Raw genomic sequence first — 57,671 nt, forward strand, 5'->3', positions numbered from 1 at the left:
AGACGGTTCCTGAAACGTCCGGCGAGCAGGCCATTATGGCGCAGCGCATTGTGGAAAGGCTCTGGCGCGATGCCATGAGCGAATAACTCGCTGTAACATCTGCGGATAGTAATTCGTTGAAATCCGGTTAGACTAAGCGCCGCTTGTTGGCTTTGCCGGGTGGCGCTTACGCTAACCCGCTCTACAAATCCGTATGGTTCTGGAAATTCACGTTAATGAACTTATTAAAATCGCTGGCGGCCGTCAGCTCGATGACCATGTTTTCCCGCGTGCTGGGTTTTGCGCGCGACGCCATTGTGGCAAGGGTATTTGGTGCAGGGATGGCCACGGACGCCTTTTTCGTCGCGTTTAAATTGCCGAACCTGCTGCGTCGTATTTTTGCTGAAGGGGCGTTTTCCCAGGCATTCGTGCCCATTCTGGCGGAATATAAAAGCAAGCAGGGTGAAGACGCGACGCGCGTCTTTGTTTCTTATGTCTCCGGCCTGCTGACGCTGGCTTTGGCGGTGGTGACCGTACTCGGGATGCTGGCCGCGCCCTGGGTGATTATGGTGACCGCGCCCGGTTTTGCCGATACGGCTGACAAATTTGCGCTGACCTCGCAGCTGCTGCGCATTACTTTCCCCTATATTCTGCTCATCTCGCTGGCCTCGCTGGTGGGGGCGATCCTGAACACCTGGAACCGCTTCTCTGTTCCGGCGTTTGCGCCAACGTTTCTCAACGTCAGCATGATCGGTTTTGCCCTGTTCGCCGCGCCGCACTTCAACCCGCCGGTGCTGGCGCTGGCCTGGGCGGTCACCGTCGGCGGCGTGCTGCAGCTGGCGTACCAGCTGCCGCATCTGAAAAAAATCGGCATGCTGGTGCTGCCGCGCATCAATCTCAAAGATGCCGGGGCGATGCGCGTGATCAAGCAGATGGGGCCCGCTATTCTCGGCGTCTCCGTCAGCCAGATCTCGCTTATCATCAACACCATCTTTGCCTCTTTCCTCGTGTCCGGCTCGGTTTCCTGGATGTACTACGCCGACCGTCTGATGGAGTTCCCGTCCGGGGTGCTGGGCGTGGCGCTGGGGACCATCCTGCTGCCGTCGCTGTCGAAAAGCTTTGCCAGCGGCAATCATGATGAATATTGCCGCCTGATGGACTGGGGTTTACGTCTCTGCTTCCTGCTGGCCCTGCCAAGCGCGGTGGCGCTGGGTATTCTGGCCAAACCGCTGACGGTGTCGCTCTTCCAGTACGGGAAATTCACCGCCTTTGATGCCGCTATGACCCAGCGCGCGCTGATTGCCTACTCGGTCGGCTTGATGGGGCTGATCGTCGTCAAGGTGCTGGCGCCCGGGTTCTACTCGCGTCAGAACATCAAAACGCCTGTGAAAATTGCCATCGTGACGCTGATTATGACCCAGCTGATGAACCTGGCGTTTATTGGTCCGCTGAAGCATGCCGGCCTGTCGCTGTCTATTGGTCTGGCGGCCTGTCTGAATGCCGGGCTGTTGTACTGGCAGCTGCGCAAGCAGGATATTTTCACGCCGCAGCCGGGGTGGGGAAGTTTCCTGGTACGTCTGATCGTTGCGGTACTGGTGATGTCAGCCGCGCTGCTCGGCATGATGTACGTGATGCCGGAGTGGTCCCTGGGCACCATGCCTTATCGTCTGATGCGGCTGATGGCCGTGGTAGGCGTCGGGGTGGTGGCTTACTTTGCCACGCTCGCGGTGCTGGGGTTCAAAGTGAAAGAGTTTGCCCGCCGTACGGCATAAACGCCAAAAGGGGAGTTCACCTTATGGTGCTCCCCGCTGCATGATTTGTCGCACAGGCGTCAAATCGAAATCTTTTTAACTCCCGCAATACGTGCAGTCGCTGTTTGACCATCCGCACCGTACAGTCCGGTTTCTTTATGCGGTTTCAATACCTCAAGCGCCTGCTGATTACGCTCAATCTGACCTTCCAGTAGCCAGCCGTTGTGCTGGTTAAGGTCGCGCAGGTGCTGGGTTTTTTCGGTAATGGTTTGCCAGCGCTCAATAATATCGTCATTGGCGCTACGCTTAGGATCCTGCTCAGCGCGGCGCTGCTGCTCCAGATAATCCAGCGTCGCCAGTAGCGAACTCTTATCTTCAGTAATACGCTGCAGCGCGCTGCCGTTGATGTGACCGGAAGAGAGATGCTGCTGTTCAGCGTCCATTACCGTTTTCAGGTCGTTAAGAACAACCGTCATTTGATCCAGTATTTCTGACAGTCGACTCATACGGTTAGTTACTCTGTAAGAAACTCTGTGCTTCCTGAATCAGGGCGTCAGCGATTTTGCTGGTGTCCATTTTCAGCTCACCGTTACGAATAGCCGTTTTCAGCGCTTCAACACGTTCCATATTGATATCGTTGCTGCCTGGCTGCATCAGTTTTGCCTGCGCGTCGCTCAGGGTCACGCTGGTGCTGTTGGACGTTGACGGTTTTTCCAGACGCGTTTTCTGCGCAGGAGCGTCATTCGTTTCGCGAGGTTGTACAGCGCTTACCGGCTTCAGGGCTGATGTACGATCAATGCTCATAGTGTTGTCCTCATCGAGGGTTCGCGGCGTTTGCGCCTGACATCATCATTAGTGGAATATTTATCGGCACGCGCCGCGAAATCTTTAAAAAGATTATAGGTTAATCAGAATATTCCCATCAGAATCGACGGTTCCGCTCACCACCTGGCCTGAGGACATTCTGACGCGGGCGTTTTGCGCCACCGCGGCATTGTTTAACGCTTTCCCTTCACTGTTGATGCTAAAGCCATCTCCGTTGGCCACCACCATCACCTGTTGACCTGCTTTTACCCGCCATGACTGACGCAGCATTGAGAGCTGTATCGGCTGGCCGGGTGCGACATCGCGCAGGCTGACGGCGTCCTGTGCCTGGTTCATTTCCAGCATGGTGCGTGGAGGCAGCTGATCCAGACGGCCGCGCTTTAACGTCACGCTGTTCGTCTGCAGCACGCTGCCGCGCGCAATGGGCACGGCGGCGACAACATAATTGCCCGTCGCCTGAACTGCAACCTGTAAATAGCGTTTTTCGTTCGCGCAGCGTGCCAGCACGTTCACATTTCCCCACAGCCGGGTGGTTCCCGTCACGCTGAATGACGGTTGGTCACAGGTCGGGTACAGATTCGGTGGGGTGCGCACGGTAACGTTAACCTCATCGCTAAAGCCCGCCAGCTTTTCAGCAAAAAAAGCCGTCAGCCGATCCTGTAAGCCTTCAGCCTGCACCAGAGGGCTAAAGAGCAAGAAAGTTGCCACCAGGCCACGTTTTAACGTTTGCATCGCAAGTTCCACCGTTTCCAGAGTTGAATGAATTCTACCTGCAGTGGTTTTGCATCAACGCAATAAATAGCGACGCATTTTGCGCTTATTCCGTCGATAGGGGAGACCGGGTGAGATTTAAGCTGTGAACTGAAATTTTGCCATCAGCGGAGGAGACATGCTCGATAAACTCGACGCCGCGTTACGTTTTCAGCAGGAAGCGCTCAATTTACGCGCCCAGCGGCAGGAGATTTTAGCCGCCAACATCGCTAACGCCGATACCCCAGGGTTTCAGGCGCGCGATATTGATTTTTCCAGTGAACTCAAAAAGGTGATGGAGCGTGGACGTGCCGAAGGAACGGGTGTTGCACTTGCCATGACATCCTCTCGCCATATTCCTGCTCAGGCGATGACCGCGCCAGCGACCGATTTACTTTACCGCATTCCCGATCAGCCCTCACTCGACGGTAACACCGTGGATATGGACCGGGAGCGTACCCAGTTTGCCGATAACAGTCTGAAATACCAGACGGGCCTGACCGTACTCGGCGGACAAATCAAAGGCATGATGAACGTCCTGCAGGGGGGGAACTGATAGATGGCCTTGTTGAATATTTTTGATATTGCCGGTTCGGCGTTAACCGCGCAGTCCAAACGCCTGAACGTGGCTGCCAGCAACCTGGCGAACGCCGACAGCGTAACCGGACCAGACGGCCAGCCTTATCGCGCCAAACAGGTTGTCTTTCAGGTCGATGCTGCGCCGGGCGCGGCGACGGGCGGCGTGAAGGTGTCTGATGTGGTAGAGAGCCAGGCGCCGGACAGACTGGTGTATGAGCCGGGTAACCCGCTCGCGGATGCCAGCGGATACGTGAAAATGCCAAACGTGGATGTGGTGGGTGAGATGGTGAACTCCATGTCGGCTTCCCGCAGCTACCAGGCCAACGTTGAAGTGCTGAATACCGTGAAGAGCATGATGCTCAAAACGCTCACTCTCGGCCAGTAAAGGAGACATGCATGTCCATCGCCGTAAATGTGAATGATCCTACGAACTCGGGTGTTAATAACACGAAGAGTACGACGGGTTCTAACTCCCTCACCGGGAGCAATGCCTCCGATCTTCAGGGCAGCTTTCTGACGCTGCTGGTGGCGCAGCTTAAGAACCAGGATCCCACCAACCCAATGCAGAACAACGAACTGACCACGCAGCTTGCGCAGATCAGCACCGTGAGCGGCATTGAGAAACTCAACACCACCCTCGGCTCCGTCTCCGGGCAGATCAACAGTGCCCAGTCTCTGCAGGCGGCAAGCCTGATTGGCCACGGGGTGATGATCCCGGGAACCACGATTCTGGCGGGCACCAGCACCACTGAAGGCAACAGCACAACGACCACCACGCCGTTTGGCGTTGAGCTCCAGCAGGCGGCTGAGAAGGTCACTGCAACGATCATGGATGCCAATAACGTGGTGGTTCGCACCATTGATATCGGTGAGCTGAAGGCGGGCGTTCACACCTTTACGTGGGATGGCAGCCTGACCGACGGTACTAAAGCACCAAACGGTTCTTACAAAGTAGCGATCAGCGCCAGCAACGGGACGACCCAGCTGGTGGCGCAGCCGCTGCAGTTCGCGCTGGTCCAGGGCGTGATTAAAGGAAGCGACGGCAACAAACTGGATTTGGGAACCTCTGGTTCCACCACACTCGACGAAGTTCGGCAGATTATCTAAGCCTTAACACTTATCAGGAGTAAGTCATGGCCTTTTCTCAAGCGGTCAGCGGCCTGAATGCTGCGGCCACCAACCTGGACGTCATTGGCAACAACATCGCCAACTCCGCGACCTATGGTTTTAAATCCGGTTCTGCTTCATTTGCGGACATGTTCGCCGGTTCCAAAGTCGGCCTGGGCGTGAAAGTTGCGGGCATCACTCAGGACTTTACCGACGGCACCACCACCAACACCGGTCGTGGTCTGGACGTTGCTATCAGCCAGAACGGTTTCTTCCGTATGGTCGATTCCAACGGTTCTGTGTTCTACAGCCGTAACGGCCAGTTCAAGCTGGACGAAAACCGTACGCTGGTTAACATGCAGGGCATGCAGCTGACGGGCTACCCGGTAGCTGGAACGCCTCCAACCGTTCAGACCGGTGCGAACCCTCAGGCGATTACTATCCCGAATACCCTGATGGCGGCGAAATCAACCACCACCGCGACGCAGCAGATCAACCTGAACTCAACCGATCCTGTTCAAACTGCCCCGTTCGATGCGACCAATCCGGATACCTATAACAAAAAAGGGACCGTGACCGTATTCGACAGCCAGGGTAACGCCCACAACATGTACGTCTACTACGTGAAGACGGCCAACAATAAATGGGATCTTTACACTCAGGACGGCAGCGTTGCGGGTTCTACAGCAGCGAAAGCGGCGCAGATGAACTTTGATGCGAACGGTAACCTGGCGGGTGTCTACAACTACGACGCTGCGGGTGTACTGAGCGCAACGCCAAACGCCACGCCGGCCATTAACATCACCACGGGTTCTGTCAGCGGTGCGACGGCGGCGACCTTCTCCCTGAGCTTCCAGAACTCCATGCAGCAGAACACCGGTGCAAACAGCGTTGTGGCAACCAATCAGAACGGCTACAAGCCTGGCGACCTGGTGAGCTACCAGATCAACGACGATGGCACCGTGGTGGGAAGCTACTCTAACGAACAGTCTCAGGTTCTGGGCCAGATCGTGTTGGCAAACTTCGCGAACAACGAAGGCCTGAAATCTGAAGGCGACAACGTCTGGTCTGCCACTCAGTCCTCCGGCGTGGCGCTGCTGGGTACCGCAGGCACCGGTAACTTCGGCAAGCTGACCAACGGCGCGCTGGAAGCTTCCAACGTGGATATGAGTAAAGAACTGGTGAACATGATCGTCGCGCAGCGTAACTATCAGTCGAACGCGCAGACCATCAAAACCCAGGACCAGATCCTCAACACGCTGGTTAACCTGCGTTAAGCGGCTAACAGGAAAGCGCAATGGATCACGCAATATATACCGCGATGGGCGCGGCAAGTCAGACGCTCAATCAGCAGGCCGTTACCGCCAGCAACCTGGCAAACGCCTCTACGCCGGGCTTTCGCGCGCAGCTTAATGCGCTGCGCGCGGTGCCGGTTGAAGGGCTGTCCCTGCCGACCCGTACGCTGGTGACGGCATCAACCCCTGGCGCAGATATGACGCCTGGGCAGATGGACTACACCTCGCGCCCGCTGGACGTTGCCCTGCAGCAGGACGGCTGGCTGGCGGTGCAAACGGCCGACGGCAGCGAAGGCTATACCCGTAACGGCAATATCCAGGTGAGCGCGACGGGCCAGCTGACGATTCAGGGGCATCCGGTGATGGGGGAAGCGGGTCCGCTGACCGTGCCGGAAGGCTCTGAGCTGACTATCGCCGCGGACGGCACCATTTCGGCGCTGAACCCGGGCGATCCGGCCAATACCGTTGCGCCCGTCGGACGTCTGAAGCTGGTGAAAGCGGAAGCCAAAGACGTGCAGCGCGGCGACGACGGCATGTTCCGTCTGACCCAGGCGGCGCAGGCGACGCGTGGTGCTACGTTACAGGCCGATCCGAGCATCCGCGTGATGTCCGGCGTTCTGGAAGGCAGCAACGTCAAGCCGGTCGAAGCCATGACCGACATGATTGCCAGCGCCCGTCGTTTTGAAATGCAGATGAAGATCATCAGCAGCGTGGATGAAAACGCGGGCAAAGCTAACCAACTTCTGGCTATGAGTTAACAGGACTCCTTATGATCAGTTCTTTATGGATCGCGAAAACTGGCCTGGACGCCCAGCAAACCAATATGGACGTGATTGCCAACAACCTGGCAAACGTGAGCACCAATGGTTTCAAGCGTCAGCGTGCCGTTTTCGAAGATTTGCTTTATCAAACCATCCGCCAGCCGGGCGCGCAGTCTTCTGAACAGACGACGCTGCCGTCGGGCCTGCAGATCGGTACCGGCGTTCGTCCGGTGGCCACCGAGCGTCTGCACAGCCAGGGCAACCTGTCTCAGACCAACAACAGTAAAGACGTGGCAATCAAAGGCCAGGGCTTCTTCCAGGTGCAGCTGCCTGACGGGACCTCTGCCTATACCCGCGACGGTTCGTTCCAGGTCGATCAGAACGGCCAGCTGGTGACGGCGGGCGGTTTCCAGGTTCAGCCTGCGATTACCATCCCGGCGAATGCCCTGAGCATCACCATCGGACGCGACGGTGTGGTCAGCGTGACCCAGCAGGGACAGGCCGCGCCGGTTCAGGTCGGGCAGCTCAACCTGACCACCTTCATGAACGATACCGGTCTGGAAAGCATTGGTGAGAACCTCTACACCGAAACGCAATCCTCCGGTACGCCGAATGAGAGCACCCCGGGCCTGAACGGCGCGGGGCTGCTGTACCAGGGGTATGTTGAAACGTCCAACGTGAACGTGGCGGAAGAGCTGGTGAATATGATCCAGGTCCAGCGCGCGTATGAAATTAACAGTAAAGCAGTGTCGACGACCGACCAGATGCTGCAGAAACTGACGCAACTCTAAGGTGTAGCCCGGTGCGGTAAACGCCGCACCGGCTCCCTGTTTTCGAAGATGAAGGCAATGCAAAAAAACGCGGCGTTTCGTTATCCGATACTGACTGTTCTGGCTGTCACCCTCAGCGGGTGTGCTTTGATCCCGTCTAAACCATTGGTCCAGGGTGCGACGACTGCCCAACCCGTTCCTGGCCCCGCGCCAGTGGTAAACGGCTCCATTTTCCAGACCGCGCAGCCGATTAATTACGGCTATCAGCCGCTGTTTGAAGATCGCCGCCCGCGTAACGTCGGCGATACATTGACCATTGTGCTGCAGGAAAACGTCAGCGCGAGCAAGAGCTCGTCGGCGAACGCCAGCCGCGATGGCAAAACCAATTTTGGCTTCGATACCGTGCCACGCTATCTCGAAGGGCTGTTCGGCAACGCGCGTGCTGATGTGAACGCGTCCGGCGGCAATACCTTTAACGGCAAAGGCGGCGCGAACGCCAGCAACACCTTCAGCGGTACGCTGACGGTCACGGTTGACCAGGTACTGGTTAACGGCAACTTACACGTTGTGGGTGAAAAACAGATCGCCATCAACCAGGGCACTGAATTCATTCGCTTCTCGGGCGTGGTTAACCCTCGCACCATCAGCGGCACCAACACCGTTCCGTCCACCCAGGTGGCGGATGCGCGCATTGAGTACGTCGGTAACGGCTATATCAATGAAGCGCAAAATATGGGTTGGCTGCAGCGCTTCTTCCTTAATTTATCGCCGATGTAAGCGAGGTGACCCATGTTTAAATCGATCTTCGCCGTGGCGCTCGCGCTGGTGGCAACGTTTGCCCAGGCTGACCGTATTCGCGACCTCACCAGCGTTCAGGGCGTTCGTGAAAACTCCCTGATTGGCTATGGCCTGGTGGTTGGTCTGGATGGTACCGGTGACCAGACGACCCAGACGCCGTTCACCACCCAAAGCCTGAACAACATGCTTTCCCAGCTCGGCATTACCGTGCCGGCGGGAACCAACATGCAGCTGAAAAACGTGGCCGCGGTAATGGTCACCGCGTCCTACCCGGCGTTTGCGCGTCAGGGACAGACCATTGATGTGGTGGTCTCCTCAATGGGTAACGCCAAAAGCCTGCGCGGCGGTACGCTGCTGATGACCCCGCTGAAAGGCGTTGACAGCCAGGTCTATGCGCTGGCGCAGGGGAACATTCTGGTTGGCGGTGCGGGGGCATCCGCAGGCGGAAGCAGCGTGCAGGTGAACCAGCTGAACGGTGGACGTATCACCAACGGTGCGATCATTGAGCGTGAACTGCCGACCCAGTTTGGCGCGGGCAACACCATCAACCTGCAGCTCAATAATGAAGACTTCACCATGGCGCAGCAAATTGCCGATACCATCAACCGCAGCCGCGGCTACGGTAATGCAACGGCACTCGACGCGCGCACCGTGCAGATCCGCACCTCCACCGGCAGCAGCAACCAGGTGCGCATGCTGGCGGATATCCAGAATATGGAAGTGAACGTTCCGGTTCAGGATGCGAAAGTGATCATCAACTCCCGTACCGGCTCGGTGGTGATGAACCGGGAAGTGTCGTTGGACAGCTGTGCCGTGGCGCAGGGGAACCTCTCCGTGACGGTAAACCGCTCCGCGAACGTGAGCCAGCCGAATACGCCATTTGGTGGCGGTCAGACGGTGGTGACGCCGCAAACGCAGATTGATATGCGTCAGAGCGGCGGGTCGCTGCAGAGCGTTCGCTCCAGCGCCAACCTGAACAGCGTGGTGCGTGCCCTGAACGCCCTGGGCGCAACGCCGATGGATCTGATGTCCATTCTGCAATCCATGCAAAGCGCGGGCTGCCTGCGCGCCAAACTGGAAATCATCTAATGCTGACCGATAGCAAACTGTTGACCAGTGCAGCCTGGGACGCCCAGTCGCTCAACGAACTGAAAACCAAAGCAGGCAAAGACCCGGCGGCGAACATCCGCCCGGTCGCCCGCCAGGTGGAAGGGATGTTTGTACAGATGATGCTGAAAAGCATGCGTGAAACCCTGCCGAAAGACGGGATGTTCAGCAGTGATTCAACGCGTCTCTACACCAGCATGTATGACCAGCAGATTGCGCAGCAGATGACCGCCGGTAAAGGCCTCGGTCTGGCTGACATGATTGTGAAACAGACCGAAGCCGCGCAGGGCATTCAGCCTCAGGATCAGACGCAGCAGGTGCCGATGAAGTTCGACCTGGAAACGGTGACCAGTTATCAGAACCAGGCTCTGACGCAAATGGTGCGTAAAGCGATGCCAAAAGCCACGGGCAGCGGCGATGAGCCGCTCTCCGGTGACAGCAAAGACTTCCTGGCGCAGCTTTCTCTGCCCGCGCGCCTTGCCAGCGAACAGAGCGGCCTGCCGCATCACCTGATTCTGGCACAGGCCGCGCTGGAGTCGGGCTGGGGCCAGCGTCAGATCCGCAAGGAAAACGGCGATCCGAGCTTCAACATCTTCGGCGTGAAGGCCACCTCCAGCTGGAAGGGGCCAACAACGGAGATCACGACCACCGAATACGAGAACGGTGCGGCGGTGAAGGTCAAAGCAAAATTCCGCGTCTACAGCTCCTACCTGGAAGCATTGTCCGACTACGTTGGCCTGCTGAGCCGCAATCCGCGTTATACCGCCGTTACGCAGGCGGCGACGGCGGAGCAGGGCGCTCAGGCCTTACAAAACGCGGGCTACGCGACCGACCCGAACTATGCGCGCAAGCTTACCAGCATGATCCAGCAGCTGAAATCCATGGGCGAGAAGGTCAGCAAAGCCTATAGCACAGATATTGAAAATCTGTTCTGAAAGTTCTCAAGTCCCGGTGGAGGTTGCCGATAACCTTCATCAGGACTCGTGTCTGAACGTATAAAAGGAACCCCCATGTCCAGTTTGATTAACAGCGCCATGAGTGGCCTCAGTGCCGCGCAGTCGGCACTCAATACCGTCAGTAATAATATTTCAAGCTATAACGTGGCAGGTTACACCCGCCAGACCACGGTGCTGGGTGCATCTAACAGCACGCTGACCGGCGGTGGCTGGGTAGGTAATGGGGTTTATGTCTCCGGTGTCCAGCGTGAGTATGACGCCTTCATCACCAACCAGCTGCGCGCCGCGCAGACGCAGAGCAGCGGTCTGACGACGCGCTATCAGCAGATGTCAAAAATTGACGATGTGCTCTCCGATACCACCAACTCGCTCTCCACCACCCTGCAGGACTTCTTCAAAAGCCTGCAAACCCTGGTGAGCAACGCGGAAGACCCGGCAGCACGTCAGACGGTGCTGGGTAAAGCGGGCGGTCTGGTCAATCAGTTCAAAACCAACGATCAGTATCTGCGTGACCAGGATACGCAGGTCAATACCGCGATTGGGACCAGCGTGTCTCAGATCAACAACTATGCCAAACAGATTGCGAACCTGAACGATCAGATCTCCCGTCTGACCGGCGTCGGTGCGGGCGCATCGCCTAACGATCTGCTCGACCAGCGCGATCAGCTCGTCAATGAGCTGAACAAAATCGTGGGCGTGGAAGTCTCCGTGCAGGATAGCGGTACGTTTAACATCTCTCTCGGCAACGGTTACAGCCTGGTGCAGGGCAGTAAAGCCAGCCAGCTGGCGGCCGTGAAGTCCAGCGCCGATCCGGCTCGTACGACTATCGCCTACGTCGATGACGTGGCGGGTAATATTGAGATCCCCGAGAAATTTATCACCACCGGTTCTTTGGGCGGTTTACTGACCTTCCGCACGGAAGATCTGGATAAAGCGCGTAACACCCTGAACCAGATGGCGCTGGCCTTTGCCGATGCGATGAACACGCAGCATGAAGCCGGTTTTGATGCGAACGGTGATGCGGGCGGTAAGCTGTTCAACTTCGGTTCTCCGGCGGTTCTGTCCAACAGCAAGAACGGCGGTTCGGCCGTTGTTACGGCTTCTGTGGCGGACAGCAAACAGGTCCAGGCGACAGACTATAAGCTGCAGTTTAACGGCACTGACTGGACGATCACCCGCACGTCAGACAAAACCAGCTTTACGATGAGCCCGGATGCCAGCGGTAATCTGTCGTTTGATGGCCTTAACGTCAACGTGAGCGGCACGGCAAATACCAAAGACAGCTTTACCGTGAAGCCTGTTTCCAACGTCATCATGAACATGGACCTCGCGATCAGCGACGAGTCCAAACTGGCAATGGCGTCGGTGCAAAACGGCGGCGAAAGTGACAACCGTAACGGCCAGAAACTGCTCGATCTGCAAAACGGCAAAGTGGTGGGTGGAAATAAAACCTTCAACGATGCGTATGCCTCTCTCGTCAGTACCGTCGGTAGCTCAACGGCGTCACTGAAGGTGAGCAGCCAGACGAAAGCCAACGTGGAAACGCAGTTAATCAAGCAGCAGCAGACCATCTCTGGGGTAAACCTCGACGAAGAGTATGGCAATTTGCAGCGTTATCAGCAGTATTACCTGGCCAATGCCCAGGTGCTACAAACTGCCAGTACGCTCTTCGATGCAATTATCAACATTCGTTAAGGTTGAGGTGAACAATGCGTATTAGCACCCAGATGATGTACGAGCAGAACATGCGTGGGATCACCGATTCCCAGAGCAGATGGCTGAGCTACGGTGAGCAGATGTCCACCGGCAAGCGCGTCAATCGTCCTTCGGACGATCCTATCGCCGCGTCGCAGGCCATCGTTCTGTCACAGTCTCAGTCGCAAAACAGCCAGTTTGCGCTCGCGCGTACCTTTGCAACGCAGAAGGTCTCGCTGGAAGATAACGTGTTAACCCAGGTCAACACCGCGATCTCAAGCGTGCGCGAGAAGCTCGTTTATGCGTCAAACGGCACATTAAGCGATGACGACCGTCTTTCTCTGGCAACCGATATTCAGGGGATCCGCGATCAGCTGATGAACCTGGCCAACACGACGGATGGTAATGGTCGCTTTATCTTTGCGGGATACAAAACCGAGAGCGCACCGTTTGATGCCGCGACCGGGGATTACAACGGCGGCGCTGAGGCCATCACGCAGCAGGTTGATACGGCGCGAAATATGACCATTAGCCATACCGGCCAGCAAATTTTCGAAAGCATTACCAGTAATGCGGAACAGCTGCCGGGCGGTGGATATGGCCAGACCAACATGTTCAAAATCCTGGATTCTGCTATTGCCTCGCTGAAGACACCGATTGAGAACGATCCGGCTGCCGCAACGGCGCAAAGCCAGGTGATTGCCAATGCGCAAATCGGCATCAAAAACTCCCAGAACAATGTCCTGACGGTCGTTGCGGATGTGGGAACCAAGATGAACGAGCTGGAAAAACTCGACACGCTGGGTGATGACCGCGCGCTGGGTCAGACCAAGCAGATGAGTGACCTGGTGGATGTTGACTGGAACGAAGCGATTTCCTCTTACACCATGCAGCAGGCGGCCTTGCAGGCGTCTTATAAAGCGTTTAGCGATATGCAGGGCATGTCTCTGTTCCAGCTGAACAAATAACATCTTGACCTCTTGGAACATGTCTTGAAACTGGGCATGTTTTACTGCCCAATCCGTCTGGATTGGGCATTTTTTTTATGCAACTTCTGCTGATGCGGAGGTGACTCGTGCGCTTTCTATCAGACGGATTGCCAGCGCAATGACGCCACAGACCGTCGCCAGCGCGACCACGCCCGTCCAGCCGGCCAGCGAGTAGATATTGCTGCCTAACGCGGAACCCAGCGCCATCCCGATAAAGACCACCGTAAAGAGCAGGGCGTTGAGACGACCGCGCGCCTGCGGTTCAAGACTGTATACCAGGTTCTGGTGAGCGACCAGGCTGGACTGCAGACCCAGGTCGAACCCGACGGCGGAGATGGCGATCAGAATCAGCTGTCCATGAACGCCCAGCGCGGGCATCAGGAACATCAGGGCGAATGAAACGGTCACAAGAGCGGCACCAATCTGCGTGACTTTTCCTGCGCCCAGTTTGTCCGCCAGACTCCCTGCCAGCGGGGCAGCTAACGCACCGGCGGCACCTGCAATACCAAAACCACCCGCTACGGCACTACCCAGGTGATAGCGTTCCAGCAGCATGACCGCAAGCGTAGACCAGAAGGCGCTGAAGGCAATCGACAGGAAGCCCTGAGCCAGCGCCGCACGGCGCAGCGCCGGATAGCGACGCCACAGATGTTCCATTGAGCGCATCAGCGCGGGGTAGCTCAGCGTGGAGTGAATGGCAAAACGCGGAAGCACAAACCACATCATCACCCCGACGAACGCAATGCTCGCCGCCGCCAGCTGGTACATGACGCGCCAGCCAAACGCTTCGCCCACCACGCCGCTCACGGTTCTTGATAATAAGATCCCCATCAGCAGCCCGGTCATTACCGTACCCACGGTTTTCCCCTGTTTACCTTCCGGCGCAAGGATGGCTGCGGCAGGGACGATATCCTGTGCCATGGTGGCGGCCATGCCGATGAGCAGGCTGGCCAGCAGCAGAGAGTGGATCTGCCCGGTCAGGCTGCAGCCGAGAAGAAACAGCGCCAGCGCCGCACTTTTTATCAGGATTAACGTCCTGCGGTCGTGGCGATCGCCGAGCGGGAGCAGGAACAGGATCCCCAGGGCATATCCCGCCTGGGTGAGCGTTGGGACCAACCCCATTCCTTCGATACTCAGGTGAAGGTCTGCGCCCATCAGCGGCAGCAGAGGCTGGGCATAATAGATAGATGCCACGCTGAAACCTGCACCTATCGCCAGCATTAAGATTACCCAGCGGCTCACGGCATGGGCGGCGGTTGTTGTGTTCATAAGATGTTCCTCATTCGTCGTGTGAGGCTATTTTTTATCAGTACGCCTTGCGACGGTAGCGGGCCCGGTGGTAAAACGCTTATACGTTGAACGTATAAGTGAAAATGCGATGAAAAGAGTTGAGCGTATAGACAGGGTGGAGTTAATGCGGACGTTTGTTCGTATTGTGGAGGCGGGCTCCCTCTCAGCGGCGGCACGGCAGCTGGCCACTACCCAGGCCACGGTAAGCAGACGGTTACAGTCGCTTGAAACCATGCTGGGCGTGCGCCTGATGTTGCGCACCACCCACACGACGCGGCTGACGGATGACGGCGAGCGCTGCTATCAGCACGCCCGTCGGGTGATTGACAGCTGGCTGGCGCTGGAAGATGAGGTGGGGCAGACGGAAGATGAGCCGGTAGGCGTGCTGCGGGTACGCGCTCCGCACGCGTTTGGTCAGGACCAGCTTCTGAAACCCGTAACCGAGTTTTTGCAACGCTATCCGCAGCTTTCGATTGAGTGGATGCTCAACGATCGGTCGGCGGACTTCCTCGGCGACAACCTTGACTGTGCGATTCGGGTGGGCGTGGAAGTCGATCCGGCGACCGTGTCCGTGCTGCTGGCCGAAGTGCCGCGCTCGGTGGTGGCTTCACCGGCACTGCTGGCCCGTTTCCCGTCGGTTACCACGCCGGAGGATTTGCAGCAGTTTCCCTGGATAGCGATCAGCTCATTCTACCAGCGCCATGTGGAGCTTTTTCACGATGCATCACCCGCCACCGCGCGGATTGCTATTACGCCACGGCTGAGCACCGACAGCCTGTATGTCGCACGCAACACGGCGCTCACCGGGCTTGGCGTGGCGGTGGTATCCAGCTGGACGGTACAGGATGATATTCGGGAAGGGCGGCTGGTGCATTTGCTGCCAGAGTGGCAGCCAGCGGCGTTACCGGTGCATCTTGTTTACCCCTGGTCCCGTTATTATCCGGCACGCTTGCGGCGTTTTCTGGAGTTGATGCGGCAGGTCATGCCTGAGGTGACCGGAATGAGAAAGCCCGTGCAGCAGCCATAAAAAAAGCCGACCCGAAGGTCGGCTTTTTACTTTCAGCGTCGTTATTCGACAGACTGCGGACGCGTCGCCGGTGCAGTCGCCTGATGCGTTGCACTGTGGCCGCCTGCAGCGCCTTTACCGTCGAAGCTGAAGGCCGGGCGTACCCAGTCACTGTGACGCGGGGCTTCTGGCACGTAATCCGGCGCCGGGGCGCGCGTCATTGGTGCTGTCGCCACGTGGGCTGCGGCTGGCGCAGAAACAACCGGCTCAGGTTTCACCTCTGGCGCTTTCGCTTCTTCGACAACCGGTTCAACCTGAATCTCAACGTCCTGAACGACTTCTTCAGTGGTGGTTTCAACCAGGGTTTCAGCGGTGTCTTCCACTGCGGCTACAGGTTCAGACTCTTCAGCGACTTCCTCAGCCACCACGGTATCTTCTTCGGCGATAAGCTGCGGTGCGGCATCAACCGGCGCGGCAATCACTTCTGGATGGGTGGTTTCAACTTCCACTGCGTGAGGTGCTTCAGCTTCAACAACCTCAGGTTCAACAACCTCAGGTTCAACCACGGTTGCCGCTTCAGTCACGACAGCGTCTACCGCGGCTGCCGGTGCAATCACCTCTTCGGTTACAGGCTGTTCTTCAACAACCTGCTCCGGGCGAGCAACCGGGTAGCGGATCCAGACTTTGCCGGAGGCCATTTCTGGCGAAGCACAGGCAATGGTCAGCGGCATTGGCGACTGAGTCGGGTAACGCTCGTCACGATAGCGACGACGGCGCTGGCCGCTGACGCGCAGATGACGTGGAGAACGACGTGAACGGCGCGGCATACCGGCGTTATCACGGTTTTCGCCGTTATCATCCTGCTCAACGTTGTTTTCAACGACCGCTGGCAGATCAACTTTCGCCAGCTGCGTACCGGTTGCGCTCTCGCTGGTTTCAACCGCGATAGCGCCTGACTCTTCGGTTGCTTCAGAGGCGAAGCGAACTTTCTGAGAAAGCTGGCGCTGCTTACGACGCGGCATTACCTGAGTGCGTTCTTCCTGCTCGCCGTCCTGCTGTTCAACAGGCTCTTCGCGGTTCAGGTTTTTGACTTCCTGCTGTGCCTGACGCTTCTCGTCGTTACGGCGACGGCTGCGTTCACGGCGCGGCTGCTGGTCGTCACGCTGTTTGCTCTTCTCAGACTCATCGCCCGCTTGCTGGCGAATTTCACGGTCTTCAACATTCGGCTGTTGTTTCTCGCGACGGTTGCGACGGTTGTCTTCGCGTTGCTCACGGCCTTCGTTATTCTCAGAGCGGTTGTCACGGTTGTCACGGTTGTCACGACGCTCGCTGCGGTCATTGCGATCGCTGCGGTCGTTACGATCGCGGCGGTTGTTCTGACGCTTACGGCGGTCCTGCTGACGCTCTGGCTTGGCCGCTTTTGGCTCTTCTTTCGGCTGCTCTGGCTGAACGTCTTCTTCAGCAAACATCTTCTTCAGCGCGCCAAAGAAGCGGCTCAGCAGACCCGGCTGTGCCGGCTGGGCTTTTGCTACCGCGGCTTCTGGTTTCTGCGCTGCAGGTTTGGCAGCAGGTTTTTCCAGAGCTGCTTCCGGTGGTGCTTCAGGCATGATGAAGGTCGCTAACGCAGGCTGCTCTGGCAGTTTGCGCTCGGCTGGCTCTTCATCGGAAGGCAGGGACATCTCTTCTTCATGCAGCTTCGGCAGCAGGTAGCTGAGGGTGGTCGTCTCTTCGCCCTTACGCACGCGCAGCACGTGATAGTGTGGGGTCTGCATCTGGTCGTTTGGCACGATGATGCAGCGAACGCCACCCTGACGCGCTTCAATCGCACTTACCGCTGCACGTTTTTCGTTAAGCAGGTAAGAGGCAACGGGCACCGGCACAATGGCGTGAACCTCTTTGGTGTTCTCTTTCAGCGCTTCTTCTTCAATCAGACGCAGAATGGAGAGGGACAGCGATTCGTTATCACGCACGGTACCGGTGCCGGAGCAGCGCGGACAAACGTGATGGCTGGACTCGCCGAGAGACGGGCTCAGACGCTGACGGGACATCTCCAGCAGGCCAAAGCGTGAAATATGGCTAATCTGGATACGCGCCCTGTCCTGACGCACCGCTTCGCGCAGACGGTTTTCAACCGCACGCTGGTGGCGTACCGGGGTCATGTCGATGAAGTCGATAACAATCAGACCACCCAGGTCGCGCAGGCGGAGCTGGCGGGCGATTTCATCAGCGGCTTCGAGGTTAGTGTTGTAGGCGGTCTCTTCGATATCGCCACCGCGTGTAGCACGCGCGGAGTTGATGTCGATAGCGGTCAGCGCTTCAGTGGTATCGATAACGATAGAACCGCCGGATGGCAGACGCACTTCACGCTGGAAGGCGGACTCAATCTGGGATTCGATCTGATAGTGGCTGAACAGCGGGATTTCACCGGTGTACAGTTTAATTTTGCTGGTGAAATCCGGACGACCCAGCGCGGCGATGTGCTGGCGCGCCAGCTCAAGCACTTTCGGGTTATCGATCAGAATCTCACCGATGTCCTGACGCAGGTAATCACGGAAGGCACGCACGATAACGTTGCTTTCCTGGTGGATCAGGAACGGAGCAGGGCGGCTTTCAGCTGCTTTCTGAATGGCTTCCCAGTGCTTCAGACGGAAGCTCAGGTCCCACTGCAGCGCTTCGGCTGATTTGCCTACGCCTGCGGTACGCACGATAAGCCCCATGCCATCAGGCAGTTCAAGGCTTGCCAGCGCTTCTTTCAGCTCGGTACGGTCATCACCTTCGATACGGCGAGAGATGCCACCCGCACGCGGGTTGTTAGGCATCAGAACCAGATAGCTCCCTGCCAGGCTGATAAAGGTGGTCAGTGCGGCACCTTTGTTGCCACGCTCTTCTTTATCAATCTGAACGATAACTTCCTGACCTTCACGCAGAACATCTTTGATGTTTGGGCGGCCATGGGCGTTGTAGTTTGCGGGGAAATATTCGCGGGCGATTTCTTTCAGAGGGAGGAAACCATGACGCTCAGCACCGTAATCGACAAATGCAGCTTCAAGGCTTGGTTCAATGCGGGTGATTTTACCTTTGTAAATGTTCGCTTTTTTCTGTTCGTGTCCAGGACTTTCGATATCCAGATCGTACAGGCGCTGCCCATCCACAAGGGCGACACGCAACTCTTCTTGCTGAGTTGCGTTGATTAACATTCTTTTCATCGTAACTTACTCGTTATTCTTACATTGACGACAAAGCTGCGGGCAAGGTGACGCTTTCCGGGGTATGAACCGATGGCCTCGTGTCTGTTCACGTCGCCAACCTCACGGTTGTCGCTCGCTTAAGAGGCGCAGAGTGTCGGTTGCCTGTATTTCATACGGAAACACAGCGCAATTATCAGGGGAATTGCCTGGGTAGAACTCTCCAGAGAACAATCCTTATACCGGGAAGTACTGCAACCCGCAGCCCGCTAACTGCCTGAAAGATCAATACGTCTTACGCCATTGCTGCGTGGATGATCGGTCAGACAAAATTGGTCATTCCGTCAACATCCTTACTTAACCAGGATTTAACACGGAAAACAGCCTCATTATTCCACTGCTCGCCGGGTTATAGCAAGATGACTTTTACCAATTATCACCCGGTTACTCACAGTTTCTTCACTTCAGAATGGCGATTGGTTTAATAACCACCAAATCGGTTGCGCGAAAAGGGGAGCTGGCCGAATAAAAGTAAATATAAGCATAGAAAAATGAGTGGCGCTAATGGCTGACGATATTTAGAATCGCCAACCATGAAAACAGAGACTCCAGCCGTAAAAATGGTTGCCATCGCCGAAGATGAAGCGGGGCAACGTATCGATAACTTTTTGCGCACCCAGTTGAAAGGTGTACCAAAGAGCATGATTTACCGCATCCTGCGCAAGGGCGAGGTACGGGTGAACAAAAAACGCGTGAAGCCCGAGTACAAACTCGAGGCGGGCGATGAAGTACGTATTCCGCCGGTGCGCGTTGCGGAACGTGAAGAAGAGACCGTTTCACCGAAGCTACAGAAAGTGGCGGCCCTGAGCGATGTGATCCTTTACGAAGATGACCATATTCTGGTGCTCAATAAACCGTCAGGAACGGCTGTCCATGGCGGCAGCGGTCTGAGCTTCGGCGTGATTGAAGGACTGCGTGCCCTGCGCCCAGAAGCGCGTTTCCTTGAGCTGGTGCACCGTCTTGACCGTGACACCTCTGGCGTACTGCTGGTGGCGAAAAAGCGTTCTGCGCTGCGTTCTCTGCATGAACAGCTGCGTGAGAAAGGGATGCAGAAAGACTACCTGGCGCTGGTGCGCGGTCAGTGGCAGTCCCATGTAAAAGTGGTGCAGGCGCCGCTGCTGAAGAACATTCTGCAAAGCGGCGAACGTATTGTCCGCGTAAGCCAGGAAGGGAAACCGTCTGAGACGCGCTTTAAGGTTGAAGAGCGCTATGAGTTTGCCACGCTGGTGCGCTGCAGTCCGGTGACCGGCCGTACTCACCAGATCCGCGTGCATACGCAGTTTGCAGGGCACCCAATTGCCTTTGATGACCGCTATGGCGACCGCGAGTTTGATAAGCAGCTGGCGGGGACGGGGCTGTCGCGTCTGTTCCTGCATGCGGCAGCGCTGAAGTTTACCCATCCTAATACGGGGGAAGTCATCCGTATTGAAGCGCCGCTGGATGAGCAGTTGAAACGCTGTCTTAAGGTTCTGCGCGGCTAAGGTAAACGTAAAACGGCAACGAATGTTGTCGTTTTTAATGTTTGCTCCCTCTCCCTGTGGGAGAGGGCCGGGGTGAGGGCATCAGGCCGCAGTTCAGTAGGCCCATGCAAGCGAAGCGCCGCTGGGCAAAAGTCACATGGTCAGCGGATTACACTCTTCTCGTCTTAACATCTGACACAGGGCAATCAACGGTAACCCCACCAGCGTGTTGGGATCGCGACCGTCCAGCTTGTCGAACAGCGCAATTCCCAATCCTTCACTTTTAAAGCTTCCTGCGCAGTTCAGCGGACGTTCCCGGCGCACATAATCCACGATCTCTTGCTCGCTGAGATGGCGGAAGTGTACGTCGAACGGCTCGCATTCGGTTTGCAGATGACCGGTGGCGGAGTTATAGAGTGCCAGGCCGGTATAAAAGGTCACGATAGTGCCTCGCGCTCGCAGAAGCTGCTGGCAGGCGTTCTCCTCCGTATGGGGCTTGCCGGTGATTTCGCCGTCCAGTACGCAAACCTGGTCGGAGCCTATAATCAAATGTGCGGGATAACGTGCGGCCAGCGACTGCGCTTTCTCCTTAGCAAGACGCATCACCAGATGACGCGGTGATTCGCCCGGCTGTGGCGTCTCATCAACCTCTGGCGCGGCGCATTCAAACGGGATCCCGAGCTTTTCCAGCAGCGTTCGGCGGTAGGGAGAAGTGGAAGCAAGGACGAGATTTGGCATATTTTTATCACCAGATATAGCGTATCGATGCCAGCCATTTTAAACTACAGGCCGCAATGTGTGCGAATAATTGGCAAAAGGCAGCTCTGGTTGCCTTTTTCTTTGACTCTATGACGTTACAAAGTTAATATGCGCGCCCTATGCAAAAGGTAAAATTACCCCTGACTCTTGATCCGGTTCGTACGGCTCAAAAACGCCTCGATTACGAAGGTATCTATACTTCCGATCAGGCTGAGCGTATTGCCGAATCCGTAGTCAGTGTGGACAGTGATGTAGAATGCTCCATGTCGTTCGCTATCGACAACCAGCGTCTCGCCGTTTTAACCGGTGATGCAAAGGTGACGGTAACGCTCGAGTGTCAGCGTTGCGGGAAACCGTTTGTACAGCATGTTCACACAACGTATTGTTTCAGTCCCGTTCGTTCTGACGAACAGGCTGAAGCACTCCCGGAAGCGTATGAGCCGATTGAGGTTAACGAATTCGGTGAAATCGATCTTCTGGCTCTGGTTGAAGATGAAATCATCCTCACCTTGCCAGTGGTTCCGGTGCATGATTCTGAACACTGTGAAGTGTCCGAGGCGGACATGGTCTTTGGGGAACTGCCTGATGAAGCGCAAAAACCAAACCCATTTGCCGTATTAGCCAGCTTAAAGCGTAAGTAATTGAGGAGTAAGGTCCATGGCCGTACAACAGAATAAACCAACCCGTTCCAAACGTGGCATGCGTCGTTCCCATGACGCGCTGACTGCAGTTACCAGCCTGTCTGTAGACAAGACTTCTGGTGAGAAACACCTGCGTCACCACATCACCGCTGACGGTTTCTACCGCGGCCGCAAGGTTATCACTAAGTAATCACGCGCAAGCGTGATTAGGCTTAGTGAGGATTTCCCCGTGCAAACGGGGAATTTACCGAACCAGGCTGCGACGATACCTTGACACGTCTAACCCTGGCGTTAGATGTCATGGGGGGAGATTTTGGCCCTTCCGTGACAGTGCCTGCAGCATTGCAGGCACTGAATTCTAATTCGCAACTCACACTTCTTTTAGTCGGCAATCCCGACGCAATCACGCCATTACTCGCAAAAGCTGACTTTGAACAACGTTCGCGTCTGCAGATTATTCCTGCGCAGTCAGTTATTGCCAGTGATGCCCGACCCTCGCAGGCGATTCGCAATAGTCGTGGCAGCTCTATGCGGATAGCGCTGGAGCTGGTGAAAGAAGGGCGAGCTCAGGCTTGCGTCAGCGCGGGAAATACCGGCGCGCTGATGGGGCTGTCGAAATTGCTGCTCAAACCTATTGAAGGTATTGAGCGCCCGGCGCTGGTAACGGTGTTACCGCATCAGCAAAAGGGCAAGACGGTGGTGCTCGATTTGGGCGCTAACGTCGACTGTGATAGTACTATGCTGGCTCAGTTTGCCGTGATGGGATCGGTGCTGGCAGAAGAAGTTGTCGGGATCAACACTCCCCGTGTTGCGTTACTGAACATTGGTGAAGAAGAGACCAAAGGCCTGGACAGCATTCGCGAAGCGGCTGAATTGCTCAAACAGGTTCCCTCCATCAACTATATTGGTTATCTCGAAGCCAATGAGTTGTTGACGGGTAAAACGGATGTTCTGGTGTGCGATGGCTTCACCGGAAACGTCACGTTGAAGACCATGGAAGGGGTCGTACGCATGTTTCTTTCTCTGCTGAAATCTCAGGGAGAAGGCAAAAAAAGCGCCTGGTGGCTGATTTTATTGAAGCGTTGGTTACAAAAGAGCCTGACGCGGCGATTCAGTCACCTCAACCCCGACCAGTATAATGGCGCCTGTCTGTTAGGATTGCGCGGCATCGTGATTAAGAGTCATGGCGCCGCCAATCAGCGAGCATTTGCTGTCGCGATTGAACAGGCAGTGCAGGCGGTGCAGCGACAAGTCCCTCAGCGGATTGCCGCTCGCCTGGAATCTGTATTAGCTAAAAGTGACTGAGCGTACATGTATACGAAGATTTTAGGTACCGGCAGCTACCTGCCAAAACAAGTGCGTACCAACGCCGATCTGGAAAAAATGGTAGATACGTCTGACGAGTGGATTGTCACGCGCACAGGTATCCGTGAACGTCGTATTGCCGCGCCAGACGAAACCGTGTCGACCATGGGTTACGAAGCCGCACAGCGTGCTATCGAAATGGCGGGCATTGATAAAGAACAGATTGGTTTGATCGTGGTCGCCACGACGTCTGCCACGCATGCTTTCCCAAGCGCAGCGTGCCAGGTGCAAAACATGCTCGGCATTAAAGGCTGTCCGGCGTTTGACGTCGCTGCCGCGTGCGCAGGCTTCACCTATGCGCTGAGCGTCGCCGATCAGTACGTGAAATCCGGTGCCGTTAAATATGCGCTGGTGATCGGTGCTGACGTGCTGGCGCGTACCTGCGATCCAACCGATCGTGGAACGATCATTATTTTTGGTGATGGTGCGGGTGCAGTGCTGCTGGGGCAGTCCGAAGAGCCAGGTATCATCTCTACGCATCTGCATGCTGATGGCAGCTATGGCGAACTGTTGACCCTGCCTAACGCCGATCGCGTTAATCCGGACAACTCGATTTACCTGACTATGGCAGGGAACGAGGTGTTCAAGGTGGCGGTAACCGAGCTTGCACACATCGTTGATGAAACGCTGGAAGCGAATAACCTTGAGCGTACCGCACTCGACTGGCTGGTGCCGCATCAGGCGAACCTGCGTATCATCAGCGCGACCGCGAAAAAGCTGGGCATGTCGATGGATAACGTTGTGGTGACGCTGGATCGTCACGGCAACACCTCTGCGGCGTCGGTACCGTGCGCATTTGATGAAGCGGTACGCGATGGACGAATCAAACGGGGCCAGCTGGTCTTGCTTGAAGCCTTCGGTGGCGGGTTCACCTGGGGTTCCGCGCTGGTTCGTTTCTAGTATAAGGAATAAAAAATGACGCAATTTGCTTTTGTGTTCCCGGGCCAGGGCTCTCAAACCGTTGGGATGTTGTCTGAAATGGCAGCACGCTATCCGGTAATTGAAGAGACTTTCCGTGAAGCTTCTGATGCACTGGGTTATGATTTATGGGCGCTGACCCAGCAGGGGCCGGCCGAAGAACTGAACAAAACCTGGCAGACCCAGCCAGCGCTGCTGACCGCGTCCGTTGCGCTGTGGCGTGTCTGGCAGCAGCAGGGCGGTAAAGCGCCAGCGCTGCTCGCGGGTCACAGCCTGGGTGAATACTCTGCGCTGGTGTGTGCCGGCGTGATCGCGTTTGCTGACGCGGTACGTCTGGTTGAACTGCGCGGTAAATTCATGCAGGAAGCGGTGCCGGAAGGTACGGGCGGCATGTCTGCCATCATCGGTCTGGATGATGCTGCAATTGCAAAAGCGTGTGAAGAATCTGCTGAAGGCCAGGTTGTCTCTCCGGTAAACTTCAACTCGCCGGGCCAGGTGGTTATTGCCGGTCATAAAGAAGCGGTTGAACGTGCGGGTGCGGCCTGTAAAGCAGCGGGTGCTAAGCGTGCGCTGCCGCTGCCGGTCAGCGTGCCGTCTCACTGTGCGTTGATGAAGCCTGCTGCCGAGAAACTGGCGGTTGAGCTGGAAAAAATTACGTTTAACGCGCCGACGATTTCCGTTGTGAACAACGTCGATGTGAAATGCGAAACCACGCCGGAAGCGATCCGTGACGCGCTGGTTCGCCAGCTCTACAGCCCGGTACAGTGGACTAAAACCGTTGAGTTTATGGCCGCTCAGGGCGTTGAGCACCTGTATGAAGTCGGCCCAGGTAAAGTCCTCACCGGTCTGACAAAACGTATTGTTGACACCCTGACAGCCTCGGCAATTAACGAGCCGGAAGCGATGTCAGCGGCACTCTCGCAATAAAAGAGGAATACCATGAGTTTTGAAGGAAAAATCGCCCTGGTCACTGGCGCGAGCCGCGGTATCGGGCGTGCAATTGCTGAAACACTGGTTGCGCGCGGCGCGAAGGTGATTGGTACAGCAACCAGCGAGAATGGCGCTCAGGCCATCAGCGAGTATCTGGGTGCAAATGGTAAAGGTCTGGTACTGAATGTGACCGAACCTGCATCTATCGAATCTGTTCTGGAAAATATTCGCGCAGAGTTTGGTGAAGTGGATATTCTGGTAAACAATGCCGGGATCACTCGCGATAACCTGTTAATGCGAATGAAAGACGACGAGTGGAACGATATCATCGAAACCAACCTGTCATCTGTATTCCGTCTGTCAAAAGCGGTAATGCGCGCTATGATGAAAAAGCGTCATGGACGTATTATCACTGTCGGTTCTGTGGTTGGTACCATGGGAAATGCTGGTCAGGCTAACTACGCTGCGGCGAAAGCAGGTCTGATTGGTTTCAGTAAGTCGCTGGCGCGTGAAGTCGCGTCCCGCGGTATTACGGTAAACGTTGTTGCTCCGGGCTTTATTGAAACGGACATGACGCGTGCGCTGACTGATGAGCAGCGTGCGGGTACGCTGGCGGCAGTTCCGGCGGGTCGTCTTGGCGACCCTAAAGAAATCGCCAGTGCGGTTGCATTTTTAGCCTCTGACGAAGCGGGTTACATCACTGGTGAGACCCTCCACGTCAACGGCGGGATGTATATGGTTTAACCACGAGATACACTAAATCATTCTGGTTGGATCAAGGCGGCAAGACCGAGAAGCCTGGGAGCATAGATTACTATGTGACCGGGATTAGAGGGCGCAGCCAACGCAGAGACAGCCTGGATGATGACGTGTAGAAAAATATTTGCGTTATTAGGGCAAATGGCCTCAAAATAACGTAAAATCGTGGTACGAACTGCCGGGATTTAGTTGCAAATTTTTCAACATTTTATACACTACGAAAACCATCGCGAAAGCGAGTTTTGATAGGAAATTTAAGAGTATGAGCACTATCGAAGAACGCGTTAAGAAAATTATCGGCGAACAGCTGGGCGTTAAGCAGGAAGAAGTTGTGAACTCCGCTTCCTTCGTTGAAGACCTGGGCGCAGATTCTCTTGACACCGTTGAGCTGGTAATGGCTCTGGAAGAAGAGTTTGATACTGAGATTCCGGACGAAGAAGCTGAGAAGATCACCACCGTTCAGGCTGCCATTGATTACATCAACGGTCACCAGGCGTAAGTGAACATCTCCAGGCGGTCATTCGACCGCCTGAGTTTTATCTTTTTTAGTCCCACGAATCTCTTTTTTTATCCCTCCCTGGAGGACAAACGTGTCTAAGCGTCGTGTAGTTGTGACCGGACTTGGCATGTTGTCTCCTGTCGGCAATACCGTAGAGTCCACCTGGAAAGCTCTCCTTGCCGGTCAGAGCGGCATCAGCCTAATCGACCATTTCGATACTAGCGCCTATGCAACGAAATTTGCTGGCTTAGTAAAGGATTTTAACTGTGAAGAGATCATCTCGCGCAAAGAACAGCGCAAGATGGATGCCTTCATTCAATATGGAATTGTCGCTGGCGTTCAGGCCATGCAGGATTCTGGCCTTGTGATTACGGAAGAGAACGCAACCCGTATTGGCGCCGCTATCGGCTCCGGGATTGGCGGTCTTGGCCTGATCGAGGAAAACCATACATCTCTGATGAGTGGCGGCCCGCGTAAGATCAGCCCGTTCTTCGTTCCGTCCACGATTGTTAACATGGTGGCGGGTCACCTGACCATCATGTTCGGCCTGCGTGGGCCAAGCATTTCTATCGCGACTGCCTGTACGTCTGGCGTACATAACATCGGCCAGGCCGCGCGCATTATTGCGTACGGCGATGCAGATGCTATGGTTGCGGGCGGTGCTGAAAAAGCCAGTACCCCACTGGGTGTCGGCGGTTTTGGTGCGGCGCGTGCGCTGTCTACCCGCAATGATAACCCGCAGGCGGCGAGCCGTCCGTGGGATAAAGACCGTGACGGCTTCGTGCTGGGCGACGGGGCGGGCATGATCGTACTGGAAGAGTACGAACACGCGAAAAAACGCGGCGCGAAAATTTATGCTGAAATCGTTGGTTTCGGCATGAGCAGCGATGCTTACCACATGACGTCTCCTCCTGAGAACGGCGCGGGTGCTGCGCTGGCGATGGAAAACGCGATTCGTGATGCGGGTATTACCCCAGCACAAATTGGCTACGTGAACGCGCACGGTACTTCTACACCTGCAGGCGATAAAGCTGAAGCTCAGGCGGTTAAGTCTATCTTCGGCGAATCTGCCAGCCGCGTAATGGTGAGCTCCACCAAGTCCATGACCGGTCACCTGTTGGGTGCGGCGGGTGCAGTAGAGTCAATCTACTCCATCCTTGCGCTGCGCGATCAGGCTGTTCCGCCAACCATCAACCTGGATAACCCGGATGAAGGTTGCGATCTGGACTTCGTTCCTCACGAAGCGCGTCAGGTTAGCGGTATGGAGTACACCCTGTGTAACTCCTTCGGCTTCGGCGGCACCAACGGTTCCCTGATCTTCAAAAAGATCTGATCCTGACGTCCCGATAGCATTTAAAAAGGTCCGCTTGCCGGGCCTTTTTTATTAAGCCTAATCTTCTTGTCGGCTGCATGACATCCTGCCAGACTAAATGCCCACGCATAAGGAGCCACCATGTTTTTAATCAATGGCCTTGAGCAGGACACGCTGCCTGCCAGCGACAGGGCGATACAGTTCGGTGATGGTTGCTTTACGACGGCGCGCATTCTGGACGGCGATGTCTGTCTGCTGGAGGCGCACATTCGACGCCTGCAGCATGGCTGTGAAAAGCTCATGATCCCCTTTACGCACTGGGACACGTTGCGACAGGAAATGTGCCAGTTGGCAAGCGGGAAGGACAGCGGCGTACTCAAAGTCATCATCAGCCGCGGCAGTGGAGGCCGGGGTTACAGCGCCGCATCGTGTATCAACCCTACGCGTATTCTCTCCGTTTCTGCTTATCCCGCGCATTACACTCGCTGGCGAGAAGACGGCATCACGCTGACGCTGAGCCCAGTACGACTGGGACGAAACCCGATGCTGGCCGGGCTTAAGCATCTCAATCGCCTCGAGCAGGTGCTCATTCGTACTCATCTTGAACAGACGGACGCCGATGAGGCGCTGGTTCTTGACAGCGAAGGGTTCATTACGGAATGCTGTGCGGCTAATTTACTCTGGCGGCAGGGGGAAGAGGTGTTCACTCCGTCGCTGGAACACGCTGGCGTAAATGGGTTAATGCGTCAGTTTTGTCTGCAACAGCTGGCACGCTCTGGCTTTCGCGTTGTCGAAGTTAGCGCAGGGGAAGCAGCGCTACAGAACGCCGATGAAGTCATCATCTGCAATGCGCTTATGCCTGTTGTACCCGTCCGTGCGTATGGCCAACAACGCTGGTCTTCACGCGAGCTGTTTCAGTTTTTAGCCCCGATATGTGAGCAAACCAGATAGTCATGAAAAAAATGTTGCGCGTTGTCCTTATCCTCATCGTTGCGCTGGGCGTCGCCGGCGGAGCAGGCGTATGGAAAGTTCGCCAGCTGGCTAACAGCAAGATCCTGGTTAAAGAGGAAACGATCTTTACCCTGAAATCGGGAACCGGCCGTCAGGCGCTTGGGGAACAGCTCTATGGCGACAAGATTATTAATCGTCCACGCGTATTCCAGTGGCTATTGCGCGTGGAACCTGAGCTGTCACATTTCAAAGCCGGTACCTATCGCTTTACGCCGGGAATGACCGTCAGAGAGATGCTGCAGCTGCTGGAAAGCGGTAAAGAAGCCCAGTTCCCCCTGCGGTTTGTGGAAGGGATGCGCCTGAGTGATTACCTCAAACAGCTGCGTGACGCGCCGTATATCAAACATACGTTAAAAGACGATAGCTATCAGACGGTGGCAGAAGCGCTGAAGTTTGAACATCCGGAATGGGTGGAAGGCTGGTTCTGGCCAGACACCTGGATGTACACGGCAGGCACGACCGATGTGGCTATCCTGAAGCGGGCGCACAAAAAAATGGTTGCCGCCGTAGATGCCGCCTGGGAAGGGCGGATGGAAGGATTGCCTTACAGCGATCCGAACCAGTTCGTCACCATGGCCTCGATCATCGAGAAAGAGACGGCCGTCGCTGCTGAGCGCGATCGGGTAGCGTCAGTATTTATCAACCGTCTGCGCATCGGCATGCGTCTGCAAACCGACCCTACCGTAATCTACGGCATGGGCGAGAGCTACACGGGCAAGATCTCAAGAAAAGATCTGGAGACGCCAACGGCGTATAATACCTACGTGATTAGCGGTTTACCGCCGGGCCCGATTGCCACGCCGAGCGAGGCGTCGCTTAAAGCCGCCGCGCATCCGGCTAAAACACCGTATCTCTATTTTGTGGCAGATGGAAAAGGGGGACATACCTTTAACACCAACCTTGCCAGCCATAATCGCTCTGTTCAGGACTATCTGAAGGCACTTAAGGAAAAAAATGCGCAGTAAATACATTGTCATTGAGGGACTCGAAGGGGCGGGTAAAACCACTGCCCGCAACGTGGTAGTGGATACGCTCAAAGCGCTTGGCGTGGCGGACATGGTATTTACCCGCGAGCCGGGCGGCACGCAGCTGGCTGAAAAGCTGCGCAGCCTGGTACTGGATATCAAATCCGTCGGCGACGAAGTTATCACTGACAAAGCCGAAGTGCTGATGTTCTACGCGGCGCGCGTTCAGCTGGTTGAGACGGTGATCAAACCCGCGCTGGCCGAGGGCAAGTGGGTGATCGGCGACCGTCACGATCTGTCGACTCAGGCGTATCAGGGCGGAGGACGCGGCATCGACCAGACAATGCTTGCCACGCTGCGTAATGCCGTACTGGGTGATTTTCGCCCCGACCTGACGCTCTATCTGGATGTGACCCCGGAAGTGGGTCTCAAACGTGCCCGCGCGCGCGGCGAGCTGGACCGCATTGAACAAGAGTCGTTTGATTTCTTTAACCGCACCCGTGCGCGCTATCTTGAACTGGCCGCACAGGACAGCTCAATTTGTACCATCGATGCGACGCAGTCTCTGGACGACGTTACGCGCGACATTCAGCACACCATTACGCAGTGGGTGCAGGAGCAGCAGGCATGAAATGGTATCCATGGTTGCGCCCACACTTTGAACAGCTGATCGGCAGCTATCAGGCGGGTCGGGGGCATCATGCGTTACTGATTCAGGCGTTGCCAGGAATGGGTGATGATGCGTTGATTTATGCCATCACCCGTTTTCTGATGTGTCAGCAGCCGGAAGGGCACAAGAGCTGTGGTAAATGCCGTGGCTGTCAGCTGATGCAGGCGGGCACGCATCCTGACTACTACACCCTTGAGCCTGAGAAGGGTAAAAGCGCGCTCGGTATCGATGCCGTGCGTGAAGTCAGTGAAAAATTGTATGAACACGCGCGACTGGGCGGCGCTAAAGTGGTCTGGCTTAAAGACGCCACGCTGCTTACCGAGGCGGCGGCTAACGCCCTGCTTAAAACCCTGGAAGAGCCGCCGGTTAAAACGTGGTTTTTCCTCTCATGCCGTGACCCGGGACGATTACTGGCAACGTTGCGCAGCCGTTGTCGTCTTCATCACCTTGCAGTACCTCAGGAATCGTGGGCGCTGAGCTGGCTTGAACGAGAGGTGACAACGTCACCTGAAAGCGCGCTGTCCGCCTTACGCCTGAGCAGCGGCGCGCCCGCGGCGGCGCTGGCACTACTGCAGCCTGACGTATGGTCAGAGCGAGAAACGCTCTGCCGGGCCGTAGATGCGTCGCTGAACAGTCACGACTGGCTAAGTTTACTGCCTGCGCTTAACAGCGATCGGGCCGTTGATCGTCTGCACTGGCTGGCCTCCCTACTGCTGGATGCGCTCAAAATCCAGCAAGGTGCAACGCTTCTGACTAACCCGGACGCGTTGCCGCTGGTGAATACGCTGGCGAACCGCCTCTCAGGGACGGTTCTTCACGCGATGCTCCATGACATCTGCCAGAGCCGTGAACAGCTTTTAACCGTAACGGGTCTTAATCGCGAGCTTTTACTGACCGACCAGTTACTGCGTATCGAGCATTACCTGCAACCCGGCGTCACACCGCCTGTTTTCCATCTCTGAGAGAGACATTATGTTTTTAGTCGACTCACACTGCCATCTTGATGGCCTGGATTATCAATCCCTGCATAAAAACGTGGATGACGTGCTGGCAAAAGCCGCTGCCCGCGATGTGAAATTCTTTCTTGCGGTGGCGACGACGCTGCCGGGCTACCGCTCCATGCGTGAGCTGGTGGGCGTTCGCGATAACGTGGTGTTCTCCTGCGGCGTGCACCCGCTGAATCAGGACGAGGCCTACGATGTTGAGGATCTGCGCCGACTGGCAGCAGAAGAGGGCGTGGTAGCGATGGGCGAGACCGGGCTGGACTATTTTTACACGCCGGAAACCAAACCGCGCCAGCAGGAGTCCTTCCGCAACCATATTCGCATTGGTCGGGAACTGAATAAGCCGGTTATCGTCCACACCCGCGATGCGCGTGCGGATACTCTGGCTATCCTCCGGGAAGAAAACGTGACGGATTGCGGTGGCGTACTACACTGTTTCACAGAAGACAGAGAAACGGCGGGGAAGCTGCTTGATTTGGGGTTTTATATCTCGTTTTCGGGGATCGTGACGTTCCGTAACGCTGAGCAGCTGCGTGATGCTGCACGTTATGTTCCGCTCGATCGCATTCTGGTGGAGACGGATTCTCCGTACCTGGCACCGGTACCGCATCGCGGTAAAGAGAACCAGCCCGCTATGACGAGAGATGTGGCTGAGTACATGGCCGTACTGAAGGGCGTCAGCATCGATGAGCTGGCCCGCGTGACGACGGAAAACTTCTCCACGCTGTTCCATATCGACCCCGCCCGCCTGCAATCTGTCTGATACACCTGTTTTTTTTAGGCTCGTAATTAATAAGTAAAGCGAGTAAAGTTCACCGCCTCATTTGGGGCGGTGAGTGTGTATTTAGACACATCCGGACATGCTTTTTGTAAATAACTGAAAGTTTTTCGACCGCCTTAAGCTGAAACGTGATAGCCGTCAAACAAACTCAGAGGGAATTATTTTACTCTGTGTAATAAATAAAGGGCGCTTAGATGTCCTGTCCACGGCACGGTACTCCCCCCGGGCCAATGCGTGAAAGCGTAAAAAAAGCACAAATACTCAGGAGCACTCTCAATTATGTTTAAGAATGCATTTGCTAACCTGCAAAAGGTCGGTAAATCGCTGATGCTGCCAGTATCCGTACTGCCTATCGCAGGTATCCTGCTGGGTGTCGGTTCTGCTAACTTCAGCTGGCTGCCAGCCGTAGTGTCCCACGTGATGGCCGAAGCAGGCGGTTCTGTCTTTGCTAACATGCCACTGATCTTTGCGATCGGTGTGGCTCTGGGCTTCACCAATAACGACGGCGTTTCTGCGCTGGCTGCAGTGGTTGCCTACGGCATTATGGTGAAAACCATGGCTGTGGTTGCGCCGCTGGTTCTGCATTTACCGGCAGAAGAGATCGCCGCGAAACACCTGGCGGACACCGGTGTTCTGGGCGGTATCATCTCCGGTGCGATTGCAGCGTATATGTTTAACCGCTTCTATCGCATCAAGCTGCCTGAGTATCTGGGCTTCTTCGCGGGCAAGCGTTTCGTTCCGATCATCTCTGGTCTGGCAGCGATTTTCACTGGCGTGATCCTGTCCTTCATCTGGCCACCAATCGGCTCTGCTATCCAGACCTTCTCTCAGTGGGCTGCTTACCAGAACCCGGTTGTGGCGTTTGGTATCTACGGCTTCATCGAGCGTTGCCTGGTACCATTCGGTCTGCACCACATCTGGAACGTTCCATTCCAGATGCAGATTGGTGAATTCACCAACGCAGCAGGTCAGGTATTCCACGGCGATATCCCACGTTACATGGCGGGCGACCCAACTGCAGGTAAACTGTCTGGTGGCTTCCTGTTCAAAATGTACGGTCTGCCAGCAGCTGCGATTGCTATCTGGCACTCTGCTAAGCCAGAGAACCGTGCAAAAGTGGGCGGTATCATGATCTCCGCAGCGCTGACCTCGTTCCTGACCGGTATCACCGAGCCGATCGAGTTCTCCTTCATGTTCGTTGCGCCGATCCTGTACGTTATCCACGCGATTCTGGCGGGCCTGGCGTTCCCAATCTGTATCCTGCTGGGTATGCGTGACGGTACGTCCTTCTCTCACGGTCTGATCGACTTCATCGTTCTGTCCGGTAACAGCAGCAAACTGTGGCTGTTCCCAATCGTGGGTGCGTGCTATGCCGTTGTTTACTACACCATCTTCCGCGTGCTGATTAAAGCACTGGACCTGAAAACTCCGGGTCGTGAAGATGCGACAGAAGACAGCAAAGCTGGCGCTACCAGCGAAATGGCTCCGGCACTGGTCGCAGCGTTCGGCGGTAAAGAGAACATCACTAACCTGGACGCGTGCATCACTCGTCTGCGTGTGAGCGTTGCCGACGTAGCGAAAGTAGACCAGCCGGGTCTGAAAAAACTGGGCGCGGCGGGCGTAGTTGTTGCAGGTTCTGGTGTACAGGCAATCTTCGGTACCAAATCCGATAACCTGAAAACCGAAATGGATGAGTACATCCGCAGCAACTAAGTTGTGACCTGGGGAGACTAAGGCAGCCGAATGGCTGCCTTTTTTATTTGTGTCTTAAAAAACGCCACTGAGACGCGAGAGCGGTCACTCTTCAGTCAGCTGGTGAACATTCAGGAAAGAAATCGAGGGAGGAGGTTGAAAGGACAGGAGAAACTCGCTCATACTCTTGGATTGTGTCACACACCGATCCCGGGAGTGTGTTTACAGCGGACGCATTGCGCCAGATTAAACAAAAAAGGAAAAGGTCATGGCTGAAGAAACGATTTTCAGTAAAATTATCCGCCGCGAAATTCCGTCAGATATCGTCTATCAGGATGAACTGGTGACGGCTTTCCGGGACATTTCCCCTCAGGCTCCGACGCACATCCTTATCATTCCCAATATTCTGATTCCGACTGTAAACGACGTAAAAACCGAGCATGAAGTGGCGTTAGGTCGTATGCTGACGGTGGCTGCCAAAATCGCTGAACAGGAAGGGATTGCAGAAGACGGTTACCGTCTGATCATGAACTGCAACCGCCATGGTGGCCAGGAAGTTTATCATATTCACATGCATCTGCTGGGTGGACGTCCTCTGGGGCCGATGCTGGCACATAAAGGTCTTTGACATGCTGAAAGGGCGTATTGCAGCGCTGGTAATGGCGATGATGATTGTGGGGTGCAGCTCGCGTCCGGCGATCCCCGTGAATGATGAACAGACGCTGGTCATGGAATCCTCCGTGCTTGCCGCGGGCATCACGGCGCAACAGCCTGCGTTGACCATCAGTGAAATCAACTCATCAGCCTCCTCTACGCTCTTTAATGAAAGACATGAACCGGTGACGGTCCACTACCGTTTTTTCTGGTATGACGTAAGAGGTCTTGAAATGCATCCGCTGGAGGCGCCGCGCAGCGTCACCATTCCGGCCAGGTCGTCGGTAACGCTCTATGGCAGCGCCAACTATCTGGGTGCGCATAAGGTGAGACTTTATCTTTATCTCTGAGGGGTGAACCTTGATTAAAAATTTGAGCCGCTATGCGCTCGTGACAGCTTTCGCTCTGTTTCTTGCAGGGTGTGTGACCCGAACTGAACAGCCTGCGCCTGTGGAAGAGGCTAAACCGGGTACTGAACAGCCGACACCGCCAACGCAGCAGCAGCCAACCGTGCCGTCTGTACCGTCTATTCCGGCGCAGCCAGGTCCGATTGAACATCCGGACCAGACGTCACAGCCCACGCCGCGCGTGCGCCATTACGACTGGAACGGGGCGATGCAGCCGATGGTAGGCAAAATGCTGCAGGCGCAGGGCGTGACGGCGGGCAGCGTATTGCTGGTCGACAGCGTGAACAACCGTACCAACGGTTCGCTGAACGCGGGTGAAGCCACGGAAACCCTGCGTAATGCTCTGGCTAACAACGGCAAGTTTACGCTGGTCTCGGCTCAGCAGCTCGCCGTCGCCAAACAGCAGCTGGGCCTGTCGCCGCAGGATAGCCTCGGTACCCGCAGCAAGGCGATCGGCATTGCCCGTAACGTTGGCGCACAGTATGTGCTGTACTCTAACGCCACCGGTAACGTGAATACCCCAGCCCTGCAGATGCAGCTGATGCTGGTTCAGACAGGCGAAATTATCTGGTCAGGTAAAGGTGCGGTTACGCAACAATGACGGCACGCGTGAAGAGATTCTGACGCGCTATTTTCCTCAGTACCGCCTTATCGCGCCGCAGGCCCATTCCGGGCTTGGCGGCGCGAGTTGCATTATAGAACAGGGCGAACGACGTCTGGTCTTGCGGCAAAATCACGACCCCGACGCGCCTGCCTCCCATTTCCGTCGTCAGTTTCGTGCCCTGAGACGTCTTCCGGCGGATCTCGTACCTGCCCCTCGTTTTTTCAGACAGGGCTGGATGGCCGTCGACTATCTGGAAGGTGAAGTTAAAAGCGCGCTGCCGGACACGCCGGAGCTTGCGGCGGTGCTGTATCATCTGCACCGGCAGCCACGTCTGGGATGGCGAATTACGTTATTCCCACTGCTGGAACATTACTGGCAGCAAGCCCTGCCTGACAGGCGTACTCCAGTGTGGCTGGCACTTCTCAGGCGGTTGCGTAAAACGGGCGAGCCGCAGCCGATTCGGCTCACGCCGCTGCATATGGATGTTCATGCCGGGAATATTGTTCATACGCCAGCGGGGATCAGGCTTATCGACTGGGAGTATGCCGGAGATGGCGATGTGGCGCTGGAGCTGGCGGCCGTCTGGACGGAGAGTGAAGCCGCGCGGCAGATGCTCATCAGGGAATACGCCCGGGTAGCGCATATTGACCCCGACGCGCTGAGGCGTCAGGTCAGGCGCTGGCGACCCTGGGTCATCATGTTAATGGCTGGCTGGTTTGAAATGCGCTATCGGCAGTCCAGAGACAAACAATTTATTGCGCTGGCGGACGATGCCTGGCGTCAGTTACAAACGAAAGGATAAGAGAGGTGGATGTGGGTCCAGTCATGTTGGATGTAGAAGGGTTTGAGCTGGATGCGGAGGAGCGTGAAATTCTGGCGCATCCGCTGGTGGGTGGCCTGATCCTGTTTACCCGCAACTATCACGATCCGGCGCAGCTGCGTGAGCTGGTGCGTCAGATCCGCGCCGCGTCGCGCAATCATCTGGTGGTGGCCGTCGATCAGGAAGGCGGGCGCGTGCAGCGTTTCCGCGACGGTTTTACCCGCCTGCCCGCAGCCCAGTCTTTTGCCGCGCTGCTCGGCACGGAAGAGGGTGGAAAACTGGCGCAGGAGGCCGGCTGGCTGATGGCCAGCGAAATGATTGCCATGGATATCGACATCAGCTTTGCCCCGGTGCTGGATGTAGGGCATATCAGCGCTGCCATTGGCGAGCGCTCATACCATGAAGACCCGCGTATTGCGCTGGCAATGGCGACCCGGTTCATCGACGGCATGCACGACGCAGGCATGAAAACCACCGGGAAACACTTCCCGGGTCATGGGGCGGTGACGGCGGATTCTCACAAAGAGACCCCGCGCGATCCGCGCCCGGAAGCGGAAATTCGCGCCAAAGATATGTCAGTTTTCCAGTCGCTTATCACCGATAACAAGCTGGATGCCATTATGCCCGCGCATGTGATTTATAGCGACGTCGACCCGCGTCCTGCCAGCGGCTCTCCGCACTGGCTGAAAACCGTTCTGCGCCAGGAGCTGGGCTTCAACGGCGTGATTTTCTCTGACGATTTGTCGATGGAAGGGGCCGCGATCATGGGCAGCTACGCTGAACGCGGTCAGGCATCGCTGGATGCGGGTTGCGATATGATCCTGGTCTGCAATAATCGTAAAGGTGCCGTTAGCGTGCTGGATAACCTGTCGCCGATCAATGCAGAGCGTGTTACACAATTGTATCATAAAGGTTCATTTAGCCGTCAGGAGCTGATGGATTCGGCGCGCTGGAAGACGGTCAACGCCCGGCTTGAAGACCTGAATGAGCGCTGGCAGGCACATAAAGCCAGCCTGTAAACCCTCCCGGAAGGCGTAGCGTGGTGAGAAGACGATGATCATCTATTTACACGGTTTTGACTCAAACAGTCCTGGTAATCATGAGAAGGTGCTGCAGCTGCAGTTTATCGATCCGGATGTACGGTTGATCAGCTACAGCACGCGCCATCCGAAGCATGATATGCAGCATCTGCTCAAAGAGGTGGACAAGATGTTGCAGCTCAACGTCGACGACCGCCCGTTGATTTGCGGCGTAGGGCTGGGCGGCTACTGGGCGGAGCGGATTGGCTTCCTGTGCGACATTCGCCAGGTGGTGTTCAATCCTAACCTGTTCCCGAACGAGAACATGGAAGGCAAAATTGACCGTCCGGAAGAGTATGTCGATATTGCGACCAAGTGCGTGAGCAACTTCCGTGAGAAAAACCGCGACCGCTGCCTGGTGATCCTTTCCCGTAATGATGAAGCGCTCAACAGCCATCGGGCAGCAGAGCTCCTGCATCATTACTATGAGATCGTCTGGGACGAAGAACAGACCCACAAGTTCAAAAACATCTCCCCGCATCTGCAGCGTATCAAAGCGTTTAAAACGCTGGGTTAATCAATTTCCCGCATGCATCAAAGCCCGGCCGCGAAAGCGTGCCGGGCTTTCTTTTTGACCAGAATTGTCTACTTTTAAGCCATCAAAACTTGATGCATATCAATTTTGGTATGACCAATGCGCCTGACGTGGTATTCTCAATGCACCTGAATGGTTTCAGTGCTGTAACCTGTTGTTAATTAAGGGTTATTTTTATAACTTTTAATTAACAATTGGTTAATAATTTGAGGGGGTCACGTTGACTACGCCATTGAAAAAGATAGTGATTGTAGGCGGTGGTGCTGGCGGGCTGGAGCTGGCTACACAGCTGGGCAAGAAGCTGGGTCGCGGTAAAAAAGCCAAAATTACGCTGGTGGATCGTAACCACAGCCACCTGTGGAAACCGCTGCTGCACGAAGTGGCGACCGGTTCTCTGGATGAGGGCGTGGACGCGCTCAGCTATCTGGCGCACGCGCGCAACCATCATTTCCAGTTCCAGCTGGGCTCGGTGGTGGACATCAACCGTGAAAGCAAAACCATCACCCTGGCAGAGCTGCGCGATGAAAAAGGGGAGCTGCTGGTTCCCGAGCGTAAACTGCCGTACGACACGCTGGTCATGGCGCTGGGCAGTACCTCCAACGACTTCAACACGCCGGGCGTGAAAGAGCACTGTATCTTCCTCGATAACCCGCACCAGGCGCGTCGTTTCCATCAGGAAATGCTGAACCTGTTCCTGAAGTACACCAGCAATATGGGTGCGAACGGTAAGGTGAATATCGCTATTGTCGGCGGCGGCGCGACGGGCGTTGAGCTGTCAGCGGAGCTGCACAATGCGGTGAAACAGCTGCACAGCTACGGTTACAAAGGGTTAACTAACGAAGCGCTGAACGTGACGCTGGTTGAAGCCGGTGAACGTATCCTGCCTGCGCTGCCTCCGCGAATTTCCGGTGCGGCGCACAATGAGCTCACCAAGCTGGGCGTGCGGGTGCTGACGCAAACCATGGTGACCAGCGCCGACGAAGGCGGCCTGCACACCAAAGACGGCGAGTATATCAAAGCGGATCTGATGGTCTGGGCGGCTGGTATCAAAGCGCCTGACTTTATGAAAGAGATCGGCGGTCTGGAAACCAACCGCATTAACCAGCTGGTTACGGAGCCAACGCTGCAAACCACGCGCGATCCTGAAATCTTTGCCATCGGTGACTGTGCCTCCTGCGCGCGTCCTGAAGGTGGATTCGTGCCGCCGCGCGCGCAGGCCGCTCACCAGATGGCAAGCCTGGTGCTGCACAACATTCTGGCGCAGTACAAAGGCAAGCCAATGAAAGCCTATGTCTACAAAGACCACGGTTCACTGGTGTCGCTGTCAAACTTCTCTACCGTCGGCAGCCTGATGGGTAACCTGATGCGCGGCTCAATGATGGTAGAAGGGCGCATTGCCCGCTTCGTGTATATCTCCCTGTACCGCATGCACCAGATTGCGCTGCACGGCTACTTCAAAACCGGGCTGATGATGCTGGTGGGCAGAATCAACCGCGTGATCCGTCCGCGTCTGAAGCTGCACTAATCTTTCACTCCCTCCGGGCCCTCCGGAGGGAGTTTTTAGCATTTCATGCTGTAGATCACAGTTTGACTGCTTAAGAGTTCTCCTAAATACAATATATCTCCTCTCAACGCCCCTTTTTTGATCCTTTATCTTATTGGCGAAGCCGTGCCTCCATTGCAAAATTGTTACCAATAGCAACAAAGGAGGAAGTCCCGTGAATAAATCAATGTTGGCGGGTATAGGGATTGGCGTCGCGGCTGCGTTAGGTGTGGCTGCCGTTGCCAGTCTCAACGTATTAGATCGCGGCCCGCAGTATGCACAGGTGGTTTCTGCTACACCGATTAAAGAAACCGTAAAAACGCCTCGTCAGGAGTGCCGTAACGTCTCCGTGACGCACCGTCGTCCGGTGCAGGATGAAAACCGCATTGCCGGTTCTGTTCTGGGTGCAGTAGCGGGTGGCGTTATTGGTCACCAGTTTGGCGGCGGCCGGGGTAAAGACGTGGCGACTGTGGTCGGCGCGCTGGGTGGCGGCTATGCCGGTAACCAGGTGCAGGGCGCGATGCAGGATAATGATACCTACACCACGACTCAGCAACGCTGCAAAACCGTCTATGACAAGTCGGAAAAAATGCTGGGCTATGACGTGACGTACAAAATTGGCGATCAGCAGGGCAAAATCCGCATGGATAAAGACCCGGGCACGCAAATTCCACTGGATGGAAACGGCCAGCTGGTTCTGAATAACAAAGTGTAAAAAAGATGTTCTCTGAATTTAGCTCCTCATGCGCTCAGGCTGAGGAGCTTTTTTTTGCTTCAGATTTTCAGTAGCTCAGGCCACAGCCGCAGCGTGGTTTCGCTAATATGCTGCAGTTTTTCCAGCGTGGCCCCTTCACGGGCGCTGATCGACATTCCCTGCAAAATACAGCTCAGGTATTGCGCCAGCAGCTGAGGGTTGCATTGCGCGGGGATTTCACCGCGCTGCTGGCGCTGAGCCAGAAATGCGCTGAGGGTTTCCTCCTGCATGGCATGCCGTGATTTCACCGTATTGGCAATCTCTTTAGAGGACGCCGCCAGGGTGGCAGAGGTGTTAATCATAAAGCAGCCCGCAGGCGTCTCTTTACTGGTAAAGCAGGTCGCGACGGCGGTGAAATAGTCCCGGAGCGCCTGTTCAACGCTTTTCTCTTCGCAGAACAGCTGGGCTTCGTGTTTCGCCGCAAAGCGCGAAATGTATCTGTCCAGCACCGCCCTGAACAGCCCCTCTTTATTGGTAAATTCGGCATACAGCGTCGGCGCTTTGGCTCCGGTGGCTTCTACCAGATCGGAAAGCGAGGTTGCTTCATACCCATGTTGCCAGAAGAGAGTCATGGCCTTATCAAGCGCTGCATCCCTGTCAAACACTTTTGGTCGGCCACGGCTTTTCTTCGCACAACTCGTGACATCGGTTGTCATTTGCCGTTGGTCCTCTGTTGGTTTGGTGAATGACCATTATAAAAATAAACGCAACCCACCACCAGTGCAGAATGCTTAAAAATAAATTAATCATATATGTATGAAAAATAACAATTTTAAAATTAAGTTAACGCTCGTTATAAAATTATGTTGACGCGTGACATGGATCACATTTATGATTTACCTATCGATCGTTAACTAAATGATTAACGACCTCCAAATTCATCTGCTAAAGGTAAACATCATGAAAAACGTAAAAACTCTCATCGCTGCCGCTGTCCTGAGTTCACTCTCTTTCGCAAGCTTTGCTGCTGTACAGGTGCAATCCACCCCTGCCGACCAGCATAAAGTCGGGACAATCTCTGCGTCTGCCGGTACTAACCTGGGTTCCCTGGAAGATCAGCTGGCGCAAAAAGCGCAAGAGATGGGTGCAAAATCTTACCGCATCACCTCAGTGACCGGTCCTAACACTCTGCACGGCACTGCGGTCATCTACAAATAAGCCGGGCATAAACCCTCATTTATGCCGCTGCAATAAAAAACGCCCTGCTGAGCAGGGCGTTTTTTATTTCCGATTTACATCGACTGCGGGACGACATCGTGATGCCGGGTGACATCGGTCGGCATGCCTGACCGGGCTTCCATCGCACGCTCCATCACCACGCTGTTGGTATTCGCATTCGTTTTGAAGCTTACCATCGCGGCATTCAGGTTGATGGGCAGCGTCTGCGGATCGTCGCCGATATTTTTCGATAACGGCTGATGGATCTCAACCAGCCGCACGCCGCCGGGCTCCTCTGAAACTTTAATCGGCGTATTGATAATATTCACTTTGGTTCCCGGCGTAACGACGTTAAACAGCGTTTTGATATCGTCATCGCGCAGACGAATACAGCCGGAGCTGACGCGCATGCCGATGCCAAAGTCCGCATTCGTTCCGTGCAGCAGGTAGACGCCGCCGTATGCCGCGAGGCGTATCGCGTGGTGCCCCATCGGGTTATCCGGACCTGCCGGCACCACGGCAGGAAGATCGATCCCCTGGGCCTTATAGCGGGCACGAATGTTCGCCGTTGGGGTCCAGGTTGGATTCGCGCGTTTATCCGAGACGGTGGTGACCATCGTCGGCGTCAGCGTGTCGCCGCCCAGCTGACCAATACCGATAGGGTAGACGGTGACTTCATTTTTACCCGGCGGGTAATAGTACAGACGCAGCTCGGCCAGGTTTATCACCATCCCCTCGCGCGGGGCATCCGGCAGGATAGTCTGTAACGGGATGGTCAGTACGCTGCCCGCGCGCGGGACATACGGGTCGACGCCGGGGTTCGCCTGCAGCAGGGCCAGAAAACCGACGTTATATTTTTTGGCAATCGCTTCCAGTGAACCACCATTATTTTCAACCACATGAAAGCGGTTTTCACCCACCACCTTGCTGCCGGGAGGGGGAAGGGGCCAGGTGTTTGCCCGGGCGGGAAGCGCAACCGCGACGGTGGCTGCCAGCGCAAACAGAGTCATCCAGCGAGTAAAACGCGAAGAGGTCATCATCACCATAATCCATGTAAATGATAAGGTTATTGTTTTGTAAGGCATTAAACATAATTATGGCGAATGGGTGTGTCGGGAAGATCGGGTGAAGTGCAAAGAGTTTGTAAATTGTCCCCCCGTAGCGCCGGGCTAACAGGGGGAAGGGATCCCCATAAAATAATGCCTGAACGGACGACCCCCTCTCCCTTGAGGGAGAGGGTTGGGGTGAGGGGGAACATACGGCTCTGGTGGTCATTCCGTTCACTTCATGTTCCTTGCTACTCTTTAACGACATAACCGGTGAACGTGCCAGGGGGGCTCAATCGCCACCACCCTGGTGACCCGGGCTCCCGGCAGTAAATCGCCGCTTCGCGATGCCCTCGGCTTATTCCTTCCGGCTTATCGGGGACGGGCGGAGGCAACGTCCATGTAAAGCCCGCCCTCTCGGCGCATCCCTGCGCCTCGCCCCGGCCTGCAAGGAAACGCCTCAGCGATTTACAGCCGGACCAGGGTGTCGCTGTAAGCTGTTCATTCCCGGAAGCAACTTTCATCGCTTCCGGTTAATAAACTACATGAAACTCCTCAGCTAACAGGGGGAAGGAAGGTTAAGCGATCGCGTTCTCTTCCAGCTGACGCATAAAGTTACGCACCCAGTCCATACGGGTTTTGCGCTCCGTCAGCTCCTGGGTAAATTTCAGACGGGTTGGACCATCCAGACGGAAATGCTGCGGCTGTTTTTGCAGCAGGCCGATTAGCCACATCGGGTTGACGTGATTCTTCTCGGCGAATTCAATCACGCCGCCTTTTTCATTGCCTTCAAGCTTGCGGATCCCCAGCTTTTGCGCCTGCTGGCGCAGCCTCGCGATATCCAGCAAATTTCTCGCCGGATCGGGCAGCAGACCAAAGCGGTCAATCAGCTCCACCTTGATCTCTTCCAGCTCGTTCTCCTTCTTCGCGCTGGCGATGCGCTTGTAGAACGACAGTCGGGTATTCACGTCCGGAATGAAATCGTCCGGCAGCAGGGAAGGCATACGCAGCTCGACCTCGGTCTGCTGGCTGGTGAGATCTTCCAGCGACGGCTCGCGTCCGGCCTTCAGGGCATCAACCGCGTTCTCCAGCAGCTCCATATAGAGCGAGAAGCCGATGGTCTCCATGGAGCCGCTCTGGTCTTCACCCAGCAGCTCGCCGGCACCGCGGATCTCGAGATCGTGCGTCGCCAGCGCAAAGCCTGCGCCGAGGTCTTCCAGTGAGGCGATGGCTTCCAGACGCTTTTGCGCGTCGGTGGTCATCGCTTTCGGATGCGGCGTCAGTAGCCAGGCGTAGGCCTGATGGTGCGAACGTCCGACGCGGCCGCGCAGCTGGTGAAGCTGCGCCAGGCCAAAGTGATCCGCACGCTCAATGATGATGGTGTTTGCCGTCGGAATGTCGATCCCGGTCTCAATGATGGTGGTGCACACCAGCACGTTAAAGCGCTGGTGGTGGAAGTCGTTCATTACCCGCTCCAGCTCGCGCTCGCGCATCTGCCCGTGACCGATAGCTATGCGCGCTTCCGGCACCAGCTCCGCCAGCCTGTCCGCCGCTTTCTGGATGTTTTCCACGTCATTGTAGAGGTAGTAGACCTGACCTCCGCGCAGCACTTCACGCAGAATGGCCTCACGCACCACCAGATTATCGTACTCGCGGACAAAGGTTTTCACCGCCAGACGGCGCGCCGGCGGCGTGGCGATAATAGACAGATCGCGCATGCCGCTCATCGCCATGTTCAGGGTTCGCGGGATCGGCGTTGCGGTCAGAGTCAGGATATCGACGTCGGCGCGCATCGCTTTGATGCGCTCTTTATGACGCACCCCGAAGCGGTGCTCTTCGTCGACGATCAGCAGCCCCAGATCTTTCCACTTCACATCGCTTTGCAGCAGCTTGTGGGTGCCGATCAGAATATCGATTTTGCCTTCGCTGGCCTGTTCGAGGATCTGCGTCTGCTCTTTAGTGCTGCGAAAACGCGAGAGCATCTCGATACGTACCGGCCAGTTGGCGAAACGGTCGCGGAAGTTGTCAAAGTGCTGCTGAGCGAGCAGGGTGGTCGGCACCAGCACCGCCACCTGCTTGTTGTTTTCCACCGCAAGGAAGGCGGCGCGCATCGCCACTTCGGTTTTGCCGAAGCCGACGTCGCCGCAGACTAAGCGGTCCATGGCCAGCGGCTGGCACATGTCGCTCAGCACGGCGTTGATGGCCTGGGCCTGATCCGGCGTGGTTTCAAACGGGAAGCTGTCGCAGAACAGCTGGTACTGTTCTTTATCGTGCTTAAAGGCGAAGCCCTGTTTGGCCGCGCGCTGGGCGTAGATATCCAGCAGCTCGGCCGCCACGTCGCGCACTTTTTCCGCCGCCTTCTGGCGCGCGCGCGCCCAGGCATCGCCGCCCAGCTTGTGCAGCGGCGCATTTTCTTCGGCGCCGCCCGCGTAGCGGCTGATCAGATGCAGGGAGGAGACCGGGACATACAGTTTGGCGTCGTTAGCGTAGGTCAGCATCAGGTATTCACCTTTGATGCCGCCCGCTTCCAGCGTGGTCATCCCCTGATAGCGCCCAACGCCATGCTCCAGGTGAACAATCGGCTGGCCAGGATGCAGCTCGGCCAGGTTACGGATCAGCGTGTCCGGGTTGATGGTCCGACGGCTGTCCTGACGGCGGCGCGCGACGCGCTCGCCCAGCAGGTCGCTTTCGCAAATCAGCGCCAGGTTGTTGAGCGTGTCGATGAACCCGTGCTCGGCGGCACCAATCATCAGATAACGACCGTTTCCGGTCGCTTCGCTCAGACGCAGGATGCGCTTCGGCGCCACCTTAATGCGTCCCAGCAGCTCACCTAACGCTTCGCGGCGGCCTTCACTCTCAACGGAGAACACCACCGGGCCGGTGAAGGACTCCAGGAACTTGCGCAGATTATCCAGCGGGGATTTCTGCTGCGCCTGAACGGCCAGGTCCGGCAGCGTCCGGAAGGCGAGGTTGGTGTTAGCGGCCTTGTCGGCAAGCGAATCGGTTTTCAGCTGCATGCGCGGCCAGCGCTTCAGCTCGGCGTTGAGCTCGTCGGTGCGCAGCCACAGCGCTTCCGGTGGCAGCAGCGGACGCATTGGGTCAACGCCACGGTTTTCAAAGCGGGCGCGGGTTTCGCTTTCAAAGCGGCTGGCGCTGGCGTCGATATCCCCGGTGTTGACAATCAGCGTATTCGCCGGGAAGTAGCTGAACAGGGCAGGCAGCGGCTCGTTGAAGAACAGCGGCTGCCAATATTCGATCCCGGCAGGAAGCGTGCCTTTACTGACCTGCTGATAAATATGTTCCGCGTCGCGCTTCACCTCGAACTTATCGCGCCACTGGCTGCGGAACAGCTCGATAGCGGTTTTGTCCGTGGGGAACTCATGCGCGGGCAGTAAATTGATCGACTCGACTTCCTCCAGCGTGCGCTGCGTGTCGGCGTCGAATACGCGCAGGCTGTCGATTTCATCATCAAAGAAATCCAGACGATACGGCTGGTCGCTGCCCATCGGGTAAAGGTCGAGCAGCGCGCCGCGGGTCGCGTATTCCCCGTGCTCCATCACCTGGTCGACGTGGCGATAGCCGGCACCGTCAAGCTGCGCGCGGAGGGCATCTCGGGACAGGCGCTGGCCTTTTTTCATCACCAGCGCGTGGCCGTGCAGATAGCTGTGCGGACAGACGCGCTGCATCAGGGTGTTCACCGGCACAATCAGCACGCCGCGCTGCATGGTCGGGAGCTGATAGAGCGTCGACAGGCGCGAGGAGATAATCTCCTGATGCGGAGAGAAGCTGTCATACGGCAGCGTCTCCCAGTCGGCCAGGCTGAACACCAGGCTATCGGTGAACTGGCGAATTTCGTCGTGCAGGCGCAGGGCGTTTTGCATATCCGGGGCAACCAGAATCACCGGGCCTGGATGACGCTCGGCGATCTCCGCCACCAGCGTGGCGCACGCCGCGCCCGTGAGTTCACCCAGCTGGCGCTGGTCGCCCGCTTTGACAGGCAAGGAATAACGATAGTGTTCAGGCATAGCTATGTCAGAGTCTCTTATGGATATACCAACAGTATTGGGGCATATCACTGATACGCAATGTCTTTATTATCCTCGATCGTTTTACATAAGCAAATCGTAACCGCACGGCGGGGCTAAACGCCCCCGAAACGGGGGCGGAGTGGGCATTAACGCGTTGAAGGTGACAGGGTTAGCGTAGACGGAGGAGAGAAGAAAACGTCCCCAAACAGCGCGGTGGAGATTTTACGCACTCCGAGCCCGGCAAGGGTACAGATAAGCAGGCTGGCAAACGGGTAGACCAGCACCAGGGTGAGCTCTGCCCAGACCGGCCACGAGGCGGCATTCATTTCGCCAATCAGGAACAGGCTAAAGGCCTCAATCAGGATGCGGTGGGTGGTATAAATCGCAATGGTATTGGAGCCAATCACGTTCAGCAGATTGTTCGGGTTAACGGCGTAGCGCTGCTCAAGGCTGTAGAACAGCTTCATGATCAACACAATCGACAGCAATGAGAGGAGCAGCGGAACGTTAGCAAACCACAGCACCACGGAGACGGCGGCGAAAGCGCCGGTTGCCAGCCAGATGCGGCGCAGGTTGACGCTTTTCATCCACGTCATCAGCGCTGCGCCATACCACGCCCCGAGGCTGTAGTAGATCATGTTGCGGACCACGCTGTTCATTCCCCACCACGGCAGCGGCAGGAAGTTAATCGCGATGCTCGCCAGCGCCAGCAGTCCAAGAACCGGCAGCTTCCAGCGGCTCAGCAGTTTACACAGCGTGAAGTAGACCACCAGGGCATACAGATACCACAGGCTGGTGCTGGCGGTGAGCATACCCCGTACAAATCCTGAGAGCGAGTCGGCGTAGGCCGCGTTCGACGCGGTGGCAAGCTCACGCTCGGGCGCCAGCCAGGCGTTCAGGTGGGTCAACGCCTGCCATTGCAGAACGCCCCACAGCGCCAGGACCCAGACAATGCTCCAGATCCGTTTATCGAGACTGGTTCGCCAGTCCACTTCGTCAATATAACGACGGATCAGATAGCCGGAGATAAAGAAGAAGACCGGCATACGAAACGGTGCGAGATAGAGGTTAAAATAGACCCAGCATTTGGCGAGAAGGCCGGAGAGCGGGTGCTGCAGCCCGATCAGATGCGGATAAAACGTGATAACCGAATGATAGATAACCACCAGGCAGATACACAGCCCTTTTATCTGGTTAATCCATAATGCTTTTTGCTTCATTGTTCGCCACTACCTTATTGCCATAAACGAACGAGCAATTGTTGTAAAACGAAGCCGGGATGTAATGGGTAACAGTCTGTATCCGGTGGTTTTTCGGAAAAGGTGGAGGTTGCGAGGTGAGTATTCAGACAATAGCACCCTGATTTATCTGAATTTTTCGGAAGAATGATTACCAAAGCTTACTGTTTCAGTCATTTACGCTTAACGGATTCGCTTATATACTCGTGGGTCTGCTATCAGCAAACAGACGGATTTCATGTATCAACCTGTCGCACTCTTCATAGGCTTACGTTACATGCGTGGGCGCGCCGCGGACCGATTCGGTCGCTTTGTCTCCTGGCTTTCGACTATTGGCATTACGCTTGGCGTGATGGCACTGGTGACGGTGCTTTCCGTCATGAATGGCTTCGAACGCGAGCTGCAAAACAACATCCTGGGGCTGATGCCGCAGGCCGTTCTCTCATCATCCAACGGTTCGGTTAACCCGCAACAGCTGCCGGAAAGCGCGGCGAAGTTACAGGGCGTCACGCGCGTCGCGCCGTTGACGACCGGCGACGTGGTGCTGCAAAGCGCCCGCAGCGTGGCGGTCGGCGTGATGCTGGGTATCGACCCGGCGCAAAACGATCCGCTGACGCCGTATCTGGTTAACGTGAAGCAGACCGATCTGGAAGCCGGAAAATACAACGTGATTCTGGGCGAACAGCTTGCCGGCCAGCTTGGCGTCAACCGTGGCGACCAGCTGCGCGTGATGGTGCCTTCTGCCAGCCAGTTTACGCCGATGGGGCGCCTGCCAAGCCAGCGTCTGTTCAACGTGATTGGTACCTTTGCCGCCAACAGCGAAGTCGATGGCTATCAGATGCTGGTTAACATTCAGGACGCTTCACGCCTGATGCGCTACCCGGCAGGGAATATTACCGGCTGGCGCCTGTGGCTCGATGCGCCGCTGAAGGTCGATACCCTCAGCCAGCAAAAACTGCCGGACGGCACCAAATGGCAGGACTGGCGCGAGCGTAAAGGCGAACTGTTCCAGGCCGTGCGGATGGAAAAAAATATGATGGGGCTGCTGCTGAGCCTGATCGTGGCTGTGGCCGCATTTAACATCATTACCTCGCTGGGCCTGATGGTGATGGAGAAGCAGGGCGAAGTCGCCATTCTGCAAACCCAGGGGCTCACGCCGCGCCAGATCATGGCGGTATTTATGGTGCAGGGGGCCAGCGCAGGCATCATCGGCGCGCTGCTCGGCGCCGTACTGGGGGCCTTGCTTGCCAGCCAGCTTAATAACTTAATGCCGATCATCGGCGCCCTGCTCGACGGCGCGGCGCTGCCGGTGGCTATCGAGCCGCTGCAGGTGGTCGGTATTGCGCTGGCCGCGATGGCCATTGCGCTGCTTTCTACGCTTTATCCTTCCTGGCGCGCTGCCGCCACTCAACCCGCTGAGGCTTTACGTTATGAATAAGATCCTGTTGCAATGCGACAACCTGTCCAAACGCTATCAGGAAGGCACTGTGCAAACCGACGTGCTGCACAATGTGAGCTTCAGCGTGGGCGAAGGCGAGATGATGGCGATTGTCGGCAGCTCCGGCTCGGGTAAAAGCACGCTGCTGCATCTGCTGGGCGGGCTGGATACGCCAACTAACGGCGACGTGATTTTCTCCGGCCAGCCGATGAGCAAAATGTCCTCCGCGGCTAAGGCCGAGCTGCGTAACCGCGAGCTGGGCTTTATCTACCAGTTCCACCACCTGCTGCCGGATTTCACGGCGCTGGAAAACGTGGCGATGCCGCTGCTGATTGGCAAAAAGAAACCGGCAGAAATTAACGCCCGCGCCAGTGACATGCTGAAAGCGGTAGGGCTGGGCCATCGCGGTAACCATCGTCCCTCTGAGCTTTCCGGCGGCGAGCGCCAGCGCGTGGCGATTGCCCGTGCGCTGGTCAACAACCCGCGTCTGGTGCTGGCGGATGAGCCTACCGGTAACCTGGATGCCCGCAATGCGGACAGTATTTTCCAGCTTCTGGGCGAGCTGAACGCCTCGCAGGGCACCGCGTTTCTGGTCGTAACCCACGATCTGCAGCTGGCAAAACGCATGGGGCGTCAGCTTGAGATGCGCGACGGCCATCTGAACGCGGAACTGACCCTGATGGGAGCAGAGTAATGGCGTCACCGTTATCGTTACTCATCGGTTTACGTTTTAGCCGCGGCCGCCGTCGCGGCGGCATGGTGTCGCTGATCTCCGTCATCTCGACCATCGGTATTGCGCTCGGTGTGGCGGTGCTGATTGTCGGCTTGAGCGCCATGAACGGTTTTGAGCGCGAGCTGAATAACCGCATTCTGGCGGTAGTGCCGCACGGGGAGATCGAGCCGGTTAACCAGCCGTGGACGAACTGGAGCGATGCGCTCGCCAAAGTCGAAAAGGTGCCGGGCATTGCCGCGGCCGCGCCCTACATTAACTTTACCGGGCTGGTGGAGAGCGGGGTAAACCTGCGCGCCATTCAGGTGAAAGGGGTCAACCCCGCCCAGGAAGCGCGTCTCAGCGCGTTGCCAAACTATGTGCAGAACGGCGCGTGGGCCAACTTTAAGGCCGGTGAGCAGCAGATCATCATGGGTAAAGGCGTGGCCGATGCCCTGAAGGTGAAGCAGGGCGACTGGGTGTCGATCATGATCCCGAACGCCAGCGCCGACCACAAGCTGCAGCAGCCTAAGCGCGTGCGCCTGCACGTCACCGGTATTCTTCAGCTGAGCGGTCAGCTTGACCATAGCTTTGCGATGGTGCCGATGGAGGATGCGCGCCAGTATCTCGACATGGCCGACAGCGTGACGGGCATTGCCATCAAGGTGAACGATGTCTTTAACGCCAACAAACTGGTTCGCGACGCGGGCAGCGTGACCAATAACTATGTCTACATCAAAAGCTGGATCGGCACTTACGGCTATATGTACCGTGATATCCAGATGATCCGCGCCATCATGTATCTGGCGATGGTGCTGGTGATTGGTGTGGCGTGCTTTAATATCGTCTCGACGCTGGTGATGGCGGTCAAGGACAAGAGCGGCGACATCGCCGTGCTGCGTACGCTGGGGGCGAAAGATGGTCTTATTCGCGCCATCTTCGTCTGGTACGGTTTGCTGGCGGGGCTGTTCGGCAGCCTGTGCGGCGTGGTGATTGGCGTGGTGGTTTCCCTGCAGCTGACCCCCATTATCAACGGGATCGAAAAGCTTATTGGTCACCAGTTCCTGTCGGGTGATATCTACTTTATTGACTTCCTGCCGTCTGAACTGCACTGGCTGGACGTTTTTTATGTGCTGGTTACAGCACTTTTACTGAGTCTGCTGGCAAGCTGGTATCCGGCGCGTCGCGCAAGCCGAATTGATCCGGCGAGGGTATTAAGTGGCCAGTAATTACGTCATGATCTAGCGGCTTTCTGGCCGCCAGGTTAAAAGAGGAATGCGTTATGTATTACGGATTTGATATTGGCGGCACCAAGATTGCGCTAGGCGTGTTTGATAAAGACCTCAGGCTGCAGTGGGAAACCCGCGTTCCCACGCCGCGCGAAAGCTATGACGAATTTTTAACCGCGATTGCCGCGCTGGTGGCGCAGGCCGATGAACGCTTTGGCGTGAAAGGCAGCGTCGGCATCGGCATTCCGGGTATGCCCGAAACCGACGACGGCACGCTGTATGCCGCCAACGTGCCTGCCGCCAGCGGTAAACCGCTCCGCGCCGATCTCTCTGCCCTCCTTGAACGCGACGTGCGTTTAGACAATGATGCTAACTGCTTTGCGCTCTCCGAAGCCTGGGACGATGAGTTCCGTCAGTATCCGCTGGTGATGGGGCTGATCCTCGGTACCGGCGTCGGCGGGGGAATTGTGATCAACGGGAAGCCAATCACCGGGCGCAGCTACATCACCGGCGAGTTTGGTCATATCCGTCTCCCGGTGGATGCCCTGGAGGTAGTGGGGCGCGATTTCCCGCTGACTCGCTGCGGCTGCGGCCAGCACGGCTGTATTGAGAACACCCTCTCCGGCCGCGGGTTTGCATGGCTTTACGAACACTTCTATCATCAGAAACTTGAGGCCCCTCAAATCATTACCCTGTGGGAGCAAGGGGATGCGCAGGCGCGTGAGCACGTCGAGCGCTATCTGGATCTGCTGGCGGTGTGTCTGGGAAATATTCTCACCATCGTCGACCCGGATCTGCTGGTGATCGGGGGAGGGCTTTCAAACTTTACCGCGATTACGGAACGGTTGTCCGGGCGTTTGCCCCGACATTTATTGCCGGTTGCCCGCGTGCCGCGTATTGAACGCGCGCGACACGGGGACGCAGGAGGCATGCGCGGAGCCGCATTCCTTCATCTCACCGATTAGTTTACGAGGTTTCTATGCTGTCGCGTCGCCAGGGTCGACTCAGCCGTTTTCGCAAAAACAAACGCCGCTTGCGTGAGCGCTTGCGCCAGCGGATCTTTTTCAGAGACAGAATGATGCCAGAAGCGATGGATAAACCCAGAGTGGTGGTGCTGACCGGGGCGGGGATCTCCGCCGAGTCAGGAATTCGAACCTTCCGCGCGGCGGACGGGCTGTGGGAAGAGCACCGCGTGGAGGATGTAGCCACGCCGGAAGGCTTTGCCCGCGATCCGGATCTCGTGCAGGCGTTTTACAACGCCCGCCGCCGTCAGCTTCAGCAGCCTGACGTCGCGCCGAATGCGGCCCATCTGGCGCTGGCGAAGCTCGAAGAGGCGCTGGGCGATCGTTTTCTGCTGGTGACGCAGAATATCGACAACCTGCACGAGCGGGCCGGTAACAGGAACATCATCCACATGCACGGCGAGCTGCTCAAGGTTCGCTGCGCCTGGAGCGGTCAGGTGCTGGACTGGCAAGAGGACGTGCTGCCAGAGGATAAGTGCCACTGCTGCCAGTTCCCGTCGCGCCTGCGTCCGCACGTGGTCTGGTTCGGCGAAATGCCGCTGGGAATGGATGATATCTACAGCGCGCTGGCGATGGCCGACGTGTTTATCGCCATCGGCACATCCGGTCATGTTTATCCGGCGGCGGGGTTTGTCCACGAAGCGCGACTGCACGGTGCGCATACGGTAGAACTCAACCTTGAGCCAAGCCAGGTGGGCAGCGAGTTTGAAGAGAAACACTACGGTCTGGCAAGCACGGTCGTCCCGGAGTTTGTCGACAAGCTGCTGAAAGGGCTGTAACGGCAATCGCCTAAAAGGCACCCGTCCAGCGGGTGCCTTTTTATTTATGAATGGAAGAACGCCAGCGTCTTCTCGAGCGATTTAGCCTGCTCATCCAGCGAGAGCGCCGCCGCAGAGATCTGCTGAACCAGAGAGGCGTTCTGCTGGGTCGTGCTGTCCATCTGGTTAACGGCGGTGCTGACCTGGCTAATCCCGCGATTTTGCTCGTCCAGCGCCTGAACGATATCGTTGATGACCAGATGCACATGCGACACCGCTTCAATCACCTGTTTCATCATCACGCCGGTTTCATTGACCAGCTCAACGCCTTTGCTGACGCGCCCTGAGGACTCGGCAATCAGCTGAGAGATCTCTTTTGCCGCGTTAGCGCTTCGCTGGGCAAGATTGCGCACTTCCCCAGCGACTACCGCGAAGCCGCGCCCCTGTTCGCCAGCCCGTGCCGCTTCAACGGCAGCATTCAGCGCCAGGATATTGGTCTGGAAGGCGATGCCATCGACAATGCTGTTAATCTCGCCGATCTTACGCGCGCTCTCATCAATCTCCCCAATCACCACGACCACGTCGTTCACCAGCGTTTCGCCATGCCCGGCGAGGCTCGCGGCGCGATCGGTCAGCGTGGTCGCCTTGTGGGCGTTGTCGGCGTTATTCTTCACCGTGACCGAAATCTCTTCCATGCTGGCTGCCGTTTCAACAATCGCAGCCGCCTGTTCCTCGGTTCGCGAGGCGAGGTCAAGGTTGCCCGCCGAAATTTCGCTGGTGCCGCCGTGCACGGAGTGGCTGGCTTCGCTGATATTGTCGACGATGCGCTTGAGCTGCATCTGCATGGTGTGCAGGGCGTAAAAAATGCTGTGGGTATCTCCGGAACGCACCGGGATGGTGTTGTTCAGGTCTCCCCGGGCAACGGCCAGAGCGATCCCGGCGGCCTCAGAAGGTTCTCCCCCAACCGGACGGTCAACTTTGCGGGTGAAGATCTGTGCCATGACCAGGCTAACCGCCACGATGCTTAGCACCATCATGATGATGGCTTTCAGTAAAAATGCGCGCGCTTCGGCCATCACTTCGCTGACCGGCGTGATAATGGCAAGTTTCCACGGCGTCTGGCTGTTACCGACGGCGATGTCCTGCCAGGTGATAAACACGTCCTCCTTCAGCAGCGGATCGTTAATGCGGGTGACGTCATGACCGGCAATCTGACCGGCGTAAGGCTTGCCCGCCGCGCGCTTGTCCGGGCTGGACACCACGTTATGACCTGCGGAGAGGAGCAGGGCATAGCCCGTGCCGTTCCACGGTTTAATCGCGCCGATCGTCGACTGCAGCGTGGCGAGGGAGAAGTCAGAGGTGACCGAGCCCAGAAACTGACCGTCACGCATGATGGGGGCGGCAATCGAGGTGAGCATCACGTCCACGCCGTTGTAGGGATAGATATAGGGTTCGATGATCACATCTTTATGGCGTTGTTTCGGCAGCAGATAATAATCGCCGCTGCCGGGCGTTTCGATGTCCGTCAGCAGGTGTAATGCCGGTTTGCCGGTGGCGTCCCGGTCAACGTAGCGGGCGTAGCGCCCGGCAGGATCTTCACCGCTTTGACCGGCCCAGACGGCATCTTTATCGTCGAACGCGTTAGGCTCAAAGGCCATCGACATGGAGAGAAACTGCGGGTGAGCCAAAAGGTAGTGGATGAGCAGCTGGTTCAGGCTCTGGCGATCGGTCACGCCCGCCTCGCGCAGCGCCAGGGCGCTGTTGCCCATATCCCGGGCGGCAGTCAGGGCAGAATCCAGCTGTTTACTGACCTGCAACGCTTGCACCTCGGCAATCTGGCGGATATGCTTTTTGGCCAGAACCTCCTGCTGTGCCATCCACTGCCACATCATAAACCCGATCGTTGCCGTAAAGCCCACCGTTACGGTGAGGAAAATGGACAATAGCATCAACGTCTTGACTCTTATTTTTTTTCTTTGGACCACGGCGTCTTTCATTCTCATCTCCCGTAATATCGTGCATGTCGGGCAGGCACATATTCCTTATCGGATATTTTCTCCTCTTTCTGTAGAGCGCCAGGGATATTTAATTTAAATTTTGATTTGTAAATCCAGTTAATTAGTGTGGATGCTTTTATTTTGTGCATTCAATCAAAATAGTGCTCGATAAAGCTCGTTATCGTCGTGTAGAAAGAGGATGCTAATAAATATAAAGTTGTAGAGGAGGATGGGATATGTACGGATTTATTGCGCGACAACCCATTTTTAACCCTGAGATGAAGACGGTGGCCTATGAGCTGCTCTTCAGAGATGGGATGACAAACCGTTTTCCGGACGTGTCGGCGGAATATGCCACCTCCAGGATGATATCAGATCAGTTTTTATGCGTGCCGTCTCAGCGCATCGCCGGGGCACATACGTCGTTTATTAATTTCCCTTCGCGGATGGTCATAGACCGCAGTGGAGAAGCGCTGGATAAAGAGAGCGTGGTCATTGAGATCCTGGAAGATGCTGTGCCGGGAGCGGAGCTGTTGCAGGCCGTCAGGGAGATGAGTGCGGATGGTTATCAGTTTGCGCTTGATGATTTCACCCTTGCTCCAGAATGGGATGCTTTTTTACCCTATATTTCAATACTGAAATTTGACGTCAGAAATTATACCTTAGCGCAAATTAAACAGTATCTGAAAGAGCGTAAACATTTAACCGGGCATATTAAATATCTCGCTGAAAAAATTGAGACTAAAGAGGAATTCAGCCAATACAGGGAAGAGGGATTCTCGCTGTTTCAGGGCTATTTTTTCTGCCGTCCGGAGGTCATTAAATATAAACGGCTATCGCAAAATCAGCTGGCAATTTTTCGGCTGCAAATGGAGGTTGGGCGCAATAAGCCTGATTTTCGGATCGTCGAGTCGTTGATTAAAACCGATCTCACTCTGTCCTATAAGATTATGCGCTACATGAAACACACCGCATTTAAACATATCGGTGCCTGTAATTTCAGCAAGTTAACCCTGAGCGAAGTTCTCAGATACCTTGGAGAAAATCAGCTGAGACGGTTTGTTGCCGTCGTGGTCCTGGCGAGCGCAGGCAATGACACCGTCAGCGAGCTTTATCCGCTGAGCATGATGCGCGGCAAGTTCTGCGAGCTGATAGCCGGGACGATGAACGAACCGGCGCTGGCTGAAAATGCCTTCATGTGCGGCCTGTTTTCTCTGCTGGATACCCTCCTCGAACAGCCGATGGCCGAGTTGATGAAGCAAATTGCGGTCCCGCAGAGCGTGAGCAATGCCCTGTGCCATCAGGAGGGACGGTTAGCCGATATGGTGAGCCTGTGCCGATACTATGAACAGCAGCAGTGGGACGAGGCGACCCGGGTTCGTCAGGCGCTGGGTTTGTCGGATGAGGATGTGGTTGAGGCGATGAGAAAGGCGACGATCTGGGCTGGGGAGAATGCGGTCAGTTAATTCTCCTCACGCCGCACGTACGGCGTGAGGAAGAACGCGATACCGTTTATCGGCCCGCTTTTAATTTCTGGTAATACTCTTCGTAGAGGCGGCTGGCGTCACCGACATCGTTTTGCCATTCACCTTTGCTGATGGTTTCGGCATTCGGGTAGAGCGATTTATCGTTAGCCACTTCAGGTTTCAGCAGCCTGCGTGCGGCGAGGTTTGGCGTCGGGTAGCCAATCGTCTCGGCAACCTGTTTCGCCACGTCCGGGCGCAGCAGGAAGTTAATCAGCTTGTGCGCCCCTTCAACATTTTTCGCGTTGGCGGGGATCGCAAGGCTGTCCATCCAGAAGATCCCGCCTTCTTTCGGCCAGACCACCTCAAGCGGCGTCCCGGCCTGGCGGGCGACATACGCGGAGCCGTTCCACACCATCCCCAAATTCACTTCGCCTTCCATATACGGGTTTGCCGGGTTATCAGAGTTGAACGCCGCCACGTTAGGCATCAGCTTTTTCAGCTCGTTATACGCCGCTTCAATCTCTTTGGGATCCGTCGTGTTGCCCGAGTAGCCCAGCTTGCGCAGCGCGACCTGGAACACTTCACGCGCGTCGTCGGTTAACAGCAGGCTACCCTTGTATTCTGGTTTCCACAGGTCGGCCCAGCTTGTCACCGTTTTCGGATCGACGGCATCGCTGTTCACGCCAATCGCGGTTGCCCCCCAGATGTACGGAATGGAGTAGTCGTTATTGGGGTCGAACGGCTTGTTGAGCATCTCTGGATCGAGGTTTGAAAAATGGGTTAGCTTCGTTTTGTCGATCTTCTGGATCATGCCCTCTTTGCGCATTTTGTCGACAAAGTAGGTGGAAGGCACGACCAGATCGTACGCGCCGTCTTTGTAGGTTTTCAGCTTGGCGTACATGGTTTCATTCGACTCGTAGGTCGAGTAGATAACCTTGATGCCCGTCTCCTTTGTGAACTGTTCCAACAGGCCCGGCGGCACGTATTCGGTCCAGTTGTAGAAGTAGAGCGTTTTGCTGTCATCAGCGTGCGCGGCACCCATGCCAAGCACCAGCGCCGCAGCGGCGAGCATTTTTTTCATTTCATTGTCCCCTGAGATTTTGTTTTATCACGAGCAATAACCTGGCTGGCAATCACCAGAACCAGCGAAAACACCAGCAGAATGGTCGCCAGCGCGTTCACCTCCGGTGAGACGCCGACTTTCACCATGGAATAGATCTTCAACGGCAGAATTTCATAGCTCGGACCGGTGACGAAGGAGGACACGACCACGTCATCCATCGACAGGGTGAAGCTAAGCAGCCATCCGGCCGCCACGGCGGGCATCGCCAGCGGTAGGATGATTTTGCGCAGGATGATCATCTCGCTGGCACCCAGATCTTTCGCCGCCTCCAGCATGCGCACGTCGAACCCTTTCAGGCGCGCGAAGACGGTCACCACCACAAACGGCAGGCAGAAGGTGATGTGCGAGAACAGCAGCGACCAGAAGCCAAGCTGTACGCCCAGCAGCATAAACA

At 56.2% G+C, this 57,671-nt stretch carries 57 protein-coding genes (2 of these 57 only partly in view); 44 read left to right on the plus strand and 13 right to left on the minus strand.

The features are described 5' to 3' along the window. Together UR289_RS03845 and murJ are read left to right on the plus strand one after the other, a co-directional pair. Positions 1-86 carry the 3' portion of a Gfo/Idh/MocA family protein gene (locus UR289_RS03845; RefSeq protein WP_033145201.1) on the plus strand. It extends 838 nt beyond the left edge of the window, so 86 of the gene's 924 nt are visible here — the last part of the coding sequence; its start codon lies beyond the left edge, outside the window; its stop codon occupies positions 84-86. Between the two features lie 129 nt (positions 87-215). Further along, positions 216-1,751 carry a murein biosynthesis integral membrane protein MurJ gene (murJ, locus tag UR289_RS03850; RefSeq protein ID WP_320709176.1) on the plus strand — a complete coding sequence of 512 codons (1,536 nt, stop codon included), beginning with the start codon at positions 216-218 and terminating at the stop codon, positions 1,749-1,751. 59 nt (positions 1,752-1,810) lie between these two features. Here the strand turns inward: murJ and flgN are convergent, their stop codons facing one another. The 3 genes from flgN to flgA all read right to left on the minus strand — a co-directional run bounded on the left by flgN (position 1,811) and on the right by flgA (position 3,287). Continuing rightward, positions 1,811-2,236 (minus strand): flagella biosynthesis chaperone FlgN, encoded by a 426-nt coding sequence (gene flgN, locus UR289_RS03855; protein ID WP_008500818.1) that lies wholly within the window; start codon positions 2,234-2,236, stop codon positions 1,811-1,813. Between the two features lie 4 nt (positions 2,237-2,240). Beyond that, entirely contained in the window at positions 2,241-2,534 is a 294-nt protein-coding gene (flgM, locus tag UR289_RS03860) for a flagellar biosynthesis anti-sigma factor FlgM (RefSeq protein ID WP_023311133.1), read from the minus strand. A 93-nt stretch (positions 2,535-2,627) separates the two neighbouring features. Then, positions 2,628-3,287: a flagellar basal body P-ring formation chaperone FlgA gene (gene flgA, locus UR289_RS03865; RefSeq protein ID WP_023311134.1), complete on the minus strand. Its 660-nt coding sequence runs from the start codon at positions 3,285-3,287 to the stop codon at positions 2,628-2,630. 157 nt (positions 3,288-3,444) lie between these two features. On the opposite strand from flgA, the gene flgB reads away from it, so the two are divergent. The 11 genes from flgB (at position 3,445) to flgL (ending at position 13,341) form a co-directional block, all read left to right on the plus strand. Next, positions 3,445-3,861: a flagellar basal body rod protein FlgB gene (gene flgB / locus UR289_RS03870; protein ID WP_023311135.1), complete on the plus strand. Its 417-nt coding sequence runs from the start codon at positions 3,445-3,447 to the stop codon at positions 3,859-3,861. A 3-nt stretch (positions 3,862-3,864) separates the two neighbouring features. Further along, positions 3,865-4,269 carry a flagellar basal body rod protein FlgC gene (gene flgC / locus UR289_RS03875; protein WP_008500814.1) on the plus strand — a complete coding sequence of 135 codons (405 nt, stop codon included), beginning with the start codon at positions 3,865-3,867 and terminating at the stop codon, positions 4,267-4,269. 11 nt (positions 4,270-4,280) lie between these two features. Then, positions 4,281-4,991 (plus strand): flagellar hook assembly protein FlgD, encoded by a 711-nt coding sequence (gene flgD, locus UR289_RS03880; protein WP_033145203.1) that lies wholly within the window; start codon positions 4,281-4,283, stop codon positions 4,989-4,991. A gap of 26 nt (positions 4,992-5,017) precedes the next feature. After that, positions 5,018-6,268 (plus strand): flagellar hook protein FlgE, encoded by a 1,251-nt coding sequence (gene flgE, locus UR289_RS03885; RefSeq protein WP_039261882.1) that lies wholly within the window; start codon positions 5,018-5,020, stop codon positions 6,266-6,268. Between the two features lie 20 nt (positions 6,269-6,288). Beyond that, positions 6,289-7,044, plus strand: coding sequence for a flagellar basal body rod protein FlgF (locus UR289_RS03890; RefSeq protein ID WP_033145205.1), 756 nt, complete (start codon positions 6,289-6,291; stop codon positions 7,042-7,044). Positions 7,045-7,055: 11 nt separating this feature from the next. Next, entirely contained in the window at positions 7,056-7,838 is a 783-nt protein-coding gene (gene flgG, locus UR289_RS03895) for a flagellar basal-body rod protein FlgG (protein WP_008500810.1), read from the plus strand. A gap of 57 nt (positions 7,839-7,895) precedes the next feature. Beyond that, positions 7,896-8,594: a flagellar basal body L-ring protein FlgH gene (flgH, locus tag UR289_RS03900; protein WP_024909015.1), complete on the plus strand. Its 699-nt coding sequence runs from the start codon at positions 7,896-7,898 to the stop codon at positions 8,592-8,594. 12 nt (positions 8,595-8,606) lie between these two features. Continuing rightward, the gene (locus UR289_RS03905) at positions 8,607-9,704 is read left to right on the plus strand and encodes a flagellar basal body P-ring protein FlgI (protein ID WP_029740346.1); all 1,098 of its coding nucleotides are present in this window, start codon (positions 8,607-8,609) and stop codon (positions 9,702-9,704) included. Continuing rightward, positions 9,704-10,657, plus strand: a complete 954-nt coding sequence (gene flgJ, locus UR289_RS03910) for a flagellar assembly peptidoglycan hydrolase FlgJ (RefSeq protein ID WP_320709177.1) — start codon at positions 9,704-9,706, stop codon at positions 10,655-10,657. Before UR289_RS03905 ends, flgJ begins: the two co-directional genes overlap by 1 nt. A 75-nt stretch (positions 10,658-10,732) precedes the next feature. Next, entirely contained in the window at positions 10,733-12,373 is a 1,641-nt protein-coding gene (gene flgK / locus UR289_RS03915) for a flagellar hook-associated protein FlgK (protein WP_320709178.1), read from the plus strand. A 14-nt stretch (positions 12,374-12,387) separates the two neighbouring features. Next, a complete protein-coding gene (gene flgL / locus UR289_RS03920) occupies positions 12,388-13,341 on the plus strand; it encodes a flagellar hook-associated protein FlgL (RefSeq protein ID WP_033145208.1) in 954 nt (317 codons plus the stop codon). Between the two features lie 75 nt (positions 13,342-13,416). Here flgL and UR289_RS03925 read toward each other — a convergent pair whose 3' ends face one another. Continuing rightward, positions 13,417-14,631 carry an MFS transporter gene (locus tag UR289_RS03925; protein WP_320709179.1) on the minus strand — a complete coding sequence of 405 codons (1,215 nt, stop codon included), beginning with the start codon at positions 14,629-14,631 and terminating at the stop codon, positions 13,417-13,419. Positions 14,632-14,776: 145 nt separating this feature from the next. Here UR289_RS03925 and UR289_RS03930 point away from each other — a divergent pair, with 145 nt between their 5' ends. Further along, a complete protein-coding gene (locus tag UR289_RS03930; protein ID WP_414146677.1) occupies positions 14,777-15,679 on the plus strand; it encodes a LysR family transcriptional regulator in 903 nt (300 codons plus the stop codon). Positions 15,680-15,720: 41 nt separating this feature from the next. On the opposite strand, the gene rne is transcribed toward UR289_RS03930, so the two are convergent. Beyond that, positions 15,721-18,864, minus strand: a complete 3,144-nt coding sequence (gene rne, locus UR289_RS03935) for a ribonuclease E (protein WP_320709181.1) — start codon at positions 18,862-18,864, stop codon at positions 15,721-15,723. Between the two features lie 572 nt (positions 18,865-19,436). On the opposite strand from rne, the gene rluC reads away from it, so the two are divergent. After that, entirely contained in the window at positions 19,437-20,384 is a 948-nt protein-coding gene (rluC, locus tag UR289_RS03940) for a 23S rRNA pseudouridine(955/2504/2580) synthase RluC (RefSeq protein WP_021240761.1), read from the plus strand. A 132-nt stretch (positions 20,385-20,516) separates the two neighbouring features. Here the strand turns inward: rluC and UR289_RS03945 are convergent, their stop codons facing one another. Then, positions 20,517-21,101, minus strand: coding sequence for a Maf family protein (locus UR289_RS03945; protein ID WP_032658016.1), 585 nt, complete (start codon positions 21,099-21,101; stop codon positions 20,517-20,519). Positions 21,102-21,241: 140 nt separating this feature from the next. On the opposite strand from UR289_RS03945, the gene yceD reads away from it, so the two are divergent. From yceD to UR289_RS04055, 22 genes are all read left to right on the plus strand, one after another. Further along, positions 21,242-21,763, plus strand: a complete 522-nt coding sequence (yceD, locus tag UR289_RS03950) for a 23S rRNA accumulation protein YceD (RefSeq protein ID WP_014883375.1) — start codon at positions 21,242-21,244, stop codon at positions 21,761-21,763. Positions 21,764-21,779: 16 nt separating this feature from the next. Further along, complete coding sequence (gene rpmF, locus UR289_RS03955) at positions 21,780-21,953, plus strand: 50S ribosomal protein L32 (protein WP_003857964.1); 174 nt, start codon at positions 21,780-21,782, stop codon at positions 21,951-21,953. An 80-nt stretch (positions 21,954-22,033) separates the two neighbouring features. Further along, on the plus strand, positions 22,034-23,068 hold the full coding sequence (plsX, locus tag UR289_RS03960; RefSeq protein ID WP_060568787.1) for a phosphate acyltransferase PlsX: 1,035 nt from the start codon (positions 22,034-22,036) through the stop codon (positions 23,066-23,068). Between the two features lie 6 nt (positions 23,069-23,074). After that, positions 23,075-24,028: a beta-ketoacyl-ACP synthase III gene (locus UR289_RS03965; RefSeq protein WP_023311150.1), complete on the plus strand. Its 954-nt coding sequence runs from the start codon at positions 23,075-23,077 to the stop codon at positions 24,026-24,028. Positions 24,029-24,043: 15 nt separating this feature from the next. After that, positions 24,044-24,973, plus strand: coding sequence for an ACP S-malonyltransferase (fabD, locus tag UR289_RS03970; RefSeq protein WP_033145214.1), 930 nt, complete (start codon positions 24,044-24,046; stop codon positions 24,971-24,973). A gap of 12 nt (positions 24,974-24,985) precedes the next feature. Further along, on the plus strand, positions 24,986-25,720 hold the full coding sequence (gene fabG, locus UR289_RS03975; RefSeq protein ID WP_008500795.1) for a 3-oxoacyl-ACP reductase FabG: 735 nt from the start codon (positions 24,986-24,988) through the stop codon (positions 25,718-25,720). Between the two features lie 277 nt (positions 25,721-25,997). After that, a complete protein-coding gene (acpP, locus tag UR289_RS03980) occupies positions 25,998-26,234 on the plus strand; it encodes an acyl carrier protein (protein WP_003857954.1) in 237 nt (78 codons plus the stop codon). 91 nt (positions 26,235-26,325) lie between these two features. Then, positions 26,326-27,567 (plus strand): beta-ketoacyl-ACP synthase II, encoded by a 1,242-nt coding sequence (gene fabF, locus UR289_RS03985; RefSeq protein ID WP_320709182.1) that lies wholly within the window; start codon positions 26,326-26,328, stop codon positions 27,565-27,567. A gap of 120 nt (positions 27,568-27,687) precedes the next feature. Further along, on the plus strand, positions 27,688-28,497 hold the full coding sequence (gene pabC / locus UR289_RS03990; protein ID WP_096151214.1) for an aminodeoxychorismate lyase: 810 nt from the start codon (positions 27,688-27,690) through the stop codon (positions 28,495-28,497). 2 nt (positions 28,498-28,499) lie between these two features. Beyond that, positions 28,500-29,522 carry a cell division protein YceG gene (gene yceG, locus UR289_RS03995; protein ID WP_320709183.1) on the plus strand — a complete coding sequence of 341 codons (1,023 nt, stop codon included), beginning with the start codon at positions 28,500-28,502 and terminating at the stop codon, positions 29,520-29,522. Next, complete coding sequence (gene tmk, locus UR289_RS04000; RefSeq protein ID WP_023311155.1) at positions 29,512-30,153, plus strand: dTMP kinase; 642 nt, start codon at positions 29,512-29,514, stop codon at positions 30,151-30,153. The genes yceG and tmk overlap by 11 nt, the downstream gene beginning before the upstream one ends. Beyond that, positions 30,150-31,154, plus strand: a complete 1,005-nt coding sequence (holB, locus tag UR289_RS04005; protein WP_182383320.1) for a DNA polymerase III subunit delta' — start codon at positions 30,150-30,152, stop codon at positions 31,152-31,154. The genes tmk and holB overlap by 4 nt, the downstream gene beginning before the upstream one ends. Before the next feature lie 10 nt (positions 31,155-31,164). Next, the gene (locus UR289_RS04010; RefSeq protein WP_167818212.1) at positions 31,165-31,959 is read left to right on the plus strand and encodes a metal-dependent hydrolase; all 795 of its coding nucleotides are present in this window, start codon (positions 31,165-31,167) and stop codon (positions 31,957-31,959) included. A gap of 297 nt (positions 31,960-32,256) precedes the next feature. Beyond that, the gene (gene ptsG / locus UR289_RS04015; RefSeq protein ID WP_023311158.1) at positions 32,257-33,690 is read left to right on the plus strand and encodes a PTS glucose transporter subunit IIBC; all 1,434 of its coding nucleotides are present in this window, start codon (positions 32,257-32,259) and stop codon (positions 33,688-33,690) included. A 247-nt stretch (positions 33,691-33,937) separates the two neighbouring features. Further along, entirely contained in the window at positions 33,938-34,297 is a 360-nt protein-coding gene (gene hinT / locus UR289_RS04020) for a purine nucleoside phosphoramidase (RefSeq protein ID WP_006809243.1), read from the plus strand. Between the two features lies 1 nt (position 34,298). Then, on the plus strand, positions 34,299-34,673 hold the full coding sequence (locus tag UR289_RS04025) for a YcfL family protein (protein WP_023311159.1): 375 nt from the start codon (positions 34,299-34,301) through the stop codon (positions 34,671-34,673). Between the two features lie 10 nt (positions 34,674-34,683). Beyond that, positions 34,684-35,331 (plus strand): penicillin-binding protein activator LpoB, encoded by a 648-nt coding sequence (gene lpoB, locus UR289_RS04030; RefSeq protein WP_023311160.1) that lies wholly within the window; start codon positions 34,684-34,686, stop codon positions 35,329-35,331. Next, entirely contained in the window at positions 35,312-36,136 is an 825-nt protein-coding gene (thiK, locus tag UR289_RS04035; protein ID WP_033145219.1) for a thiamine kinase, read from the plus strand. The genes lpoB and thiK overlap by 20 nt, the downstream gene beginning before the upstream one ends. 11 nt (positions 36,137-36,147) lie before the next feature. Next, positions 36,148-37,173, plus strand: a complete 1,026-nt coding sequence (gene nagZ / locus UR289_RS04040) for a beta-N-acetylhexosaminidase (protein ID WP_023311162.1) — start codon at positions 36,148-36,150, stop codon at positions 37,171-37,173. 34 nt (positions 37,174-37,207) lie between these two features. Further along, positions 37,208-37,750, plus strand: coding sequence for an alpha/beta hydrolase YcfP (gene ycfP, locus UR289_RS04045; protein ID WP_008500781.1), 543 nt, complete (start codon positions 37,208-37,210; stop codon positions 37,748-37,750). 238 nt (positions 37,751-37,988) lie between these two features. Beyond that, positions 37,989-39,293, plus strand: a complete 1,305-nt coding sequence (locus UR289_RS04050) for an NAD(P)/FAD-dependent oxidoreductase (protein WP_024909038.1) — start codon at positions 37,989-37,991, stop codon at positions 39,291-39,293. Between the two features lie 193 nt (positions 39,294-39,486). Continuing rightward, entirely contained in the window at positions 39,487-40,026 is a 540-nt protein-coding gene (locus UR289_RS04055; protein ID WP_008500779.1) for a glycine zipper 2TM domain-containing protein, read from the plus strand. Between the two features lie 59 nt (positions 40,027-40,085). Here UR289_RS04055 and UR289_RS04060 read toward each other — a convergent pair whose 3' ends face one another. Beyond that, positions 40,086-40,721, minus strand: coding sequence for a TetR/AcrR family transcriptional regulator (locus UR289_RS04060; RefSeq protein WP_029739866.1), 636 nt, complete (start codon positions 40,719-40,721; stop codon positions 40,086-40,088). 244 nt (positions 40,722-40,965) lie between these two features. Here UR289_RS04060 and bhsA point away from each other — a divergent pair, with 244 nt between their 5' ends. Next, positions 40,966-41,223, plus strand: coding sequence for a multiple stress resistance protein BhsA (bhsA, locus tag UR289_RS04065; RefSeq protein ID WP_023616599.1), 258 nt, complete (start codon positions 40,966-40,968; stop codon positions 41,221-41,223). Positions 41,224-41,297: 74 nt separating this feature from the next. Here the strand turns inward: bhsA and ldtC are convergent, their stop codons facing one another. The 3 genes from ldtC to UR289_RS04080 form a co-directional block, all read right to left on the minus strand. Continuing rightward, positions 41,298-42,263 (minus strand): L,D-transpeptidase LdtC, encoded by a 966-nt coding sequence (gene ldtC, locus UR289_RS04070; RefSeq protein WP_029739865.1) that lies wholly within the window; start codon positions 42,261-42,263, stop codon positions 41,298-41,300. 584 nt (positions 42,264-42,847) lie between these two features. After that, complete coding sequence (gene mfd / locus UR289_RS04075) at positions 42,848-46,294, minus strand: transcription-repair coupling factor (protein WP_023311167.1); 3,447 nt, start codon at positions 46,292-46,294, stop codon at positions 42,848-42,850. Between the two features lie 149 nt (positions 46,295-46,443). Then, on the minus strand, positions 46,444-47,517 hold the full coding sequence (locus UR289_RS04080; RefSeq protein ID WP_033145222.1) for an acyltransferase family protein: 1,074 nt from the start codon (positions 47,515-47,517) through the stop codon (positions 46,444-46,446). A gap of 256 nt (positions 47,518-47,773) precedes the next feature. On the opposite strand from UR289_RS04080, the gene lolC reads away from it, so the two are divergent. The 5 genes from lolC to cobB are packed head-to-tail and all read left to right on the plus strand — an operon-like array spanning position 47,774 to position 52,712. Next, positions 47,774-48,973: a lipoprotein-releasing ABC transporter permease subunit LolC gene (gene lolC, locus UR289_RS04085; protein WP_032668182.1), complete on the plus strand. Its 1,200-nt coding sequence runs from the start codon at positions 47,774-47,776 to the stop codon at positions 48,971-48,973. After that, positions 48,966-49,667: a lipoprotein-releasing ABC transporter ATP-binding protein LolD gene (gene lolD / locus UR289_RS04090; protein ID WP_008500772.1), complete on the plus strand. Its 702-nt coding sequence runs from the start codon at positions 48,966-48,968 to the stop codon at positions 49,665-49,667. Before lolC ends, lolD begins: the two co-directional genes overlap by 8 nt. Further along, positions 49,667-50,911, plus strand: a complete 1,245-nt coding sequence (gene lolE, locus UR289_RS04095; RefSeq protein ID WP_032657985.1) for a lipoprotein-releasing ABC transporter permease subunit LolE — start codon at positions 49,667-49,669, stop codon at positions 50,909-50,911. Before lolD ends, lolE begins: the two co-directional genes overlap by 1 nt. Positions 50,912-50,964: 53 nt before the next feature. Continuing rightward, the gene (gene nagK, locus UR289_RS04100; protein ID WP_214578979.1) at positions 50,965-51,876 is read left to right on the plus strand and encodes an N-acetylglucosamine kinase; all 912 of its coding nucleotides are present in this window, start codon (positions 50,965-50,967) and stop codon (positions 51,874-51,876) included. Between the two features lie 14 nt (positions 51,877-51,890). Continuing rightward, positions 51,891-52,712, plus strand: a complete 822-nt coding sequence (gene cobB, locus UR289_RS04105) for a Sir2 family NAD+-dependent deacetylase (RefSeq protein WP_320709184.1) — start codon at positions 51,891-51,893, stop codon at positions 52,710-52,712. Between the two features lie 44 nt (positions 52,713-52,756). On the opposite strand, the gene UR289_RS04110 is transcribed toward cobB, so the two are convergent. After that, positions 52,757-54,688, minus strand: a complete 1,932-nt coding sequence (locus tag UR289_RS04110; protein WP_320709185.1) for a methyl-accepting chemotaxis protein — start codon at positions 54,686-54,688, stop codon at positions 52,757-52,759. A 236-nt stretch (positions 54,689-54,924) separates the two neighbouring features. Between UR289_RS04110 and UR289_RS04115 the strand changes: the two genes are divergently transcribed. Then, on the plus strand, positions 54,925-56,154 hold the full coding sequence (locus UR289_RS04115) for an EAL and HDOD domain-containing protein (protein WP_320709186.1): 1,230 nt from the start codon (positions 54,925-54,927) through the stop codon (positions 56,152-56,154). 46 nt (positions 56,155-56,200) lie between these two features. Here UR289_RS04115 and potD read toward each other — a convergent pair whose 3' ends face one another. Both potD and potC read right to left on the minus strand, forming a co-directional pair. Further along, positions 56,201-57,235: a spermidine/putrescine ABC transporter substrate-binding protein PotD gene (gene potD / locus UR289_RS04120; RefSeq protein ID WP_320709187.1), complete on the minus strand. Its 1,035-nt coding sequence runs from the start codon at positions 57,233-57,235 to the stop codon at positions 56,201-56,203. Beyond that, positions 57,232-57,671 carry the 3' portion of a spermidine/putrescine ABC transporter permease PotC gene (gene potC / locus UR289_RS04125; RefSeq protein ID WP_029739855.1) on the minus strand. It continues 352 nt past the right edge of the window, so the window shows 440 of its 792 coding nt (coding positions 353-792); the start codon falls outside the window, past its right edge — the gene reads right to left on this strand; its stop codon occupies positions 57,232-57,234. The genes potD and potC overlap by 4 nt, the downstream gene beginning before the upstream one ends.

Origin of the sequence: Enterobacter sp. 302C9 (genome assembly GCF_034106085.1) — a bacterium.
Lineage (GTDB): Bacteria > Pseudomonadota > Gammaproteobacteria > Enterobacterales > Enterobacteriaceae > Enterobacter > Enterobacter asburiae_B.

Coding starts and splice junctions, on each gene's coding strand:
- flgN (WP_008500818.1), bottom strand. CDS start 2,236: ATGAGTCGACTGTCAGAAATACTGGATCAAATGACGGTTGTTCTTAAC.
- yceG (WP_320709183.1), top strand. CDS start 28,500: ATGAAAAAAATGTTGCGCGTTGTCCTTATCCTCATCGTTGCGCTGGGC.
- flgC (WP_008500814.1), top strand. CDS start 3,865: ATGGCCTTGTTGAATATTTTTGATATTGCCGGTTCGGCGTTAACCGCG.
- ldtC (WP_029739865.1), bottom strand. CDS start 42,263: ATGATGACCTCTTCGCGTTTTACTCGCTGGATGACTCTGTTTGCGCTG.
- UR289_RS03925 (WP_320709179.1), bottom strand. CDS start 14,631: ATGAACACAACAACCGCCGCCCATGCCGTGAGCCGCTGGGTAATCTTA.
- ycfP (WP_008500781.1), top strand. CDS start 37,208: ATGATCATCTATTTACACGGTTTTGACTCAAACAGTCCTGGTAATCAT.
- rluC (WP_021240761.1), top strand. CDS start 19,437: ATGAAAACAGAGACTCCAGCCGTAAAAATGGTTGCCATCGCCGAAGAT.
- ptsG (WP_023311158.1), top strand. CDS start 32,257: ATGTTTAAGAATGCATTTGCTAACCTGCAAAAGGTCGGTAAATCGCTG.
- UR289_RS03965 (WP_023311150.1), top strand. CDS start 23,075: ATGTATACGAAGATTTTAGGTACCGGCAGCTACCTGCCAAAACAAGTG.
- flgG (WP_008500810.1), top strand. CDS start 7,056: ATGATCAGTTCTTTATGGATCGCGAAAACTGGCCTGGACGCCCAGCAA.
- UR289_RS04010 (WP_167818212.1), top strand. CDS start 31,165: ATGTTTTTAGTCGACTCACACTGCCATCTTGATGGCCTGGATTATCAA.
- UR289_RS04115 (WP_320709186.1), top strand. CDS start 54,925: ATGTACGGATTTATTGCGCGACAACCCATTTTTAACCCTGAGATGAAG.
- flgL (WP_033145208.1), top strand. CDS start 12,388: ATGCGTATTAGCACCCAGATGATGTACGAGCAGAACATGCGTGGGATC.
- lolC (WP_032668182.1), top strand. CDS start 47,774: ATGTATCAACCTGTCGCACTCTTCATAGGCTTACGTTACATGCGTGGG.
- UR289_RS04060 (WP_029739866.1), bottom strand. CDS start 40,721: ATGACAACCGATGTCACGAGTTGTGCGAAGAAAAGCCGTGGCCGACCA.
- UR289_RS04080 (WP_033145222.1), bottom strand. CDS start 47,517: ATGAAGCAAAAAGCATTATGGATTAACCAGATAAAAGGGCTGTGTATC.
- hinT (WP_006809243.1), top strand. CDS start 33,938: ATGGCTGAAGAAACGATTTTCAGTAAAATTATCCGCCGCGAAATTCCG.
- pabC (WP_096151214.1), top strand. CDS start 27,688: ATGTTTTTAATCAATGGCCTTGAGCAGGACACGCTGCCTGCCAGCGAC.
- fabG (WP_008500795.1), top strand. CDS start 24,986: ATGAGTTTTGAAGGAAAAATCGCCCTGGTCACTGGCGCGAGCCGCGGT.
- holB (WP_182383320.1), top strand. CDS start 30,150: ATGAAATGGTATCCATGGTTGCGCCCACACTTTGAACAGCTGATCGGC.
- flgA (WP_023311134.1), bottom strand. CDS start 3,287: ATGCAAACGTTAAAACGTGGCCTGGTGGCAACTTTCTTGCTCTTTAGC.
- lolE (WP_032657985.1), top strand. CDS start 49,667: ATGGCGTCACCGTTATCGTTACTCATCGGTTTACGTTTTAGCCGCGGC.
- murJ (WP_320709176.1), top strand. CDS start 216: ATGAACTTATTAAAATCGCTGGCGGCCGTCAGCTCGATGACCATGTTT.
- UR289_RS03930 (WP_414146677.1), top strand. CDS start 14,777: ATGCGGACGTTTGTTCGTATTGTGGAGGCGGGCTCCCTCTCAGCGGCG.
- flgK (WP_320709178.1), top strand. CDS start 10,733: ATGTCCAGTTTGATTAACAGCGCCATGAGTGGCCTCAGTGCCGCGCAG.
- UR289_RS03945 (WP_032658016.1), bottom strand. CDS start 21,101: ATGCCAAATCTCGTCCTTGCTTCCACTTCTCCCTACCGCCGAACGCTG.
- mfd (WP_023311167.1), bottom strand. CDS start 46,294: ATGCCTGAACACTATCGTTATTCCTTGCCTGTCAAAGCGGGCGACCAG.
- UR289_RS03890 (WP_033145205.1), top strand. CDS start 6,289: ATGGATCACGCAATATATACCGCGATGGGCGCGGCAAGTCAGACGCTC.
- flgJ (WP_320709177.1), top strand. CDS start 9,704: ATGCTGACCGATAGCAAACTGTTGACCAGTGCAGCCTGGGACGCCCAG.
- flgM (WP_023311133.1), bottom strand. CDS start 2,534: ATGAGCATTGATCGTACATCAGCCCTGAAGCCGGTAAGCGCTGTACAA.
- bhsA (WP_023616599.1), top strand. CDS start 40,966: ATGAAAAACGTAAAAACTCTCATCGCTGCCGCTGTCCTGAGTTCACTC.
- fabD (WP_033145214.1), top strand. CDS start 24,044: ATGACGCAATTTGCTTTTGTGTTCCCGGGCCAGGGCTCTCAAACCGTT.
- tmk (WP_023311155.1), top strand. CDS start 29,512: ATGCGCAGTAAATACATTGTCATTGAGGGACTCGAAGGGGCGGGTAAA.
- UR289_RS04110 (WP_320709185.1), bottom strand. CDS start 54,688: ATGAAAGACGCCGTGGTCCAAAGAAAAAAAATAAGAGTCAAGACGTTG.
- flgD (WP_033145203.1), top strand. CDS start 4,281: ATGTCCATCGCCGTAAATGTGAATGATCCTACGAACTCGGGTGTTAAT.
- yceD (WP_014883375.1), top strand. CDS start 21,242: ATGCAAAAGGTAAAATTACCCCTGACTCTTGATCCGGTTCGTACGGCT.
- flgH (WP_024909015.1), top strand. CDS start 7,896: ATGCAAAAAAACGCGGCGTTTCGTTATCCGATACTGACTGTTCTGGCT.
- potD (WP_320709187.1), bottom strand. CDS start 57,235: ATGAAAAAAATGCTCGCCGCTGCGGCGCTGGTGCTTGGCATGGGTGCC.
- rpmF (WP_003857964.1), top strand. CDS start 21,780: ATGGCCGTACAACAGAATAAACCAACCCGTTCCAAACGTGGCATGCGT.
- acpP (WP_003857954.1), top strand. CDS start 25,998: ATGAGCACTATCGAAGAACGCGTTAAGAAAATTATCGGCGAACAGCTG.
- flgB (WP_023311135.1), top strand. CDS start 3,445: ATGCTCGATAAACTCGACGCCGCGTTACGTTTTCAGCAGGAAGCGCTC.
- UR289_RS04025 (WP_023311159.1), top strand. CDS start 34,299: ATGCTGAAAGGGCGTATTGCAGCGCTGGTAATGGCGATGATGATTGTG.
- lolD (WP_008500772.1), top strand. CDS start 48,966: ATGAATAAGATCCTGTTGCAATGCGACAACCTGTCCAAACGCTATCAG.
- UR289_RS03905 (WP_029740346.1), top strand. CDS start 8,607: ATGTTTAAATCGATCTTCGCCGTGGCGCTCGCGCTGGTGGCAACGTTT.
- nagK (WP_214578979.1), top strand. CDS start 50,965: ATGTATTACGGATTTGATATTGGCGGCACCAAGATTGCGCTAGGCGTG.
- rne (WP_320709181.1), bottom strand. CDS start 18,864: ATGAAAAGAATGTTAATCAACGCAACTCAGCAAGAAGAGTTGCGTGTC.
- cobB (WP_320709184.1), top strand. CDS start 51,891: ATGCTGTCGCGTCGCCAGGGTCGACTCAGCCGTTTTCGCAAAAACAAA.
- flgE (WP_039261882.1), top strand. CDS start 5,018: ATGGCCTTTTCTCAAGCGGTCAGCGGCCTGAATGCTGCGGCCACCAAC.